Genomic DNA, 57671 nt, shown 5'->3' with positions numbered 1-57671 from the left:
GCAAAATGGCACGCGTGACGGGCGTATCCGCCGGGCCGATATTGGCATGCATAAAGGCATCGGGCAGGGTTCTGTCCAGGTAACGCCAGAAACGTTTTATTCGGCTATCGATTTCATCCTGTGTTAGAATTTTAACATATGGGTTGAGTATCTCATCGAGCTGACCCAGATAGACTGGCATCGATGTGACGGACGGAACATGGTGATAAAGGATAGTGAGCAGTGACAGGGCATCATCCAGATCTTTCGCCCCTTCCAGCTCCAGCCATTCTGAGCCGTTAGCCAGAAATTTAGCGTAGTCCGGCAGCACGTAGCGCGGTTTGTAAGGCGCATGACCTTCGAACATGTCGCAGATGTATCCCTCGTCCAGCGCGGCGCGGGCCGCCTCTGGCAGAGCGGGATAGAGCAGATTGTTCTCCGCTTCCAGCGCCAGAAAATGACGTTTTTGTTCCGGGGTTAACACCGGGCTGGTCACAATGTGCAGGCAACGTTGTTGCAGGGCGTCGGGCATGTTCAACTTCCTTGAGGGTTCTGCGGATGGTGAACGAATTGTAAGAAGCCAGCCTGCCGGGGCTTTTGATCCGACAGGGGGTATCGCTGTTTTTGTCGGCGGTTGACGCATGAAAGTTTGAAGAAGATCTCATTACAGTAATGCAAATTTGCACACAGTTTTCATTAACTGTGATGAATGTCGAAGTGTGGATGCGGGTGAATGTTAGAATACTCACAGACCCGCAAGGTAAAATTTATACGGCACTGCCGTTGGAGAATGTTATGACCGATTTAACTGCAAGCAGCCTGCGCGCGTTGAAACTGATGGACCTGACCACCCTGAATGATGACGACACCAATGAAAAAGTCATCGCCCTGTGCCATCAGGCAAAAACGCCAGTGGGTAATACCGCCGCCGTCTGTATCTACCCGCGTTTTATCCCGATTGCCCGCAAAACGCTGAAAGAACAGGGCACGCCGGACGTGCGCATTGCGACCGTGACTAACTTCCCGCACGGTAATGACGACATCGAGATCGCGCTGGCGGAAACCCGCGCGGCGATTGCGTACGGCGCAGACGAAGTTGACGTGGTATTCCCGTACCGCGCGCTGATCGCCGGCAACGAGCAGGTCGGTTTTGACCTGGTGAAAGCCTGTAAAGACGCATGTGCGGCGGCAAACGTGCTGCTTAAAGTGATCATCGAAACCGGCGAGCTGAAAGAAGAGGCGCTGATTCGTAAAGCGTCTGAAATCGCTATCAAAGCGGGCGCAGATTTCATTAAAACCTCTACCGGTAAAGTGCCGGTCAACGCGACTCCGGAAAGCGCGCGCATCATGATGGAAGTTATCCGTGATATGGGCGTGTCCAAAACCGTTGGCTTCAAACCGGCAGGCGGCGTGCGTACCGCAGAAGACGCGCAGCAGTTCCTGGCGATTGCCGACGAGCTGTTCGGCGCCGACTGGGCGGACTCCCGCCACTACCGCTTCGGCGCGTCCAGCCTGCTGGCCAGCCTGCTGAAAGCGCTGGGTCACGGTGACGGTAAGAGCGCAAGCAGCTACTAAGTTTGAATTGCCGGGTGGCCTACGCTAACCCGGCCTACAGGATCGTAGGGCGGGTCAACATACCCGCCGCCATTCACCCGATTCCGCATGGAGGTTACCGTGTTTCTCGCACAGGAAATTATTCGTAAAAAACGTGATGGTCATGCATTAAGCGACGAAGAGATCCGCTTCTTTATCAACGGCATTCGTGATAACACCATCTCTGAAGGGCAGATTGCGGCTCTGGCGATGACCATTTTCTTCCACGATATGTCGATGCCTGAGCGCGTGTCACTGACCATGGCGATGCGAGATTCAGGAACCGTTCTGGACTGGAAAAGCCTCAACCTCAACGGCCCGATTGTGGACAAACACTCCACCGGCGGCGTGGGCGACGTGACCTCCCTGATGCTTGGCCCGATGGTGGCAGCCTGCGGCGGTTACATCCCGATGATTTCCGGGCGCGGCCTGGGTCATACCGGCGGTACGCTCGACAAACTGGAAGCCATTCCGGGCTTCGATATCTTCCCGGATGACAACCGCTTCCGCGACATTATTAAAGACGTTGGCGTGGCGATTATCGGCCAGACCAGCTCTCTTGCGCCAGCAGACAAGCGTTTCTACGCGACGCGTGACATTACCGCGACCGTAGACTCCATCCCGCTGATCACCGCCTCTATCCTCGCCAAAAAGCTGGCGGAAGGGCTGGACGCGCTGGTGATGGATGTGAAAGTGGGCAGCGGCGCGTTTATGCCGACCTATGAACTCTCTGAGGCGCTGGCTGAAGCGATCGTTGGCGTTTCCAACGGCGCGGGCGTGCGCACCACCGCACTGCTGACGGACATGAACCAGGTGCTGGCGTCCAGCGCCGGTAACGCCGTTGAAGTCCGCGAGGCCGTGCAGTTCCTCACAGGCGAATACCGTAACCCGCGCCTGTTCGATGTCACCATGGCGCTGTGCGTTGAGATGTTAATCTCCGGCAAGCTGGCCAAAGACGACGCTGACGCGCGCGCGAAGCTTCAGGCTGTGCTGGACAACGGCAAAGCGGCGGAGATCTTTGGTCGGATGGTGGCGGCGCAGAAAGGCCCGACCGACTTCGTGGAAAACTACGCGAAATACCTGCCCACCGCGATGCTCAGCAAAGCGGTCTATGCGGACAGTGAAGGCTTTGTCTCGGCTATGGATACCCGCGCGCTCGGCATGGCGGTCGTGTCTATGGGCGGCGGTCGTCGTCAGGCATCGGACACCATTGATTACAGCGTCGGCTTTACCGATATGGCCCGTCTGGGCGACAGCGTTGACGGCCAACGTCCGCTGGCGGTGATCCACGCGAAAGACGAAGCCAGCTGGCAGGACGCGGCGAAAGCGGTGAAGGCGGCAATAACTCTTGACGATAAAGCACCGGAAACCACACCGACGGTCTATCGTCGTATCACTGAATAGCGGTATACTGATCTGATCGCATTTTTATGAAGCACTAAGTACGGAGAACAATTATGAAACGTGCATTTATTATGGTGCTGGACTCATTCGGCATCGGCGCAACCGAAGATGCAGAACGTTTTGGTGACGTGGGTTCCGATACCCTGGGTCACATCGCGGAAGCCTGTGCAAAAGGCGAAGCGGACAACGGTCGTAAAGGCCCTCTGAACCTGCCAAACCTGACCCGCCTCGGGCTGGTAAAAGCGCATGAAGGTTCTACCGGTAAAATCGCAGCCGGTATGGACGGAAACGCGGAAGTGGTGGGCGCCTACGCGTGGGCGCACGAGCTCTCTTCCGGTAAAGATACGCCGTCCGGTCACTGGGAAATCGCTGGCGTGCCGGTGCTGTTTGACTGGGGTTACTTCTCCGATCACGAGAACAGCTTCCCGCAGGAGCTGCTCGATAAGCTGGTGAAGCGCGCCAACCTGCCGGGCTACCTCGGCAACTGCCACTCTTCCGGTACCGTGATTCTGGATCAGCTCGGCGAAGAGCACATGAAAACCGGCAAACCGATTTTCTATACCTCTGCTGACTCTGTGTTCCAGATCGCCTGCCACGAAGAGACGTTTGGCCTGGATAAATTGTACGAGCTGTGCGAGATCGCCCGTGAAGAGCTGACCGAAGGCGGCTACAACATTGGCCGTGTTATCGCGCGTCCGTTTATCGGCGACAAAGCGGGTAACTTCCAGCGTACCGGCAACCGTCACGATCTGGCCGTGGAGCCACCGGCGCCGACCGTGCTGCAAAAACTCGTCGACGAGAAAGACGGCCAGGTCGTTTCCGTAGGTAAAATCGCGGACATCTACGCTAACTGCGGCATCACCAAAAAGGTCAAAGCGACCGGTCTGGATGCGCTGTTCGACGCCACCATCAAAGAGATGAAAGAAGCGGGCGACAAGACCATTGTCTTCACCAACTTCGTGGACTTCGACTCCTCCTGGGGTCACCGTCGCGACGTTGCCGGGTATGCTGCGGGTCTGGAGCTGTTTGACCGCCGTCTGCCAGAGCTGATGGAGCTGGTGGGGGAAGATGACATTCTGATCCTGACCGCTGACCATGGCTGTGACCCGACCTGGACCGGTACCGACCACACCCGTGAGCACATTCCGGTGCTGGTGTACGGCCCGAAAGTCAAACCGGGCTCGCTGGGTCATCGTGAAACCTTCGCGGACATCGGCCAGACGATTGCGAAATACTTTGGTACGTCTGACATGGAATATGGCAAGGCTATGTTCTAAACGGATTGGGTGAGGCCTGATGCCCTCACCCCGACCCTCTCCCTGTGGGAGAGGGAGAAGAGAATGTAGGCCGGGTAAGGCGCAGCCGCCACCCGGCAAAAACAACAATGTAAAAGGAACTGAAGATGGCAACTCCTCACATTAATGCAGAAATGGGTGATTTCGCTGACGTCGTATTGATGCCGGGCGACCCGCTGCGCGCGAAACACATTGCAGAAACCTTCCTGGAAGACGTGCGTGAAGTGAACAACGTGCGTGGCATGCTGGGCTTCACCGGTACCTATAAAGGCCGCAAAATCTCCGTGATGGGTCACGGCATGGGTATCCCATCCTGCTCCATCTACACCAAAGAGCTGATCACCGATTTCGGCGTGAAGAAAATCATCCGTGTCGGCTCCTGCGGCGCGGTGCGCATGGACGTTAAGCTGCGTGACGTGGTGATCGGCATGGGCGCGTGCACCGACTCTAAAGTCAACCGCATTCGCTTTAAAGATCATGACTTTGCGGCCATCGCTGACTTTGACATGGTGCGTAACGCGGTTGACGCAGCAAAAGCGCTGGGCGTTGACGCGCGCGTGGGCAACCTGTTCTCTGCCGATCTGTTCTACTCGCCAGAAGGCGACATGTTCGACGTGATGGAAAAATACGGCATTCTGGGCGTGGAAATGGAAGCGGCCGGTATCTACGGCGTGGCGGCTGAATTCGGTGCGAAAGCGCTGACCATCTGCACCGTGTCTGACCATATCCGTACTCACGAGCAGACCACCGCTGCCGAGCGTCAGACCACCTTCAACGACATGATTAAAATCGCGCTGGAATCCGTTCTGCTGGGCGATAAAGAGTAAGAGCTGTTGTGCCGGGTGGCGGCCTCGCCTGACCCGGCCTACGGTTTTGTAGGCCCGCTAAGCGCAGCGCCAGCGGGCTTTTTTACTAGCGCACGGCCTGAGCAATCCACGCCGATACATCCCGCAGCTCTTTTTCCTGCTCCGGAAAATCCCCAATCAATGCATCACACTCCTGCTGCAACATATCCGCCCGATACAGACAGCCCTGTAAACGTGCGGCCAGCGCCTCCAGCGGTGCAGGATTGAGACTATCCGTAAAGACCTGCGTGCGGGTAATATGGCCCTTCTCCACGTCAAAGTGCAGCTCAACGCCGCCCCATGTAAATCGCTCATCCAGCAGGTGTGAAAACGCCGGTGCCTGACCGAAGTTCCACTCCCAGCTGCTCTGGCGCGCAAAGGTTTCCGCGAAGTTGGGCAGGTCCGGTGTTTTGTCAGGGGAGATCACTTCAGCTTCTACCCGCTCACCGTAATGTTCGAAGAAGGCTTCACGGATCGCGTCGCAAATCTGCTCATGAGTAATCCCCGGCAGCAGATCCACCAGATTCGCCACGCGACCGCGCACGGAGGTAATGCCTTTCGCCTGGAGCTTTTTCTTGTCCGGGTTCAGATAGTTTGCCAGACGGCTCAGATCGGCATTCAGCAATAATGTGCCGTGGTGGAATCCGCGATCCATCGTTTCGCGGTAGGCTGAGCCTGACACTTTCCGGTCGCCTTCAGGTGTTTTCACTACCAGATCGTTACGACCCGAGGCTTCAGCCGTCACGCCGAGCGAATTGAGCGCGTTGAGCACAATGGAGGTCGAGATGGTTTTGTCGTATTCCGGCTTGCCCGCCATAAAGGTAAAGCAGGTGTTGCCGAGATCGTGGAACACCGCACCGCCGCCGCTGCTGCGGCGCGCCAGGCGGACGTTGTCCTCTTCCATACGGCGGGTGTTACACTCTTTCCACGGATTTTGCGCGCGGCCAATAACGACCGTATCAGCGTTGCGCCAGAGAAACAGGACGCGCTGGGTGGCGGGCATCTGGCGGAAGATGCACTCTTCCACCGCGAGATTAAACCAGGGATCGTAAGAGTCAGAGATAAGCAGGCGTAACGTCGACATGGCAGAGTTCCTTTTCCGAATCATCCGCCTACTTTATCACTATTCTTTCTTCTCGCTCTCTTCCTCTTCGGGAACTGACTTGCTGGCGGTTAACAGGAACGGCGACTGCTGCCAGCGGGTGCGCTTGCCTTGCAGCAGTGTGCGCGCCAGTACCACGCCAATCGCCAGCGAGAGCAGCAGCATCAGGCGCAAAATATTGGTGGTGTTATCCACCTGTTTGGCTTCGGTTGGCAGGGTGTGGGTGTCGAGTGTCAGACGTAAATAGCCGAGTGGGCCATTCTTGCCCTGAATGGGTTCAACGATTTGTTGATTGAAATAACCGCCAGCTTTTTTGCCGTCCAGCGCCAGCCTGTCGCGCACGTCGACATGCTCACCCGCGCGGGCAATCAGGTCGCCCTGTTCATCGTACACGCCCGCATCCAGAATGCGGCTGTTTTCCGTAAGCTGGCGCAATACCTGCGCTATCCGCTTGTCATCCGGCGTTTCGGTGCGCATAGACGGCGCAACGTTGAGCGTCACCTGGCGCGCCAGCGTACGGGCCAGTTCTTCAAACTGTGGGTTACGCTGTCGTTGGTGATTCTGGCTAAACCAGGATGCCCCCTGCATAAGCGCCACTAATAGTGCGAGACAGATCAGGACAATCACGGCGCGATGAAGCCGGAATTTCAGTTTTGCGCGAGCCATATTCCACCTGCTTAAAATTTACGGCTTAATGTTGCCAGAAGTGATGGTTACAGGGTAGCCTCATGCGTTATTTTCCCTCTGGAACCTTCCGGCGCGAACGAAATTACAGGAGCTTCAATGCCGAACATTACCTGGTGCGACCTGCCAACGGATGTCTCTTTATGGCCAGGATTGCCGCTCTCTTTAAGTGGCGATGAGGTGATGCCTCTCGATTACCACGCTGGCCGTAGCGGCTGGCTGCTGTACGGACGCGGCCTGGATAAGCAACGCCTCACCCAGTATCAAACTAAACTGGGCGCAGCGATGGTCATCGTTGCGGCCTGGTGCGTGGAAGATTATCAGGTTATTCGCCTGGCGGGTTCCCTGACGCAGCGCGCCACGCGTCTGGCGCACGACGCCGGGCTGGACGTAGCCCCGCTCGGCAAGATCCCGCATCTGAAAACGCCGGGCCTGCTGGTGATGGACATGGACTCTACCGCCATTCAGATCGAGTGTATTGACGAGATTGCTAAACTGGCGGGCAGCGGCGAGCTGGTGGCTGAAGTCACCGAGCGCGCGATGCGCGGCGAGCTGGATTTCACCGCCAGCCTGAGACAGCGCGTGGCGACCCTGAAGGGGGCCGATGCTAACATTTTGCGTCAGGTGCGCGATGAACTGCCCCTGATGCCAGGGCTGACGCAGCTGGTGCTCAAGCTGGAGACGCTCGGCTGGAAAGTGGCGATTGCCTCCGGTGGGTTCACCTTCTTTGCCGATTACCTGCGTGACAAGCTGCGTCTGACCACCGTGGTGGCAAACGAGCTGGAGATCATGGACGGCAAACTCACCGGACAAGTGATTGGCGACATCGTGGATGCGCAGTACAAAGCCAATACGCTGACGCGTCTGGCGGAGAAATACGCCATTCCGGTCGAACAGACCGTCGCCATCGGCGATGGCGCGAACGATCTGCCGATGATCAAAGTTGCCGGGCTGGGTATTGCCTACCACGCCAAGCCGAAAGTGAATGAAAAGACGGAAGTCACTATCCGTCATGCTGACCTGATGGGCGTGTTCTGCATTCTCTCCGGCAGCATTAATCAAAAATAGCGGCCTGCTTTTGTAGGCCGGGTAAGCGTCAGCGCTATCCGGCGCGCAGACCGCACAGAAATAACGAGGTAAACCGTGGCGAAAGCTCCAAAACGCGCATTTGTCTGTAATGAATGTGGTGCGGATTATCCGCGCTGGCAGGGGCAATGCAGCGCCTGTCATGCCTGGAACACCATCACCGAAGTGCGTGGTGTGGCGGCTTCGCCGAGCGTGGCCCGCAATGAACGGCTGAGCGGCTATGCGGGCAATGCAGGCGTGTCGAAGGTACAAAAACTTTCGGATATCAGCCTTGAGGCGCTGCCGCGCTTCTCAACCGGATTCAAAGAATTTGACCGCGTGCTCGGCGGTGGCGTAGTGCCGGGCAGCGCCATTCTGATCGGCGGTAACCCGGGCGCGGGTAAATCGACCCTGCTGCTGCAAACGCTCTGCAAGCTCGCCGAACAGATGAAAACCCTGTACGTCACGGGCGAAGAGTCACTCCAGCAGGTGGCGATGCGCGCGCACCGCCTCGGTCTGCCGACCGGCAATCTGAATATGCTCTCGGAAACCAGCATCGAGCAGATCTGCATGATCGCCGAAGAAGAGCAGCCGAAACTGATGGTGATCGACTCCATTCAGGTGATGCATATGGCGGACATTCAGTCGTCACCGGGGAGCGTGGCGCAGGTGCGTGAAACGGCTGCGTACTTAACGCGCTTTGCCAAAACGCGCGGCGTAGCGATAGTGATGGTGGGCCACGTCACCAAAGACGGCTCGCTGGCCGGCCCGAAAGTGCTTGAGCACTGTATCGACTGCTCGGTGATGCTCGACGGCGATGCGGATTCCCGTTTTCGTACCCTGCGCAGCCATAAAAACCGCTTCGGCGCGGTGAATGAACTGGGCGTGTTTGCCATGACCGAGCAGGGGCTGCGCGAAGTCAGCAACCCGTCGGCCATCTTCCTGAGCCGTGGCGACGAAATTACGTCCGGTAGTTCGGTGATGGTGCTGTGGGAGGGGACGCGTCCGCTGCTGGTTGAAATTCAGGCGCTGGTGGATCACTCGATGATGGGTAATCCGCGGCGCGTGGCGGTCGGTCTGGAACAGAACCGCCTGGCGATCCTGCTGGCGGTGTTGCACCGTCACGGTGGCCTGCAAATGGCGGATCAGGATGTGTTCGTCAACGTGGTTGGTGGGGTGAAGGTTACGGAAACCAGCGCGGATCTGGCGCTGTTGCTGGCGATGGTCTCCAGCCTGCGCGACAGACCGTTGCCGCAGGATCTGGTGGTATTTGGCGAAGTAGGGCTGGCGGGCGAAATTCGCCCGGTGCCGAGCGGTCAGGAGCGTATCTCCGAAGCGGCAAAACATGGCTTCCGCCGCGCGATTGTTCCGGCCGCCAACGTGCCGAAAAAAATCCCGGAAGGGATGCAGGTTTTTGGCGTTAAAAAACTCGCAGATGCGTTAAATGTCTTTGACGACTTATAATTACGTATTCGATTTTGCAGGAGGCACCGTAATTTATGTCATCATTTGACTACATCAAGACCGCTATCCGCCAGAAGGGCTGCACGTTACAGCAGGTAGCGGACGCCAGCGGCATGACCAAGGGCTACCTGAGCCAACTGCTGAACGCCAAAATCAAAAGCCCCAGCGCGCAGAAGCTGGAAGCGCTGCACCGTTTTCTGGGGCTTGAATTTCCGCGGATGCAAAAGAACATTGGCGTGGTGTTCGGTAAGTTCTACCCGCTGCATACCGGGCATATCTATCTGATCCAGCGCGCCTGTAGCCAGGTCGACGAGCTGCATATCATCATGGGTTATGATGAAACCCGCGATCGCCAGCTGTTTGAAGACAGCGCCATGTCGCAGCAGCCCACCGTGCCGGACCGCCTGCGCTGGCTGCTTCAGACCTTTAAGTATCAGAAAAATATTCGTATTCATGCCTTTAACGAAGAGGGCATGGAGCCGTACCCGCACGGTTGGGACGTGTGGAGCAACGGCATCAAAGCGTTTATGGAAGAGAAGGGCATTGCACCTAACTGGATCTACACCTCTGAAGAGTCCGACGCGCCGCAGTTCCGCGAGCATCTGGGCATCGAAACCGTGCTGATCGATCCTAAACGCACCTTTATGAACATCAGCGGGGCGCAGATCCGCGAGAACCCGTTCCGCTACTGGGACTACATTCCGACCGAGGTGAAGCCATTCTTCGTGCGTACGGTGGCGATCCTCGGCGGCGAGTCGAGCGGGAAATCGACGCTGGTGAATAAGCTGGCGAATATCTTCAATACCACCAGTGCGTGGGAGTATGGCCGCGATTACGTCTTCTCACACCTCGGTGGTGACGAGATGGCATTACAGTATTCCGACTACGATAAAATCGCGCTTGGTCATGCCCAGTACATTGATTTCGCGGTGAAATACGCCAATAAAGTCGCCTTTATTGATACCGATTTCGTCACCACGCAGGCGTTCTGCAAAAAGTACGAGGGGCGCGAGCACCCGTTTGTGCAGGCGCTGATTGACGAATACCGCTTTGATCTGGTTATCCTGCTGGAAAACAACACCCCATGGGTAGCCGACGGCATGCGCAGCCTGGGCAGCTCGGTGGACAGGCGTGAGTTCCAGACCATGCTGGTGGAGATGCTTAACGAGAACAACGTTGCGTTTGTGCATGTGGAAGAGTCGGATTACGACACCCGTTTCCTGCGCTGCGTCGAGCTGGTGAAAGAGATGATGGGTGAGCAGGGGTAAAAAACTTACCCCTCACCCTAACCCTCTCCCCAAAGGGGAGAGGGGATCGCACGGAGCTGTCTTTACCCTCTCCCCCGTGGGGAGAGGGCAGGGTGAGGGGGAACAAACCACTCAGAACTCAACCACCACTTTCCCACGCATATGCCCCTCCAGCACCATGCGGTGCGCTTCGGTAATGCTTTCCACGCTCAGCCCGTGCAGCGTTTCGCTGAGCGAGCTTTCCACCACGCCGTTATCCACCAGCTTCGCCACCTCATTTAAAATCTCGCCCTGGCGCGCCATATCCGCGGTCTGGTACATGCTGCGGGTATACATAAATTCCCAGTGCAGGGCGGCAGATTTGGACTTCAGCTTGTCCTGGTTTAGCGGATGCGCATTTTCAACGATGGAACAAATGTGTCCCTGAGGGGCAATCAGATCGCTGACCGCATCCCAGTGCCCGTCGGTGTCGTTGAGGATAAAAATGTAATCCACAAAGGTGAGCCCCTGTTTCGCCAGTTCACCCTTCAGGTCGCGGTAATCTACGACAACGTCAGCCCCGCGATCGCGACACCATCGGGCGGAATCTTCTCGTGAGGCGGTTGCGACGATCTTCACCTTGCTGTTGTGCTTCGCAAACGGGATCGCCAGCGATCCGACTCCACCCGCGCCGCCAATTATCAGCAGCGTTTTATCTGCGTCGGCATACTGAATCTTCAGCCGTTCAAACAGGCCTTCCCACGCGGTGAGCGCCGTCAGCGGCAGTGCTGCCGCAGAGGCCCAGCCAAGGTTTGCAGGCTTGTGCCCGACAATGCGCGCATCGATAAGCTGGTGCGTGGTATTGCTGCCCGGTCGGGTGATATCCCCCGCGTACCATACTTCGTCACCCGGTTTAAATCCGGTGACGCCAGCCCCGACGGCTTTGACGATCCCGCTGGCATCCCACCCGAGAATGCGCGGCTCCTTCAGCCCGCTTTTAGCAATGCCTGCATGTACCTTGGTGTCCACCGGGTTTACGGAGACGGCTTTCACCTCCACCAGCAGATCGTACTCGCCGGGCTGCGGCATCGGCGGGGTGATTTCAACGAAGGTGGAGGGATTTTCTGGGTTAACGGCAATGGCTTTAACAGACATGGTGTTCTCCTCAATGAATGCGTTGTGTTGAGGCTAGTCTATTAAGTGGTCAGCTGCATGATAAGATGGACAATCAAGAACTCAGCGTTCGTACAGGGTGAACAATCATGTTTAAACAGCTACAGGATATGGCGCTGTTTGCGCTGGTGGCTGAGATGGGCAGCTTTACTGCGGCGGCGCAGAAGGCGGAACTGCCGAAATCCAGCGTCAGCCAACGCATTAGCCAGCTGGAGCAGCAGGTGGGGATCCGCCTGCTTAACCGCACGACGCGCAGAATAAGCCTGACGTTTGCGGGCGAGCACTATCTGGTGCACTGCCGCGAGATGCTGGCGGCCAGCGAGCGCGCGGAGTATGCCATTCAGCGGCTGCGAGAAAACCCCAGCGGACGGCTGAGGATCACCTGTCCGGCAGGGATTGGCGCGACGCTGCTGGCGCATATGAATGCCGAGTTCCAGCTTCGCTACCCTGACGTGTCGCTGGATGTATCAATTTCAGACGATGTGGTGGATCTGGTCGAGTCGGGCTTTGACGTGGCGCTGCGCACCGGCAAACCGCAGGATTCTTCCCTGATTGGCCGCATGATTGGGCACTGTCCGCGCTACATGCTGGCCTCGCCCGACTACATGGCACGTCGGGCGCCGTTAATCCATCCCCGACAGCTGGTGGATCACCGCTGCATTACGCACCGGGCATGGTCGGAGTGGCTTCTGCGAAGCGAGAGTGAGGATTACCGCTACCTGCCAGATAACGCCCACATGACGGATAACCTGGTGTACGCCCGAGAATGCGCCATTGCCGGGGCGGGGATCACGCTGTTACCCGCATTCCTGCTGGAAGATAAAATCGAAAAGGGCGCGCTGGTAAAGGTGCTACCGGAGTGGCGCGTTGAGGGGAACGATCTCTGGCTGGCCTATCCGAGCCGTAAGCTCAATTCGCCTGCGCTGATGAGCTATATCGACTTTGCGATGCAGTTTGATGAGGTGAAGCGGTATTACGTGGGCAAATAAAAAAGCCGGGTGGCGGCTTCGCCTTACCCGGCCTACACACTGTGCGGCCTGATGCCCTCACCCAGGCCCTCTCCCACGCGGAGAGGGAACAAACATAAAAAACGGCAACCGAAGTTGCCGTTTTGCTTTTATTTCGCAATACGCTTGTACTTAATACGCTTCGGCTCCAGCGCGTCTGCGCCCAGCGTGCGTTTCTTGTACTCTTCGTATTCGGTGAAGTTACCTTCGAAGAACTCCACTTTACCTTCGTCCTGGTAGTCCAGAATGTGGGTTGCGATACGGTCAAGGAACCAGCGGTCGTGCGAGATAACCATGGCGCAGCCCGGGAATTCCAGCAGGGCGTTTTCCAGCGCGCGCAGGGTTTCGATGTCCAGGTCGTTGGTAGGTTCATCGAGCAGCAGAACGTTGCCGCCAACCTGAAGCAGCTTCGCCAGGTGCAGACGACCACGCTCACCGCCAGACAGCTCGCCCACGCGTTTGCCCTGGTCGGTGCCCTTGAAGTTAAAGCGGCCAACATAGGCGCGGCTTGGCATCTCGGTGTTGCCGATACGCATGATATCCAGACCGCCGGAGACTTCTTCCCACACGGTTTTGCTGTTGTCCATCGCGTCACGGAACTGGTCAACGGAGGCCAGCTTCACGGTCTCACCCAGGGTGATAGAGCCGCTGTCAGGCTGTTCCTGACCGGACATCATGCGGAACAGGGTGGATTTACCCGCGCCGTTCGGACCGATGATGCCGACGATAGCGCCTTTCGGTACGGAGAAGGTCAGATCGTCGATCAGCAGGCGGTCGCCGTACGACTTACGCAGGTTGGTCACTTCAACCACTTTATCCCCCAGACGTGCTCCAGGCGGGATAAACAGTTCGTTGGTTTCGTTACGCTTCTGGTATTCGGTGTTGTTCAGCTCTTCGAAGCGTGCCAGACGGGCTTTGCCCTTGGACTGACGGCCTTTCGCGCCCTGACGCACCCACTCCAGCTCTTTCTCAATAGATTTACGGCGCGCCGCTTCCTGAGACGCTTCCTGCGCCAGACGCTGATCTTTCTGCTCCAGCCAGGAAGAGTAGTTGCCTTCCCACGGAATGCCTTCGCCGCGGTCCAGCTCCAGGATCCAGCCCGCCACGTTGTCGAGGAAGTAGCGGTCGTGGGTAATTGCCACCACGGTGCCTTCGAAGTCGTGCAGGAAGCGTTCCAGCCACGCCACGGATTCCGCATCCAGGTGGTTGGTCGGTTCGTCGAGCAGCAGCATGTCTGGTTTTTCCAGCAGCAGGCGGCACAGCGCCACGCGGCGGCGTTCACCACCGGAGAGATTCGCGATTTTCGCATCCCAGTCCGGCAGACGCAGGGCATCTGCCGCGCGCTCCAGCTGCACGTTCAGGTTGTGACCGTCGTGCGCCTGGATAATCTCTTCAAATTTGCCTTGCTGAGCGGCCAGTTTGTCGAAGTCCGCATCCGGCTCGGCGTATTTGGCATACACTTCATCCAGACCTTTCAGGGCGTTAACCACTTCGGATACCGCTTCTTCAACGGATTCACGCACGGTGTGTTCCGGGTTCAGCTGAGGTTCCTGCGGCAGGTAGCCGATCTTGATGCCAGGCTGCGGACGGGCTTCACCTTCGATGTCTGTATCGATGCCGGCCATGATGCGCAGCAGGGTGGACTTACCGGCACCGTTGAGACCCAGAACACCGATTTTTGCGCCCGGGAAAAAGCTCAGCGAGATATTTTTAAGAATATGACGTTTCGGCGGGACAACTTTGCCGACACGATGCATGGTATAAACGAATTGAGCCACGTTGGACTTCGCCTCTTTTATCGTGATGAGAATGAATTTCAGCCTCGAAGTGTAGCCTTTTTCACGCCCTAATCCCAGCCAGGAACGTCGGGAGTGTTAAAACGCGCAAGAAAGGTAAAAAAGTGTCCATGACGTGGCGCGTTGTGGGATGCCTGGTTAGCATAAGTTGAGGTAACTTTAACGTGGCAAGACGCTGCAACTGACGAAAAACAATGAGGAAGAGCTTGTGGAAAAAGCCAAACGGGTGGTCTGGCGTCTGCTGGCTGCCAGCGTATGCGTAATGGCGGTAAGCCAGGCGGTGCATGCCGATTCACTGGATGAACAACGTAACCGCTATGCCCAGATTAAGCAGGCATGGGACAACAAGCAGATGGATACCGTGCAGGCGCTGATGCCGACGCTGAAGGATTATCCGCTGTATCCGTATCTGGAGTATCGTCAGATCACTGATGATCTCATGAATCAACCGACCGTCACCGTAAATAACTTCATTCAGGCGAACCCGACACTGCCGCCTGCGCGTACCCTGAAGTCCCGGTTTGTGAACGAGCTGGCCCGTCGCGAAGACTGGCGCGGCCTGCTGGCTTTCAGCCCGGATAAGCCGGGCGCGACGGAAGCGCAGTGTAATTACTATTATGCGAAATGGGCGACCGGTCAGCAGGAGGAAGCCTGGACCGGCGCGAAAGAGCTGTGGTTGACGGGCAAAAGCCAGCCAAACGCCTGTGACCCGCTGTTCAGCGCCTGGCGCGCCTCGGGCAAGCAGGATCCGCTCTCTTACCTGGAACGTATTCGCCTGGCGATGAAGGCCGGAAACACCCGGCTGGTTACCGTGCTGGCGGGCCAGATGCCCGCGGATTATCAGACCATTGCCTCTGCCGTTATCAGTCTGGCAAACGATCCCAATACCGTGCTGACGTTTGCGCGTACCACCGGCGCGACCGATTTTACCCGCCAGATGGCGGCGGTGGCCTTTGCCAGCGTGGCGCGTGAGGATGTGGAAAACGCCCGGCTGATGATCCCGCAGCTGGTGCAGGCCCAGCAGCTTAATGACGATCAAACCCAGGAACTGCGCGATATTGTGGCATGGCGACTGATGGGAACAGATGTCACCGACGAACAGGCGCGCTGGCGTGACGACGCGGTAATGCGTTCAAACTCTGTCTCGCTGGTGGAGCGTCGCGTGCGCATGGCGCTGGGAACGGGCGATCGTCGTGGCCTCAATACCTGGCTGGCGCGCCTGCCGATGGATGCTAAAGAGAAAGATGAATGGCGTTACTGGCAGGCGGACCTGCTGCTGGAGCGTGGTCGTGAAGACGAAGCCAAAGCGATCCTCCACTCCCTGATGCAGCAGCGCGGCTTCTACCCGATGGCGGCGGCGCAGCGTCTGGGCGAGGAGTACACACTGAAGATCGACAAAGCGCCAGCCAACGCGAACCCGGCGCTGACGCAGGGTCCGGAAATGGCGCGCGTGCGCGAGCTGATGTACTGGAATCTGGATAATACCGCGCGCAGCGAATGGGCCAACCTGGTCACCAGCCGTACCACCGACGAGAAGGCGCAGCTTGCCCGCTATGCGTTTGATAATCGCTGGTGGGATCTGAGCGTGCAGGCGACGATCGCCGGCAAGCTGTGGGATCATCTCGAAGAGCGTTTCCCGCTGGCTTATAAGGATCTGTTCGATCGCTACACCAGCGGCAAAGATATTCCGCAAAGCTACGCGATGGCCATTGCCCGTCAGGAAAGCGCCTGGAACCCGAAAGTGCGTTCGCCGGTGGGGGCCAGCGGCCTGATGCAAATTATGCCGGGCACCGCGACGCACACGGTGAAGATGTTTAATATCCCAGGCTACAGCAGCCCGTCCCAGCTGCTGGATCCTGAGACCAACATCAACATCGGTACCAGCTACTTGCAGTACGTCTATCAGCAGTTCGGTAATAACCGCATCTTCGCGTCAGCGGCGTACAACGCCGGGCCAGGCCGCGTGCGGACATGGCTTGGTAACAGCGCAGGGCGACTCGACGCCGTGGCGTTCGTCGAGAGCATTCCGTTCTCGGAAACGCGCGGATATGTGAAGAACGTGCTGGCGTATGACGCCTACTATCGGCACTTCATGGGGGAGAAAGATGCCCTGATGAGCGATGCCGAGTGGCAGAGACGTTACTGATCGGCGCGGGTTGTGTTATGCTGTACTCGCTAATGAGTACAAGAGGCAGCATAACATGACCCAGCATTCCCCGTATTCCTCGGCCATGGCCGAACAGCGTCATCAGGAGTGGCTTCGTTTTGTGGAGTTGCTCCGCCAGTCTTACGACAAAGATCTGCATTTACCCTTGCTACAGCTGATGCTGACGCCAGACGAGCGTGAAGCGCTGGGTACACGGGTACGCATTATTGAGGAACTGCTGCGTGGCGAAATGAGCCAGCGTGAACTGAAAAACGAGCTGGGCGCGGGCATCGCGACGATTACCCGGGGTTCAAACAGCCTGAAGTCGGCGCCGGTTGAACTGCGTCAGTGGCTGGAAGCGGTATTGCTTAAAAACGCCGGATGACGGCTTCGCCTAATCCGGCCTACAAACTTAACGATAAATCGCGTTATGGAACGGACTTAACGCCAGAATAACGGCCTGGTGGTAAACGCTCGAACGGGTGAGCTTGCCCGCGGTAAAGACGCCAATCGCCCCCTCTTTACGACCAATCTCATCAATGCCGGTGTAGTGCGACATTACCGGCCCCAGCGCCTCACCCGCGCGGACTTTCTCCAGTATGACCTCCGGCAGCGGCAGCGTGGCTGAACGCGCTTCGCCGCGCTGCTCGCGGCTTTCGATGACAACCCAGCTGAAGGTCGCCCCTTCGTCGATACCTGCTTCAATCGCGACCCAGAAGTCAGCATCTGGCGCGGCGGCTTTTGCATTCGCCACGCGATTTCGTGCGCCAGCGCGTGTTTCCTCGCTGCCAAACGGCTGTTCCGGCACACCGCTCTCGACGCCGACGGCGTCAATATGGCAGGATCCTTCGCCGAAGATCTCTTCAAATGCCCTTAGAATTGCCTGAATTTTGGCAGGATTGGTGGTAGCAGAGACAACATGGTGCATAATTAAGCTCGATTTAAAAAATTCATCGCAGTATAACGGAAAAAAAGCATGTTACAGGTATACCTTGTTCGCCACGGTGAAACGCAGTGGAACGCCGAGCGACGTATTCAAGGCCAGTCAGACAGTCCTCTCACCGACAAAGGTGTGCAGCAAGCGTGGCAGGTGGCGGAACGCGCCAGAACGCTGGGTATCACTCACGTCATCTCCAGTGATTTAGGCCGCACGCAGCAGACGGCACGCATCATCGCCGATGCCTGTGGCTGCGACGTGACCCTTGAACCGCGCCTGCGCGAGCTGGATATGGGCGTGCTGGAAAAACGCCCTATCGATACGCTGACGGAAACCGAAGAAGGCTGGCGTCGCACGCTGGTGAACGGCACTGAAGATGGTCGCATCCCTGAGGGGGAATCCATGCAGGAGCTGAGCGTGCGCATGCATGCCGCGCTGGCCGAGTGCCTGAAACTCCCGGCAGGTAGCCGACCGCTGCTGGTGAGCCACGGTATCGCGCTGGGTTGCCTGGTGAGTACCATTCTGGGGCTGCCGGCTTACGCCGAGCGCCGTTTGCGTCTGCGCAACTGTTCCATTTCCCGTATCGACTATCAGGAAAGTGCCTGGCTGGCATCGGGGTGGGTGATTGAGATGGCAGGGGACATTTCGCATCTTGATGCCCCTGCACTGGATGAGTTGCAGCGTTAACGACGTACCGGAATCAGGAATTCCATACGCAGATTGATAGGGCCTTCTTCCGGTTTTGCATCTTGCGCCGGATAGTAGCGCTCAATGTCCTGACCTTTACGGCGATTCAGATTCAGCATCGGCATGCAGGTCCCGTAAACGGTCAGGATGAACTCCTGAACGCCCGTTCCTAACCCTTCGTATGAGAACATCACATACTCGCCGCCTTCCAGCACGACAGGCTTCGAGCCATGAATGTAACCGTTCGCCATGTCAGGCGTCAGCGCCGTGGTATAGAACACTTCCTGCTCGTCATCTTTTTCCTGGCTTGGATACGTTTCGTTCAGGCCATACAGAATCGGCGGGATCGCCGGAGCGTGGCTTAAAAATTCGCGCCAGAACTGAACGCGCATCTGATGGCGGAACTCGGAGATCTGCTCCAGGGAACAGGAGTAGCTCTGCGTGGTGCCGACCAGGTGCGTTTCCGGCAAGGTGATGATTTCATATTTTGGCATCGCAAACTCGCCCAGACGCAGCGGCGGACGCATACCAAAGGAGCTCCAGTCCGGCGAGCGGCGATAAAGCGCTGGCGTTAACGAGAACTGTTTTTTAAAGGCGCGAGTGAAGGTTTGCTGTGAATCGAAGCGATATTGCAGGGCAATATCCAGGATTGGTCGCGCGGTCAGGCGCAACGCGACAGCAGACTTTGATAAACGACGTGCGCGAATATAGGCACCGATAGCATGACCGGTGACATCCTTGAACATCCTTTGCAGATGCCACTTGGAATAGCCTGCTTTTGCCGCCACATTATCCAGTGACAAAGGCTGGTCGAGATGACCTTCCAGCCAGGTGAGCAGGTCGCGAATAATTCCAGCCTGATCCATATACTATCCTCATCCTTAAAACTGCCGCAGGTGCCTGTTTACAGGTTAGCGGATAATAGCATTTTTTGACGTTTTAGCATTCAGTGTTTTTTTTGCGCATAAATGCTTTTTGTGGTGATTTAAGTGCGGATATATTCTAATCCTGTGATCTTGCTACATTTTTATCTAACCTGTTGAATAATCGCTCAGCGTAATTTTTATGAATGGTAACAATATGAAATACAAGGTTTTAGCCTTTGCAGCACTGGCGCTGATGGCAGGGCGCGTGGCACAGGCGGAGCAAATTGGCTCCGTGGACACCGTGTTTAAAATGTTTGGGCCGGACCACAAAATTGTGGTGGAGGCCTTTGACGATCCGGACGTTAAAAACGTCACCTGCTATGTCAGCCGGGCGAAGACCGGCGGGATTAAAGGCGGCCTGGGGCTGGCTGAAGACACGTCTGACGCGGCCATCTCCTGCCAGCAGGTTGGTCCGGTGGAATTGAGTGACAAAATTAAAAACGGCAAAGCGCAGGGCGACGTTGTATTCCAGAAACGGACCTCGCTGGTGTTCAAAAAGCTACAGGTGGTCCGTTTTTATGACGCGAAGCGCAACACACTGGCTTATCTGGCTTATTCCGACAAAGTCGTGGAAGGCTCACCGAAAAACGCGATTAGCGCGGTGCCGATTATGCCGTGGCATTGATAAAAAAAACGGCGCAAAAGCGCCGTTTTTTACTGCGTGACGGGAGGATTACTCCTGGAGGTCACCGCAGAAACGATAGCCTTCACCATGGATCGTGGCGATGATTTCCGGCGTATCAGGCGTAGATTCGAAATGTTTACGAATACGACGGATGGTTACGTCAACGGTACGATCGTGTGGCTTCAACTCACGACCGGTCATTTTCTTCAGCAGTTCTGCACGGGACTGGATCTTGCCCGGGTTTTCGCAGAAGTGCAGCATCGCGCGGAATTCACTGCGCGGCAGTTTGTACTGCTCACCGTTCGGGCTAATCAGCGAACGGCTATTGATATCAAGTTCCCAGCCGTTGAATTTGTAGCTATCGACGCTACGACGCTCTTCACTGACCGTACCCAGATTCATGGTGCGGGACAGCAGGTTGCGTGCACGAATGGTTAACTCGCGAGGGTTGAACGGCTTGGTGATGTAGTCATCCGCGCCGATTTCCAGACCAAGAATTTTATCAACCTCGTTGTCACGGCCTGTCAGGAACATCAACGCGACGTTCGCCTGTTCACGCAGTTCGCGCGCCAGAAGAAGCCCGTTTTTGCCCGGCAGATTGATATCCATAATCACCAGGTTGATATCATTTTCAGAAAGGATCTGATGCATCTCTGCGCCATCGGTCGCTTCAAAGACATCGTAGCCTTCTGCTTCGAAAATGCTCTTTAACGTGTTGCGTGTTACCAACTCGTCTTCAACGATAAGAATGTGCGGGGTCTGCATGTTTGCTACCTAAATTGCCAACTAAATCGAAACAGGAAGTACAAAAGTCCCTGACCTGCCTGATGCATGTCGCAAATTAACATGATCGGCTTAACGTGACTAAAGTACGTAATTGCGTTCTTGATGCACTTTCCATCAACGTCAACAACATCATTAGCTTGGTCGTGGGTACTTTCCCTTTGGACCCGACAGTGTCAAAAACGGCTGTCATCCTAACCATTTTAACAGCAACATAACAGGCTAAGTGACACCGGACACCCAATAAAACTACGCTTCGTTGACATATATCAAGTTCAATTGTAGCACGTTAACAGTTTGATGAAATCATCGTAGCTGAATGCTAGCCTTTGTCACAATTTTTCAATAAACCAACTAGTTGCGGACATTGATTGATAAACGGTACGAATCCAATCGGAAAAGAGTATTCATAAGGTCATTATCATTACAAAACATAAGGATAATGGACTTCTGTTAACATTCTAACTGATTGTTCAGCCACAAAATAGTTTAGCTTTTTTTAATTGTTATGAAACGCTATTTCGGTGATTTGTGTTGCAAAATTGTAAATTCGTGCTGCGTAATATGTTGAAGTGAATCACATTTTTACCTGCTAACTGATTAAAAAGAGAGCATAAATGCATCTGTCGATTGTGCTGGTGGCACCAGCAAGAGCTGAAAATATTGGCGCTGCGGCGCGTGCCATGAAGACCATGGGTTTTACCGATTTGCGTATCGTAGACAGCGCGGCGCATCTGGAGCCTGCTGCGCGATGGGTGGCGCACGGTTCGGGTGATATTCTCGATAATATAACCACTTACGCTACGCTCGCTGAGGCGCTGCACGATATTTCGTTTACCGTCGCGACGACCGCGCGCAGCCGGGCGAAGTTTCATTATTACGCCACGCCTGCTGAACTGGTGCCACTACTGGAAGAAAAAAGCCAGTGGCTGGAGAAAGCCGCGCTGGTGTTTGGGCGAGAAGATTCCGGGCTAACTAACGAAGAACTGGAACTGGCTGACGTCCTGACGGGCGCGCCGATGGTGGCGGATTATCCGTCACTCAATCTGGGGCAGGCGGTGATGGTGTACTGCTATCAATTAGCATCCTTAATACAAATTTCTCAGCCGCCAGCGTCAGTAACGGATGAAAACCAGCTGGCGGCGCTGCGTATTCGTGCAGATAAGCTTCTCGAGCAACTGGGCGTCGCTGACGATCAAAAAATGGTGGACTGGTTACAGCAGCGCCTGGGGCGTCTTGAACAGCGCGACACGGCAATGCTGCACCGATTGCTTCATGATATTGAAAAAAAATTAGCCGAGTAAAATAGTGTCATAGGTTTTTATTATGGCCGATCCTGCTGATGTCTGGGGTTGCATCTGGGGTATTCCGATGAAAATAAATCTGCACGCAGCGGGACGTGAGAATGTCCCGAATTGTGATCAAATTAAAAATTCATTGACTTAAGGTGTCCGATCCTTTAACCCTAAAAGAATAGAGCACAGACAGATAATAATGACAGAGTACACAACATCCATGAAACGCATCAGCATCACCACCATTACTACAACCATCATCATTACCACAGGTAACGATGCGGGCTGACGCGTACAGGAAAAACAGAAAAAAGCCCGCACCTGAACAGTGCGGGCTTTTTTTTCGGCTAAAGGAAATGAGGTAGAACCATGCGAGTGTTGAAGTTCGGCGGTACATCAGTGGCAAATGCAGAGCGTTTTCTGCGTGTTGCCGATATCCTGGAAAGTAACGCCAGGCAGGGGCAGGTTGCTACCGTGCTCTCTGCCCCGGCAAAAATCACGAACCACCTGGTGGCGATGATTGAAAAAACCATCGGTGGCCAGGATGCACTTCCGAACATCAGCGACGCCGAGCGTATCTTCGCTGAACTGCTTCAGGGGCTGGCAGACGCCCAGCCTGGCTTCCCGCTGGCGCAGCTGAAAACCACCGTTGAACTCGAATTTGCCCAGATTAAACATGTCCTTCACGGTATCAGCCTGCTGGGTCAATGCCCGGACAGCATCAACGCGGCGCTAATTTGCCGGGGTGAAAAACTCTCTATCGCCATCATGGCGGGCGTGCTGGAAGCGCGCGGTCACCACGTGACGGTCATCGATCCGGTTGAAAAACTGCTGGCTGTGGGACACTACCTTGAATCCACCGTCGACATTGCCGAGTCGACACGCCGCATTGCGGCGAGCAAAATCCCGTCTGACCACATGATCCTGATGGCAGGCTTCACCGCCGGTAACGAGAAGGGCGAACTGGTGGTGCTGGGGCGTAACGGCTCTGACTACTCCGCTGCCGTGCTGGCGGCCTGTTTACGTGCAGACTGTTGTGAGATCTGGACTGACGTTGATGGTGTATATACCTGCGACCCGCGCCAGGTGCCGGACGCCAGGCTGTTGAAGTCGATGTCGTACCAGGAAGCGATGGAGCTTTCCTACTTCGGCGCCAAAGTGCTTCACCCACGTACCATCTCCCCGATTGCCCAGTTCCAGATCCCTTGCCTGATTAAAAATACCGGTAATCCGCAGGCGCCGGGTACGCTGATTGGCGCCAGCGCTGATGAAGATGACCTGCCGGTAAAAGGCATTTCGAACCTTAATAACATGGCGATGTTCAGCGTCTCTGGCCCGGGTATGAAAGGTATGGTTGGCATGGCGGCACGCGTGTTTGCGGCCATGTCCCGTAATGGGATCTCCGTGGTGCTGATCACGCAGTCTTCTTCCGAATACAGCATCAGCTTCTGCGTCCCGCAGGGCGATTGCCTGCGCGCCCGTCGCGCGCTGGAAGAAGAGTTCTACCTGGAGCTGAAAGAAGAGCTGCTGGAGCCGCTCTCTATTCAGGAGCGTCTGGCCGTGATCTCCGTGGTAGGCGACGGCATGCGCACCCTGCGCGGAATCTCCGCCAAATTCTTTGCCGCCCTGGCGCGGGCCAATATCAATATCGTGGCGATTGCCCAGGGCTCATCAGAGCGTTCAATTTCCGTTGTCGTGGATAACGATGACGCCACTACCGGCGTGCGCGTGGTGCATCAGATGCTGTTCAACACCGACCAGGTGATTGAGCTGTTCCTGGTGGGCGTCGGCGGCGTCGGCGGCGCGCTGCTGGAGCAGGTAAAGCGCCAGCAGGAGTGGCTTAAGAAGAAACATATCGATTTGCGCGTCTGCGGAATTGCGAACTCGAAAGCGTTGCTGACTAACGTCCACGGTCTGAACCTGGAAAACTGGCAGGCGGAACTGGAAGAGGCGAAAGAGCCGTTCAACCTGGGTCGTCTGATCCGTCTGGTGAAAGAGTATCACCTGCTTAACCCGGTGATCGTCGACTGTACCTCCAGCCAGGCTGTGGCCGATCAGTACGCGGATTTCCTGCGCGAAGGTTTCCATGTGGTGACGCCGAACAAAAAGGCCAACACCTCGTCGATGGATTACTATCACCAGCTGCGTCTGGCGGCGAGCAAGTCGCGCCGCAAGTTTCTGTATGACACCAACGTGGGCGCAGGCCTGCCGGTCATCGAGAACCTGCAAAACCTGCTGAACGCGGGCGACGAACTACAGCGTTTCTCCGGCATCCTCTCCGGCTCCCTGTCGTTTATCTTCGGCAAGCTGGACGAAGGGATGAGCCTGTCGGAAGCCACCCGCGCCGCGCGCGAGCTGGGCTACACCGAGCCGGATCCGCGCGACGACCTCTCCGGTATGGATGTGGCGCGTAAGCTGCTGATCCTGGTGCGCGAAACCGGCCGCGAGCTGGAGCTTTCGGATATCGTGATTGAGCCGGTGCTGCCAGCAGAATTTGATGACAGCGGCGACGTCAGCGCTTTTATGGCCAGGTTGCCGCAGCTTGACGACGCCTTTGCCGCCCGCGTTGCGAAAGCCCGTGATGAAGGTAAGGTATTGCGCTATGTTGGCAATATTGAAGAAGACGGCGTCTGCCGCGTGAAGATTGCCGAAGTGGATGGCAACGATCCGCTGTACAAGGTGAAAAACGGCGAGAACGCCCTGGCGTTCTACAGCCATTATTATCAGCCACTGCCGCTGGTACTTCGCGGCTATGGCGCAGGGAATGATGTGACGGCGGCGGGCGTGTTTGCCGATCTGCTGCGTACCCTGTCATGGAAGTTAGGAGTTTAAGATGGTTAAAGTATATGCCCCGGCTTCCAGCGCCAATATGAGCGTCGGATTTGACGTGCTGGGCGCGGCGGTTACGCCGGTGGATGGTTCGCTGCTGGGCGATACGGTAACGGTTGAGGCGGCAGAGCGCTTCAGCCTGAATAACGTCGGCCGTTTTGCCAGCAAGCTGCCGCCTGAACCGCGTGAGAATATCGTTTATCAGTGCTGGGAACGCTTCTGTCAGGAGATCGGTAAAAACGTGCCGGTCGCCATGACGCTGGAAAAGAGCATGCCGATTGGTTCGGGACTCGGCTCCAGCGCCTGCTCGGTGGTCGCCGCGCTGGTGGCGATGAATGAGCACTGCGGCAAGCCGCTGAACAACAGCCGCCTGCTGGCGCTGATGGGCGAGCTGGAAGGGCGCATCTCCGGCAGCATTCATTATGATAACGTGGCGCCGTGCTTCCTTGGCGGCATGCAGCTGATGATTGAAGAAAATGGCATCATCAGCCAGCAGGTGCCAGGGTTTGATGAGTGGCTGTGGGTGCTGGCCTATCCGGGCATTAAGGTTTCTACCGCCGAAGCGCGTGCGATCCTGCCGGCGCAGTATCGTCGTCAGGACTGTATCGCCCACGGGCGTCATCTGGCGGGCTTTATTCATGCCTGCTACACCCGACAGCCGCAGCTGGCGGCGAAACTGATGAAAGACGTTATTGCCGAGCCGTATCGCACGAAGCTGCTGCCGGGCTTTAACGAAGCGCGACAGGCATCCATGGATATCGGCGCACAGGCGTGCGGCATCTCCGGCTCCGGCCCAACGCTGTTCGCCTTATGCGACAAGCCAGACACCGCGCAGCGCGTGGCGGACTGGCTCTCTAAACACTACCTGCAAAATCAGGAAGGCTTTGTTCATATTTGCCGTCTGGACACGGCTGGCGCACGAGTACTGGGATAACGAATGAAACTCTACAACCTTAAAGATCATAACGAGCAGGTCAGCTTTGCGCAGGCGGTAACGCAGGGTTTGGGCAAAAATCAGGGGCTGTTCTTCCCCCACGACCTGCCGGAATTTCAACTGACTGAAATCGATGAACTGCTTAAGCAGGACTTTGTCACCCGCAGCACCAAAATTCTGTCTGCGTTTATTGGCGACGAAATCCCGCAGGAGCTGCTCGAAGAGCGCGTGCGCGCGGCGTTTGCTTTCCCGGCCCCGGTGAAGCAGGTGGAGCCTGACGTTGGCTGTCTGGAGCTGTTCCACGGCCCGACGCTGGCGTTTAAAGATTTCGGCGGTCGCTTCATGGCGCAGATGCTGACCCACATCAGCGGCGACAAACCGGTGACCATCCTGACCGCGACCTCAGGTGATACCGGTGCGGCGGTGGCTCATGCGTTCTACGGCCTGAAAAACGTCCGCGTGGTGATCCTCTATCCGAAAGGCAAAATCAGCCCGCTTCAGGAAAAACTGTTCTGCACTCTTGGGGGCAACATTGAAACCGTGGCGATCGACGGCGATTTCGATGCCTGTCAGGCGCTGGTGAAGCAGGCCTTTGATGACGAAGAGCTGAAGGCGGCGCTGGGGCTGAACTCTGCCAACTCCATCAACATCAGCCGTCTGCTGGCGCAGATCTGCTACTACTTCGAAGCGGTGGCCCAGCTGCCGCAGGACGCGCGCAATCAGCTGGTAGTTTCCGTGCCAAGCGGGAACTTCGGCGATCTGACGGCGGGCCTGCTGGCGAAATCACTCGGCCTGCCGGTGAAGCGCTTTATCGCCGCTACCAACGCCAACGACACCGTGCCGCGTTTCCTGAAGGACGGAAAATGGGCGCCGAACGCGACGCAGGCCACGCTCTCCAATGCGATGGATGTGTCACAGCCTAACAACTGGCCGCGTGTGGAAGAGCTGTTCCGCCGTAAGGTCTGGCGTCTGGGCGACCTGGGCTACGCAGCGGTGACGGACGAAACCACGAAAGCCATCATGCGCGAGCTGAAAGCGGTGGGCTATACCTCTGAGCCGCACGCGGCGATTGCCTATCGTGCCTTGCGCGATCAGCTTCAACCGGGTGAGTATGGCCTGTTCCTCGGTACCGCCCATCCGGCCAAGTTCAAAGAGAGCGTGGAAGCGATCCTGGGTGAAACGCTGCCGCTGCCAAAAGAGCTGGCCGAGCGCGCCGACCTGCCGTTGCTGTCCCATGAGCTGCCCGCAGACTTTGCCGCACTGCGTAAGCTGATGATGACCCGAGCGTGAGTTTATTGCCCGGTGGCGGCTACGCCTTACCGGGCCTGGAACATTTCAGAAAGTAGGCCGGGTAAGGCGAAGCCGCCACCCGGCTTTTTTATGGAGAAAATAAGGAGAAAAACAGCAGGAAAAAAGCAGAAATTCCCAATAAATGCGGTCACTTAGGGTTTAGGATTGCAGAGAATAACATCCACCGTTCCCATCACGTACTCTCCTTACATCGGCCCACGTTGGGCAAGAAGAATAAGGAGTCACCTATGTCTACACTGAAACCTGCGCTTATCGCGCTTTCACTGATGCTGGTCGCTCCCATGGCGGTGCAGGCAGCTGAGATCACCCTCGTCCCTGCGGTAAAACTGCAAATTGGCGATCGGGATAATAACGGACACTACTGGGATGGCGGCCGCTGGCGCGACCATGACTGGTGGAAAGCGCACTATGACTGGCGCGATAACCACTGGCGTCCGCACGATGAACATCGCGATCGTCACGATCATCACCGTCATGACGATCATCGCCCGGGGCCGGACCGGAAGCACCATTAACACAAACCCCGCCAGCTGGCGGGGTTGTCTTTTATTGCTCGTGACGCTTAAACACCAGCTCGTTTTTTCCTGACGATGCCTCGTCGAAGAAATACCCTTCACTGTTAAAGCCAGTGAGCTGCTCTGGCTTCGTCAGGCGGTTTTGAATGATGAAACGGCTCATCAGACCGCGCGCTTTTTTGGCGTAGAAGCTGATCACTTTAAATTTGCCGTTTTTCTCGTCGAGGAACACCGGCTTGATAATGTTCGCATCCAGCTTTTTCGGCTTCACCGATTTGAAGTACTCATCGGAGGCCAGGTTGATCACCACGTTGTCCCCCTGGGCTTGCAGCGCCGCGTTAAGCTTATCGGTAATGACATCGCCCCAGAACTGGTACAAATCTTTGCCTTTGGCATTTTCCAGGCGGATACCCATCTCCAGACGATATGGCTGCATCAGATCCAGCGGGCGCAGCACCCCGTACAGGCCGGATAACATGCGCAGATGCTGCTGGGCAAAATCGAAATCGGCTTCGCTAAACGTTTCTGCTTGCAGGCCAGTGTAGACGTCACCTTTGAAGGCCAACAGCGCCTGGCGGGCGTTAGCGGGCGTGAAGTCAGGCTGCCACTCATGAAAACGGGTGGCGTTCAGGTCGGCGAGTTTATCACTGATGCTCATCAGCGAAGCGATTTGCGGAGCCGAAAGCTTACGCGCCTCGTGGATCAGCTGTTGCGAGTAGTCCAGCAATTCCGGCTGGGTATAACGCTCAGTGGCGAGCGGGCTCTGGTAGTCGAGCGTTTTGGCAGGTGAAATCAGAATCAGCATATCCAGTCCTTGCAGGAAATTTAGAGCGACTTTAACAAAAAATCGCCCTGAATTGATCGATAGCTGTTATTGCCGCGGCAAATCATCCCAAGTGCCAGGAGCAATTTGTGATTCGATTTCGGGATAGCGTGAGGCGTCAAAGACGGGCTGTACGCCGAGCTTGCGCTGACGCAGATAATCGCGCGCGATCAGCGCCACAACCGGTGAAAGAAGCAAAATTGCCGTCAAATTGGTGATGGCCATCAGCGCCATAATGACATCCGCCAGTTGCCAGATCATCGGCATGCTGAGCAGGCAACCGACAAATACCATCGCCAGCACACCCGCGCGAAGGATGTTGCGGGCCAGACGCGAGTCAACTTTCAGGAAAATAAGGTTGTTCTCGGCATAGATATAGTTAACCACAATAGAACTGAAGGCAAAAAGCCCCACGACAAGGGCGACAAGGCCTGCGCCCCAACCGCCGACGAGGGAGACCAGCGCCTGTTGTACCCAATTAATGCCTGCCGTACTGCCGGATGGATGTTCAACGGCGCCGGACAGCAACATTATCATCGCACTGGCGGAGCAGATAACAATGGTGTCTGTGAAGACGCCAATCATCTGTACAATGCCCTGCGCGGCGGGATGCGGGGGCCAGGATGCGGCCGCTGCGGCGGCATTCGGCGTGGAGCCCATTCCCGCTTCGTTGGAGAACATGCCTCGCTGAAAACCCGCAGTGAGCGCCTGGCTAAGGGTGTAACCCAGCGCGCCGGAAGCCGCTTCGCGCCAGCCGAACGCGCTTTGGAAAATGGTGACGATGACGTTCGGCACCTCGTCGATATGTATCGCGCATACCATCAGGCTGGTTGACACCCACAGCAGCGCCATCAGCGGAACCAGCCACTGCATCAGGCGGGCAACCCCTCTCAGTCCGGTCACAATGGTCAGCAGGGTGAGAAGGGCAAGCGCGCTGCCCGTCAGCCACTCCGGACAATTGAAGGCAAAGCGCAGCGCGTGGGCGACGGAATTAGCCTGAACGGTATTGAAAATAAGACCATAGGCCATCAGTAAAAAGATTGAGAACAGGACGCCCATCCAGCGCATTCCCAGTCCGCGAGCCATATACCAGGCGGGGCCGCCGCGAAATTGACCGTTGCCGTCTTTTTCTTTGTAGAGCTGCGCAAGCGAGCATTCAGCAAAGGAGGTGGCCATACCGATAATCGCCGTCACCCACATCCAGAATACCGCGCCCGGACCGCCCGCGCCGATTGCCAGCGCGACACCGGCCAGGTTACCGCTGCCGACGCGCGCGGCCAGGCTGGTACAGAGCGCCTGAAATGAGGTCAGGCCGCCCGGCTGTGGTGTGACGCTGTTTTTCAGACTTCTGCCAAATTTGCGAATATAGCGAAACTGAATCAGTCCGCTGCGCCACGTAAACCAGATACCTGCTCCTGAAAGCAGGTATATCATGATTGAACCCCAGAGAACTTCGTTAATAAAGAAAAAGAAATCAGGCACTAACGTCCCTCTTGTTGATGCCAACGTGAATATGTAAGCGCTACCACTGATTGTGCATGCTGTTACTTAGCAGCCTGTTAATATTCTGAGTTTATCATACTCTGCCTAAGCGCACTGTCTGCGGTTGCGCTGCCTCTCACTCGTGTTATCATCAGGGCAGACCGGTTACATCCCCCTAACAAGTAAACCTGTCATTTTTCCGCTGCTGGCAGGCTGTCGGTAGTGTGAATTATCCAGGGAACGTTAAAAGAGAAACACTATCATGACGGATAAATTGACCTCCCTTCGTCAGTTCACCACTGTCGTCGCTGACACCGGAGATATTGCGGCAATGAAGCTGTACCAGCCGCAGGATGCTACAACCAACCCTTCTCTGATCCTTAACGCCGCGCAGATCCCTGAGTATCGCAAACTGATCGACGAGGCGGTGACCTGGGCAAAAGCACAGAGCAATGACCGCGCGCAGCAGGTTGTGGATGCGACTGACAAACTGGCAGTAAACATCGGTCTGGAAATCCTGAAGCTCGTTCCTGGCCGTATCTCTACTGAAGTTGATGCTCGCCTGTCCTACGACACCGAAGCGTCTATTGCCAAAGCAAAACGCCTGATCAAACTGTACAACGATGCGGGCATCAGCAACGACCGTATCCTGATCAAACTGGCCTCTACCTGGCAGGGCATTCGCGCCGCTGAACAGCTGGAAAAAGAAGGGATCAACTGTAACCTGACTCTGCTGTTCTCCTTCGCACAGGCGCGTGCATGTGCCGAAGCTGGCGTATACCTGATTTCTCCGTTTGTGGGCCGTATTCTGGACTGGTACAAAGCCAACACCGACAAGAAAGAGTATGCGGCGTCTGAAGATCCAGGCGTGATTTCCGTGACGGAAATCTATGAATACTACAAACAGCACGGCTATGAGACCGTTGTTATGGGCGCAAGCTTCCGTAACGTCGGTGAAATCATTGAGCTGGCTGGCTGTGACCGCCTGACCATCGCCCCTGCGCTGCTTAAAGAGCTGGCAGAAAGCGAAGGTGCTATCGAGCGTAAACTGTCCTACACCGGCGAAGTGAAAGCGCGCCCAGAGCGCATCACCGAGTCCGAGTTCCTGTGGCAGCACAACCAGGATCCAATGGCCGTAGATAAACTGGCGGACGGTATCCGTAAGTTTGCTATCGACCAGGAAAAACTGGAAAAAATGATCGGCGACCTGCTGTAATCATTCTGCGTGACCGGGTTCCCGGTCACGCCTCTTTCCCCCGCCTCTGTCTGAATTTTCTCTCTGCGTGTATCATTCCCTTTAATCAGTACTTTTTGAATGGAATGGATATGACTACCTTACGCATCGGCTTAGTGTCGATTTCTGACCGCGCCTCCAGCGGTGTTTATCAGGATAAAGGCATCCCTGCTCTGGAAGCGTGGCTGGGCAGCGCGCTCACTACCCCGTTTGAGATCCAGACTCGCCTGATCCCGGACGAGCAGCCGATCATCGAGCAGACCCTGTGTGAGCTGGTGGATGAGATGAGCTGCCACCTTGTGCTGACGACGGGCGGAACCGGCCCCGCGCGCCGCGATGTAACGCCGGACGCGACGCTGGCTATCGCCGATCGTGAAATGCCGGGCTTCGGTGAACAGATGCGCCAGATCAGTCTACACTTTGTCCCGACGGCCATTCTTTCCCGTCAGGTCGGGGTGATCCGCAAACAGGCGCTGATCCTGAACCTGCCGGGGCAGCCGAAGTCGATAAAAGAAACGCTGGAAGGAGTAAAATCCGAAGACGGGAGCGTTATCGTCCACGGTATCTTTGCAAGTGTACCGTATTGTATACAACTGCTTGACGGTCCGTACGTGGAAACTGACGGCAACGTGGTAGCAGCATTTCGCCCTAAAAGCGCTCGCCGCGAAACAATCTCCTGAAAATGCTTTAAATGTGACATTAGCGCCAGCCGCAGTAGCGTGTAAATGGATTTACGATATAGTAATTTTTTCTTTACGATTGCTGTAAAAAATAATCCACAACACATGCACAATGGTTCGCTATGTCACATAACACCCGACCTCTGAATCGACAGGACTACAAAACCCTCACGCTCGCTGCTCTGGGCGGCGCGCTGGAGTTTTACGACTTCATCATCTTTGTCTTCTTCGCCGCCGTCGTGGGGGCGCTGTTTTTCCCGGCGGATATTCCTGAATGGCTGCGTCAGGTGCAAACCTTCGGCATTTTCGCTGCCGGGTATCTGGCGCGTCCGCTGGGCGGCATTGTTATGGCGCACTTTGGCGATCTGGTTGGGCGCAAGAAGATGTTTACCCTCAGCATCCTGCTGATGGCCGTGCCGACGCTGGCGATTGGCCTTTTGCCTACCTATGAGTCGATGGGCATTATCGCCCCGTTATTGCTGCTGCTGATGCGTATTCTCCAGGGCGCGGCCATCGGCGGGGAAGTGCCGGGCGCGTGGGTGTTTGTCGCTGAGCACGTCCCGGTGCGCCGCATCGGCATTGCGTGCGGAACGCTGACCGCAGGACTGACGATTGGGATCCTGCTTGGCTCCGTGGTTGCAACCATCATCAATACCAGCATGACGCAACAGGCCGTTCACGACTGGGGCTGGCGTATCCCGTTCCTGCTGGGCGGGGCGTTTGGGCTAGTGGCAATGTACCTGCGACGCTGGTTGCAGGAGACGCCAGTATTTCTGGAAATGCAGCAGCGGAAGGCGCTGGCGCAAGAATTGCCGGTAAAAACCGTAGTAGTGCGGCATAAAAAAGCGGTAGTCGTGTCGATGCTTCTGACCTGGCTGCTGTCTGCGGGTATCGTGGTGGTCATTTTGATGTCGCCGGTCTGGCTGCAAAAACAGTACGGTTTTGCGCCTGCTGTGACGTTACAGGCGAACAGTATCGCGACAATTATGCTCTGCTTTGGCTGTCTGGCCGCGGGACTGGCGGCGGATCGTTTCGGTGCCAGCGTGACCTTTATTGTCGGCAGCCTGCTGCTGGCCGCGTCGAGCTGGGCATTCTACCATCTTGCGGGCAGCCATCCTGAACAGTTGTTCCTGCTGTACGGCATCGTCGGGCTGTGCGTGGGCGTCGTTGGCGCCGTACCGTACGTAATGGTCCGCGCCTTCCCGCCGGAGGTACGCTTCACCGGCATCTCATTCTCTTATAACGTCTCGTATGCCATTTTCGGTGGGCTGACCCCGATTGTGGTCACGGTGTTGATGGGGCTGTCACCCCTTGCACCTGCATGGTACGTGCTGGCGTTATCGCTGATGGGGCTGGTATTGGGGATGTGGCTTCGCCAGTCAGAGGGATGTCGTGCCCGCGACGCGGGCACGACAGAGGGATCAGTTTTTTTCACCAATCGGTAATACGGTGCGGCCGAACTGCTCATTCAGCACTTCACCCATTGCCAGGTAGATAGCGCTTGCGCCGCACACCAGACCGACCCAGCCGGCAACGTGAACGATGCCTTCGTTATCCGCCAGGTGACCCGCGGCAAGCAGAGCGAACAGCACGGTCAGGCTCAGGAAGACGAATTGCAGCGCGCGGTTCGCCTTCAGGGTGCCGAAGAACATGAACAGGGTGAACACGCCCCACAGTCCCAGGTACACGCCCAGGAAATGGGCGTTTGAAGCATCTGCCAGGCCCATTTTAGGCATCAGCAGAATGGCGACCAGCGTCAGCCAGAACGAACCGTAAGAGGTAAAGGCGGTTAAGCCGAAGGTATTGCCTTTCTTATATTCCAGCAGGCCCGCGAAAATTTGCGCGATACCGCCGTAAAAAATGCCCATCGCCAGGATTACGCCGTCCATCGGGAACATCCCGATGTTGTGCAGGTTCAGCAGAATGGTGGTCATGCCAAAACCCATCAGGCCCAGCGGAGCCGGATTAGCCAACTTAGTGTTGCCCATAAGTCCTCAAAAAAATCATCATTAATATGGTGAAATGGTTAAACCCGCGCCAGTTCTCCCTGACGGGGCGCGGCATCATAATGGGCGGCATCGGCGCCGTCTATGATCTCATCGGGGTGAAATTAAAAAATTTTTTATCCTTCCCCCTTGATGGATGCCGTTGTGACCCCATCTTGTAAGCAACCGCAGTGTGTGGACCTGAAAAAATCAAATCTGGGCAGTTGAAAAAGCACGTTCTGCCCTTATTACAGGTACACAACCACATGTTGACTGAATTTTTAGTGGAGACGTTTAGATGGGTAAAATTATTGGTATCGACCTGGGTACTACCAACTCTTGTGTAGCGATTATGGATGGCACTACTGCACGTGTGCTGGAGAACGCCGAGGGCGATCGCACCACGCCTTCTATCATTGCTTATACCCAGGATGGTGAAACTCTGGTTGGTCAGCCGGCTAAACGTCAGGCAGTGACAAACCCGCAAAACACCCTGTTTGCGATCAAACGCCTGATTGGCCGCCGCTTCCAGGACGAAGAAGTTCAGCGTGACGTTTCCATCATGCCTTACAAAATCATCGCAGCCGATAACGGCGATGCATGGCTTGATGTGAAAGGCACCAAAACTGCACCTCCGCAGATCTCTGCTGAAGTGCTGAAGAAAATGAAGAAAACCGCAGAAGATTACCTGGGTGAACCGGTAACTGAAGCTGTTATCACCGTACCTGCTTACTTCAACGATGCTCAGCGTCAGGCAACCAAAGATGCTGGCCGTATCGCAGGTCTGGAAGTAAAACGTATCATCAACGAACCAACCGCAGCTGCGCTGGCTTACGGTCTGGATAAAGAAGTTGGCAACCGTACTATCGCGGTTTACGACCTGGGTGGTGGTACCTTCGATATCTCTATTATCGAAATCGACGACGTTGACGGCGAAAAAACCTTCGAAGTTCTGGCAACCAATGGTGATACCCACCTGGGTGGTGAAGACTTCGATACCCGTCTGATCAACTACCTCGTTGACGAGTTTAAGAAAGATCAGGGCATTGACCTGCGTAACGACCCGCTGGCCATGCAGCGCCTGAAAGAAGCCGCTGAGAAAGCGAAGATCGAACTGTCTTCCGCTCAGCAGACCGACGTGAACCTGCCGTACATCACCGCAGACGCGACCGGTCCAAAACACATGAACATCAAAGTGACCCGTGCGAAACTGGAAAGCCTGGTAGAAGACCTGGTGAACCGTTCTATCGAGCCACTGAAAGTTGCATTGCAGGACGCTGGCCTGTCCGTGTCTGATATTCAGGACGTTATCCTGGTAGGTGGTCAGACTCGTATGCCAATGGTTCAGAAGAAAGTGGCTGAATTCTTTGGTAAAGAGCCACGTAAAGACGTGAACCCGGACGAAGCGGTTGCTATCGGTGCTGCGGTTCAGGGTGGTGTTCTGACGGGTGAAGTGAAAGACGTACTGCTACTGGACGTTACTCCGCTGTCACTGGGTATCGAAACCATGGGTGGCGTGATGACTCCGCTCATCAACAAAAACACTACTATCCCGACGAAACACAGCCAGGTGTTCTCCACCGCTGAAGACAACCAGTCTGCGGTAACCATCCATGTGATTCAGGGTGAGCGTAAGCGTGCGGCGGATAACAAATCTCTGGGTCAGTTCAACCTGGACGGTATTAACCCGGCACCACGCGGCATGCCACAGATCGAAGTCACCTTCGACATCGATGCTGACGGTATCCTGCACGTGTCTGCGAAAGACAAAAACAGCGGTAAAGAGCAGAAGATCACCATCAAGGCATCTTCTGGCCTGAACGAAGCGGAAATCGAAAAAATGGTTCGTGATGCCGAAGCTAACGCGGAATCCGACCGTAAGTTCGAAGAGCTGGTTCAGACCCGTAACCAGGGTGACCATCTGCTGCACAGCACCCGTAAGCAGGTTGAAGAAGCGGGCGATAAACTGCCAGCGGAAGACAAAACTGCGATCGAAACTGCACTGAGCGCGCTGGAAACGTCTCTGAAAGGCGAAGACAAAGCGGACATTGAAGCGAAGATGCAGGAGCTGGCACAGGTTTCTCAGAAGCTGATGGAAATCGCTCAGCAGCAGCACGCACAGCAGCAGGCGGGCGCTGATGCTTCCCAGAACAACGCGAAAGACGACGATGTTGTCGACGCTGAGTTCGAAGAAGTGAAAGATAAAAAATAATCGCCCTGATGCAGGGTAATTAATCGGCACGGGCGTAGGAGTATTCTCCACGCCCGTGCTCGCATGTTAAGGGGCTTAAAAAAACCAATGGCAAAGCAAGACTATTACGAGATTTTAGGCGTTCCGAAAACTGCGGAAGAGCGTGAAATCAAAAAGGCATATAAGCGCCTGGCCATGAAATTCCACCCTGACCGTAACCAGGGTGACAAAGAGGCTGAAGCCAAATTTAAAGAGATTAAAGAAGCCTACGAAGTCCTGACCGATGCACAAAAACGTGCGGCTTATGACCAGTATGGTCACGCGGCCTTTGAACAGGGCGGCATGGGCGGCGGTGGATTTGGTGGCGGCGGCTTCGGCGGCGGCGCTGATTTCAGCGACATCTTTGGCGATGTATTTGGCGATATCTTCGGCGGCGGTCGTGGTCGTCAGCGCGCGGCGCGCGGCGCAGATCTGCGCTATAACATGGACCTGACGCTGGAAGAAGCGGTTCGTGGCGTAACCAAAGAGATCCGTATCCCGACGCTGGAAGAGTGTGACGTTTGCCACGGCAGCGGCGCGAAAGCGGGGACTCAGCCACAGACCTGTCCAACCTGTCACGGTTCCGGTCAGGTGCAGATGCGCCAGGGCTTCTTCGCGGTGCAGCAGGCCTGTCCGCATTGTCATGGTCGCGGTACGCTGATTAAAGATCCGTGCACCAAATGCCACGGTCACGGTCGCGTGGAGAAAACCAAAACGCTGTCCGTTAAGATCCCGGCAGGCGTGGATACGGGCGACCGCATCCGTCTGGCAGGTGAGGGGGAAGCGGGCGAGCACGGCGCACCGGCAGGGGATCTGTACGTTCAGGTTCAGGTTAAACAGCACGCCATCTTCGAGCGTGAAGGTAACAACCTGTATTGTGAAGTGCCAATCAACTTTGCGATGGCGGCGCTGGGCGGCGAAATCGAAGTGCCGACGCTGGACGGTCGCGTTAACCTGAAAATCCCTGGCGAAACCCAGACCGGGAAGCTGTTCCGCATGCGCGGCAAAGGCGTTAAATCCGTTCGCGGTGGCGCGCAGGGTGACCTGTTATGCCGCGTGGTCGTTGAAACGCCGGTCGGCCTGAACGACAAGCAGAAACAGCTGCTGAAAGAGCTTCAGGAGAGTTTTGGTGGCCCGACGGGTGAGAAAAATAGCCCGCGCTCCAAAAGCTTCTTCGATGGCGTCAAAAAATTCTTCGACGATTTAACCCGCTAACCTGCCAGCTGGTTACTATCCTTTAAAGCCCGGAAGCGATTCCGGGCTTTTTGCTTTATAGCGTTATTCCTCGGTTAAACTGAATCTATAACCAATATTAATCTGTTTTTACCGATCTGTTTGCGCTGATATTATGGTTTTACCGAGGTATTGTTGTAAAAGAGAGTTTAAACGTGAAATTACTACACCGTTTCTTTAGCAGTGAGGCATCCGGCGGCGTCATCCTGATTATTGCTGCTGCAGCCGCCATGCTGCTCGCCAATATGGGCATGACGCGCGATCTCTATCACGCATTTCTGGAAACCCCCGTCGAGCTGAAGGTCGGGGCGCTGGAAATTAACAAGAACATGCTGCTGTGGATCAACGATGCGCTGATGGCGGTGTTCTTCCTGCTGGTAGGCCTGGAGGTCAAACGTGAGCTGGTGATCGGTTCTCTTGCCAGCCGTCAGCGCGCGGCGTTTCCGGTGATCGCGGCGATTGGCGGGATGATCGTTCCCGCTTTGCTCTTTCTCGCGTTTGCGTGGCAGGATCCGGTTGCGCGTGACGGCTGGGCGATCCCGGCCGCAACGGATATCGCGTTTGCGCTCGGGGTCTTAGCCTTGCTCGGTAGCCGCGTCCCGGTAGCACTGAAAATTTTCCTGATGGCGCTGGCGATTATCGATGACCTGGGCGCTATCGTGATTATCGCGCTGTTCTACACCAGCGATCTGTCGGTTCTGTCGCTGAGCGTGGCGGCCGTGGCTATTGCGGTGCTGGCGTTGCTGAACGTCTTCAACGTCCGACGCACGGGTATTTATATTCTGGTGGGGATGGTGCTGTGGACGGCGGTGCTGAAGTCTGGCGTGCATGCCACGCTGGCGGGCGTCATCGTTGGCTTCTTTATTCCGCTGAAGGAGCAGGACGGCAAATCGCCTGCCAGACAGCTGGAGCATGTGCTTCATCCGTGGGTGGGCTTTATGATCCTGCCGCTGTTTGCATTTGCCAACGCGGGTGTTTCCCTGGCCGGTGTTACCCTGGACGGACTCACCTCTGTGCTGCCGCTGGGTATCATCGCTGGTTTGTTTATCGGTAAGCCGCTGGGTATCAGCCTGTTCTGCTGGCTGGCGCTGAAGCTGAAGCTGGCGTCATTGCCAAACGGAACCACCTTTAGTCAGATTATGGCCATCGGCGTGCTGTGCGGTATTGGATTCACCATGTCGATCTTTATCTCGACGCTGGCGTTTGGTGCCAGCGCGCCTGAGCTTATCGTCTGGGCGAAACTCGGCATTCTTATCGGGTCGTTACTGGCCGCGGTTATTGGTTATACCTTGTTGAAGGTGAAGTTGTCCGGACAGGCTGTCCAGGCATAACAGGAAACCGGGAGAAGGGAAGCCTTCTCCCGATAAACTATCAGGGAGTGAAAACGTGATGTCTCATTTGAACTATAACCATCTCTATTACTTCTGGCATGTCTACAAGCAGGGCTCGGTCGTGGGAGCGGCAGAGGCGCTCTACCTGACACCACAAACTATTACCGGGCAAATCAAAGCCCTGGAAGAGCGCTTACAGGGCAAGCTTTTTAAGCGGAAAGGACGTGGCATTGAGCCGAGCGAGCTGGGCGAACTGGTGTTCCGCTATGCGGACAAGATGTTCACCCTGAGCCAGGAGATGCTGGATATCGTTAACTATCGCAAAGAGTCGAACCTGCTCTTTGACGTGGGCGTGGCGGATGCGTTGTCCAAACGGCTGGTAAGCGGTGTGCTGGATGCGGCGGTGGTGGAAGATGAACAGATTCATTTACGCTGCTTTGAGTCCACTCACGAGATGCTGCTGGAACAGCTGAGCCAGCATAAGCTGGATATGATTATCTCGGACTGCCCAATCGACTCCACGCAGCAGGAAGGCTTGTTCTCGGTGAAAATTGGCGAATGCGGCGTCAGTTTCTGGTGCATTAATCCGCCGCCGGAAAAACCGTTTCCTGCTTGCCTGGAAGAGCGCCGCCTGCTGGTGCCGGGTAGGCGGTCTATGCTCGGACGTAAGCTGCTGAACTGGTTTAACTCGCAGGGGCTGAACGTGGAGATCCTCGGTGAGTTCGACGATGCGGCTTTGATGAAGGCTTTTGGCGAGGCGCACAACGCTATCTTCGTTGCCCCGACGCTGTACGCGCACGATCTCTATTCAGACGACAAGATTACCGAGATTGGCAGGGTGGATAACGTGATGGAAGAGTATCACGCCATATTCGCCGAAAGGATGATTCAGCACCCGGCGGTGCAGCGAATCTGCAACCGCGACTACTCGGCGCTGTTTACGCCGCCGGCAATCTGAAGACATAAAAAAACCCGCGTTAAGCGGGTTCTTTCAAACAAGCAACAACAAGTAGCGATTAAGCCAGTTTGTTGATCTGCGCGGTCAGGTTTGCTTTATGACGCGCTGCTTTGTTTTTGTGGATCAGACCTTTAGCAGCCTGACGATCCACGATTGGTTGCATTTCGTTAAATGCGTTCTGCGCTGCAGCTTTGTCGCCTGCTTCGATTGCTGCGTATACTTTCTTGATGAAAGTACGCATCATAGAGCGACGGCTTGCGTTGTGCTTACGAGCCTTTTCAGACTGAACGGCACGTTTCTTAGCTGATTTGATATTAGCCAAGTCCAACTCCCAAATATGTTCTATGTGGACAATTCAAAGGCCGAGGAATATGCCCTCTTTGCCTTCTTTTGTCAATGGATTTGTGCAAATAAGCGCCGTTAATGAGCGACGCTACGTTACGTAGTGATGGCGCAGGATTCTACCAGCTTGTCTTTCGTGAATACAGCCTTTCGGCATAAAAATCGCAGTTCTCGGGCAGATTTTTTTGCTGTGAAAGGTCAGCCTGATGAAATCATACGGCTTTCTGTTTCGCGTGAACAATCGCCGGTTAACCTTAACCGCCGTACAAGGTATACTTTGGCGATTTTCACTGTTTTGAGCCAGTCATGAAGCTGATACGCGGCATACATAATCTCAGTCAAGCCCCGCACGGGTGCGTGCTGACCATTGGTAATTTTGACGGCGTGCATCGTGGGCATCAGGCGCTGTTGCAGGGATTGCGTAAAGAAGGGGAGGCGCGTGGCCTGCCCGTTGTGGTGATGATTTTCGAACCGCAGCCGCTGGAGCTGTTTGCCGGCGAGAAATCCCCCGCGCGGCTGACGCGTCTGCGTGAGAAGTTACGCTACCTGGCGGAGTCCGGCGTGGACTACGTCCTGTGCGTACGCTTCGACCGTCGGTTTGCCGCGCTGACCGCACAAAACTTTGTCAGCGATCTGTTGGTCAGGCAGCTTGGCGTGCAGTTTCTCGCCGTGGGCGATGATTTCCGCTTTGGCGCTGGTCGTCAGGGCGATTTCTTGTTATTACAGAAGGCTGGCCTGGAGTACGGGTTTGACGTCACCAGTACGATGACCTTCTGTGAGGGCGGGGTGCGCGTCAGCAGCACGGCGGTACGTCAGGCGCTGGCGAACGATGAACTGGACACGGCAGAAACGCTGCTGGGTCATCCGTTCACAATTTCAGGTCGTGTGGTCCATGGCGATGCGCTGGGCCGCACGATAGGTTTTCCGACGGCGAATATACCGCTGCGTCGTCAGGTCTCCCCGGTTAAAGGGGTCTATGCGGTGGAAGTGGCAGGACTGGGTGAGAAGCCTTTTTACGGTGTTGCCAACATCGGTACACGTCCAACGGTTTCCGGTGTGCGTCAACAGTTAGAAGTACACCTGCTGGACGTTGTAATGGACCTCTACGGTCGCCATATAGATGTGATACTGCGTAAAAAAATACGCAATGAACAGCGATTCGCTTCGCTGGATGAACTTAAGGCGCAAATCGCGCGAGATGAATTAACGGCCCGCGAGTTTTTTGGGCTTTAGAACCGGCTTAACTGCCTACGTGATAAATACGGAACCGAGAATCTGATGAGTGACTATAAATCAACCCTGAATTTGCCGGAAACAGGGTTCCCGATGCGCGGCGATCTCGCCAAGCGCGAACCGGGAATGCTGGCGCGTTGGACTGATGATGACCTGTACGGCATCATTCGTGCAGCCAAAAAAGGCAAAAAAACCTTCATTCTGCATGATGGCCCTCCCTATGCGAATGGCAGCATTCATATTGGTCACTCTGTAAACAAGATTCTGAAAGACATTATCGTGAAGTCCAAAGGACTCGCGGGATATGACTCGCCTTATGTTCCGGGCTGGGACTGCCATGGTCTGCCAATCGAGCTGAAAGTGGAGCAAGAGTACGGTAAGCCGGGTGAGAAGTTCACCGCCGCAGAGTTCCGCGCGAAATGCCGCGAATACGCTGCCACCCAGGTAGACGGTCAGCGCGCTGACTTCATCCGTCTGGGCGTGCTAGGCGACTGGTCGCACCCGTACCTGACCATGGACTTCAAAACCGAAGCCAACATTATCCGTGCGCTGGGTAAAATCATCGGCAACGGTCACCTGCATAAAGGCGCTAAGCCGGTGCACTGGTGCGTGGACTGCCGTTCTGCGCTGGCAGAAGCGGAAGTAGAGTATTATGACAAAACCTCGCCTTCTATCGACGTGGCGTTCGAAGCGGTCGATCAGGATGCGATCAAAGCTAAATTTGGCCTGCCAGGCGTAAGCGGTCCAGTCTCGCTGGTTATCTGGACCACCACCCCGTGGACGTTACCAGCCAACCGTGCCATTTCCCTGTCCGGTGAGTTTGAGTACGCGCTGGTACAAATTGATGGTCGCGCGGTTATCCTGGCAAAAGATCTGGTTGAAAGCGTGCTTAAACGCGCGAACATCACCGATTACAGCGTGCTGGGCACCGTAAAAGGCGACGCGCTGGAGCTAATGCGCTTCAAACACCCGTTCCTGGACTTCGACGTTCCGGCGATCCTGGGCGACCACGTCACGCTGGACGCCGGTACCGGTGCGGTGCATACCGCCGGCGGCCACGGTCCTGACGACTACAACATCAGCCTGAAATACGGTCTGGAAATCGCCAACCCGGTCGGTCCGGATGGCTCTTACCTGCCTGGCACCTACCCGGCGCTGGACGGTATCAACGTCTTTAAAGCCAACGACATCATCGTTGACATGCTTCGCACCAGCGGCGCGCTGCTGCACGTTGAGAAAATGCAGCACAGCTACCCGTGCTGCTGGCGCCATAAGACCCCGATTATCTTCCGTGCGACCTCGCAGTGGTTCGTCAGCATGGACCAGAAAGGCCTGCGCGAGCAGTCTCTGAAAGAGATCAAAGGCGTGCAGTGGATCCCGGACTGGGGCCAGGCGCGTATCGAATCCATGGTGGCTAACCGTCCTGACTGGTGTATCTCCCGTCAGCGCACCTGGGGCGTGCCGATGTCGCTGTTCGTGCATAAAGAGACGCAGGAACTGCACCCGAACACCCTGGAACTGATGGAAGAGGTGGCGAAGCGCGTTGAAGTTGACGGCATTCAGGCGTGGTGGGATCTCGATTCACGTGACATCCTGGGCGCTGACGCGGACAACTACGAGAAAGTGCCGGATACCCTGGACGTGTGGTTCGACTCCGGGTCTACCCACTCCTCCGTGGTTGACGTGCGCCCTGAGTTCGCCGGTCACGCTGCCGACATGTATCTGGAAGGCTCCGACCAACACCGCGGCTGGTTCATGTCATCCCTGATGATCTCCACCGCCATGAAGGGCAAAGCACCTTACCGCCAGGTACTGACCCACGGCTTCACCGTGGATGGTCAGGGCCGTAAGATGTCCAAATCCATCGGTAACACCGTTTCTCCGCAGGACGTGATGAACAAGCTGGGCGCGGATATTCTGCGTCTGTGGGTGGCATCCACCGACTACACGGGCGAAATGGCGGTGTCTGACGAGATCCTGAAACGTGCTGCTGACAGCTATCGTCGTATCCGTAACACCGCGCGCTTCCTGCTGGCGAACCTGAACGGGTTTGATCCGGTAAAAGACATGGTGAAGCCGGAAGAGATGGTGGTGCTCGATCGCTGGGCGGTAGGCTGCGCGAAAGCGGCACAGGAAGATATTCTGAAAGCCTATGAGTCTTACGACTTCCACGAAGTGGTGCAGCGCCTGATGCGCTTCTGCTCCATTGAGATGGGGTCGTTTTATCTCGACATCATCAAAGACCGCCAGTATACCGCGAAAGCGGACAGCGTGGCGCGTCGTAGCTGCCAGACCGCGCTGTTCCACATCGCAGAGGCGCTGGTACGCTGGATGGCGCCGATCATGTCCTTCACCGCAGATGAAATCTGGGGTTACCTGCCGGGCGACCGTGAGAAGTATGTCTTCACCGGCGAGTGGTACGAAGGTCTGTTCGACCTCTCCAGCACTGAAGCAATGAACGACGCCTACTGGGACGAGCTGCTGAAAGTGCGTGGCGAAGTGAACAAGGTAATCGAGCAGGCGCGCGCTGACAAGAAAGTCGGTGGCTCTCTGGAAGCGACGGTGACCCTGTACGCAGAGCCTGAGCTGGCCGCGAAGCTGACCGCGCTGGGCGATGAATTACGATTTGTCCTGTTGACCTCCGGTGCGAAAGTTGCGGATTATGCCGAGGCATCTGCTGATGCTCAGCAGAGCGAACTGCTCAAAGGACTGAAGGTCGCACTGAGCAAAGCCGATGGTGAAAAATGCCCGCGTTGCTGGCATTACACTACCGATGTCGGCCAGGTGGCGGAACACGCAGACATCTGCGGACGCTGTGTAAGCAACGTCGCCGGCGACGGCGAAAAACGTAAGTTTGCCTGATGAGTAAAACTCTCTGTTCAACAGGACTGCGCTGGCTGTGGCTGGTGGTAGTGGTGCTGATTATTGATTTGGGCAGCAAGTTCCTGATCCTCCAGAATTTCGCTCTGGGGGATACGGTCCCGCTGTTCCCGTCGCTTAACCTGCACTACGCCCGCAACTACGGCGCGGCGTTTAGTTTCCTTGCCGACAGCGGTGGCTGGCAGCGTTGGTTCTTCGCAGGTATCGCAATGGGTATCTGCGTCGTGCTCGCGGTGCTGATGTACCGCTCGAAGGCCACGCAAAAGCTGAATAACATCGCCTACGCGCTGATCATTGGTGGCGCACTGGGTAACCTGTTTGACCGCCTGTGGCACGGCTTTGTAGTCGATATGATCGACTTCTACGTCGGCGACTGGCACTTTGCGACCTTTAACCTCGCCGATAGCGCAATATGCGTTGGTGCAGCGTTAATCGTGCTGGAAGGCTTCTTGCCTAAACCGGCCGCGAAAGAGCAGGTGTAACAAAACCAGCCGGGTGACGCGTAGCGATCCCGGCCTACAGAATTTGTGGCCCCCGTAGGCCCGGTAAGCGTAGCGCCACCGGGCAACAGGTGACCCAAAACAAGCGAGCAATTTGCATGTCTAAATCCGTACAGAGCAACAGCGCGGTTCTCGTTCATTTCACGCTGAAGCTGGATGACGGCTCCACGGCCGAGTCCACCCGCAACAATGGCAAACCGGCGCTGTTTCGTCTGGGCGACACCTCCCTGTCTGAAGGCCTCGAACAACAGCTTCTCGGGCTGAAAGAGGGTGAGAAAAAAGCGTTCTCACTGGAGCCGGATGCGGCATTCGGTGTGCCAAGCCCGGATCTGATTCAGTACTTCTCGCGCCGTGAGTTTATGGATGCGGGTGAACCGGAGATCGGGGCGATTATGCTCTTTACCGCTATGGACGGCAGCGAAATGCCTGGCGTGATCCGCGAAATCAACGGGGATTCCATCACCGTTGACTTCAACCATCCGCTTGCCGGGCGTACCGTTCATTTTGATGTAGAAGTGCTGGAGATCGATCCGGCGCTGGAGGACTGAGATGCAGATCCTGTTGGCTAACCCGCGCGGTTTTTGCGCCGGTGTAGACCGCGCTATCAGCATTGTTGAAAATGCGCTGGAGATTTACGGCGCGCCGATTTACGTGCGTCACGAAGTGGTGCACAACCGCTACGTGGTCGACAGCCTGCGCGAGCGCGGTGCGATTTTTATTGAGCAGATCAGCGAAGTGCCGGACGGCGCAATCCTCATCTTCTCCGCGCACGGCGTCTCTCAGGCGGTACGCAACGAGGCGAAAAGCCGCGATCTGACCGTATTCGATGCCACCTGTCCGTTAGTGACAAAAGTGCATATGGAAGTGGCGCGCGCCAGCCGTCGTGGTGAAGAGTCAATTCTGATTGGTCACGCCGGCCACCCGGAAGTGGAAGGCACCATGGGGCAGTACAGCAACCCGGAAGGGGGCATGTATCTGGTGGAGTCACCGGAAGACGTCTTTACGCTGAACGTGAAAAACGAAGCGCGTCTGTCGTTTATGACCCAGACGACGCTTTCCGTGGACGACACCTCAGACGTGATTGACGCCCTGCGCCAGCGCTTCCCAAAAATCGTCGGGCCGCGCAAAGATGATATCTGCTACGCAACCACCAACCGTCAGGAAGCCGTGCGCGCGTTGGCTGAACAGGCGGACGTGGTGCTGGTGGTCGGTTCAAAAAACTCCTCTAACTCTAACCGTCTGGCCGAACTGGCGCAGCGTATGGGGAAAGCGGCGTTTCTGATCGACGACGCAACGGACATTCAGGAAGCGTGGGTGAAAAACGCGGCCTGCGTCGGTGTTACCGCAGGTGCTTCAGCGCCGGATATTCTGGTGCAAAACGTCATTGCCCGCCTGCAAGAGCTGGGTGGTGGCGAAGCGGTGCCGCTGGAAGGCCGTGAAGAGAACATTGTCTTTGAAGTGCCGAAAGAGCTGCGAATCGACGCCCGCGAAGTGGAATAATTTCTTTTCTGATGAAAGGCCAGCACCTTCTGTGCTGGCCTTTTTTTTGCTTCGTATCTTATCGTGACGACAAAATCATGTCTTTTACTGATATCTGAGTCGGTTTCACGTTAAATTCTAATTATTGGTGTTTTCAGTTGGCAGCCTTAGCGAAGGCTGGTTAATCTGAAAACGGTTTACATCATTTTAACGTAAGAGAATAACTATGCATGATGCACAGATCCGTGTCGCCATTGCGGGCGCGGGTGGACGTATGGGTCGCCAGCTGATTCAGGCGGCACTACAGATGGATGGCGTGGCACTTGGCGCGGCGCTGGAGCGTGAAGGTTCATCCCTGCTGGGCTCCGATGCGGGCGAGCTGGCAGGCGCGGGCAAGACAGGCGTTACCGTGCAGAGCAACCTGGAGGCGGTGAAAGAAGACTTTGACGTGTTCATCGACTTTACCCGTCCGGAAGGCACTTTGACTCACCTGGCGTTTTGCCGCCAGCACGGTAAAGGGATGGTGATTGGCACCACCGGTTTCGATGATGCCGGTAAACAGGCCATTCAGGAAGCAGCCGCCGACATTGCAATTGTCTTCGCCGCGAACTTTAGCGTAGGCGTTAACGTTATGCTGAAACTGCTGGAAAAGGCAGCGAAGGTGATGGGCGACTATACCGACATTGAGATTATTGAAGCGCACCACCGCCATAAAGTCGATGCCCCATCTGGCACGGCGCTGGCGATGGGCGAAGCGATTGCTTATGCAATGGATAAAGATTTGAAAGACATCGCGGTCTATTCTCGCGAAGGTCACACTGGCGAGCGCGTGCCTGGCACCATTGGTTTTGCCACCGTTCGCGCGGGTGATATCGTCGGCGAACATACCGCTATGTTCGCCGATATTGGTGAAAGGGTCGAAATCACACATAAAGCATCCAGCCGCATGACGTTTGCAAACGGGGCGGTACGTTCCGCACTGTGGCTAAAAGGTAAGCCAAATGGTCTTTTTGATATGCGAGATGTGCTCGAACTCAACAATTTGTAAGTGTTATTACCCATCGTGATGTGGTTATTGCAGTCGTAACTGTTTGATTGCATAGGGCAATATTTTATTGCCCTTTTATTTTGTCTATTTCAAAGGATTATTGCATTTAACTCATTTAAAGTAAGTGTTTTCATGCTATTTTATGTTGCTGTACTGTAAATTTTGACCATCTGGTCCACTTTTTATTCCCGCAAGACGATTGTTTCTTTTAAACTGCCTGCGCAAGCGGTTTCCACAGTGATTTAGTTGATCTTTTTGCCGCTTAATTTGAAATCAAGCCATCAGGCCTGCAAAAGAATAAACAAAATCCCCGTTTTAAGTTGACTTTTACATGGCAAATCCCCAGAATGCCGCCGTTTGCCAAAAATCCGCTGGCAACACATTTGCATTGATCCATGACATGGTTATGAATTAATATGCAAATAAAGTGAGTGAATATTCTCTGGAGGGTGTTTTGATTAAGTCAGCGCTATTGGTTCTGGAAGACGGAACCCAGTTTATCGGTCGGGCCATAGGGGCAACGGGTTCGGCGGTTGGGGAAGTCGTTTTCAATACTTCAATGACCGGTTATCAAGAAATCCTCACTGATCCTTCCTATTCTCGCCAAATCGTTACTCTTACTTATCCTCATATCGGCAATGTCGGCACCAATGCGGCTGACGAAGAATCCTCTCAGGTACATGCACAAGGCCTGGTCATTCGCGACCTGCCGCTGATTGCCAGCAACTTCCGCAACACCGAAGACCTCTCTTCTTACCTGAAGCGCCATAACATTGTGGCGATTGCCGATATCGATACCCGTAAGCTGACGCGTCTGCTGCGCGAGAAGGGTGCACAAAATGGCTGCATCATCGCAGGGGACAACCTCGATGCGGCGCTGGCGCTGGAAAAAGCGAAAGCCTTCCCGGGCCTGAACGGGATGGACCTGGCGAAAGAAGTGACTACCACAGAAGCCTACAGCTGGACGCAGGGAAGCTGGACGCTGGAAGGCGACCTGCCGGAAGCGAAACCGGAAAGCGAGCTGCCGTTCCACGTGGTGGCCTACGATTTTGGTGCCAAGCGCAACATCCTGCGTATGCTGGTTGACCGTGGCTGCCGCCTGACGGTCGTCCCGGCACAAACGTCTGCGGAAGATGTTCTGAAGATGAACCCGGACGGCATCTTCCTCTCTAACGGTCCTGGCGACCCGGCGCCGTGCGACTACGCTATCGACGCCATTAAGTCCTTCCTTGAAACCGATATCCCGGTATTCGGCATCTGTCTCGGCCATCAGCTGCTGGCGCTGGCGAGCGGAGCGAACACCGTCAAGATGAAGTTTGGCCACCATGGTGGTAACCACCCGGTGAAAGATATCGACAACAACACGGTAATGATCACCGCGCAGAACCACGGCTTCGCTGTGGATGAAGCGACGATGCCAGCTAACCTGCGCGTGACGCATAAGTCACTGTTCGATGGTACCTTGCAGGGTATCCATCGCACCGATAAGCCTGCGTTCAGCTTCCAGGGCCACCCTGAAGCCAGCCCGGGCCCACACGATGCCGCGCCGCTGTTCGATCACTTCATCGAACTTATCGAGCAATACCGTAAGACTGCTAAATAATCAGGAGCTGAGAAGACCATGCCAAAACGTACAGACATAAAAAGCATCCTGATCCTTGGCGCTGGCCCGATCGTGATCGGCCAGGCCTGCGAATTTGACTACTCCGGTGCGCAGGCGTGTAAAGCCCTGCGTGAAGAGGGTTACCGCGTCATCCTGGTAAACTCAAACCCGGCCACTATCATGACCGATCCGGAAATGGCAGATGCGACCTACATTGAGCCGATTCACTGGGAAGTGGTACGCAAAATTATCGAGAAAGAGCGTCCGGATGCGGTGCTGCCGACCATGGGTGGCCAGACGGCGCTGAACTGTGCACTGGAGCTGGAGCGTCAGGGTGTGCTGGAAGAGTTCGGCGTGACCATGATTGGTGCAACCGCCGACGCGATTGATAAAGCAGAAGACCGTCGTCGCTTCGACGTGGCAATGAAAAAAATTGGCCTCGACACCGCGCGTTCCGGTATCGCACACAACATGGAAGAAGCGCTGGCCGTCGCGGCTGACGTGGGCTATCCGTGCATCATCCGTCCATCATTCACCATGGGCGGCACCGGCGGCGGTATCGCCTACAACCGCGAAGAGTTCGAAGAGATTTGCGAACGCGGTCTGGATCTCTCCCCAACCAAAGAGCTGCTGATTGATGAATCGCTGATTGGCTGGAAAGAGTACGAGATGGAAGTGGTGCGTGATAAAAACGACAACTGCATCATCGTTTGCTCCATCGAAAACTTCGACGCGATGGGGATCCACACCGGCGACTCCATCACCGTTGCGCCAGCTCAGACGCTGACCGACAAAGAGTACCAAATCATGCGTAACGCCTCGATGGCGGTACTGCGTGAAATCGGCGTGGAAACCGGCGGCTCGAACGTGCAGTTCTCGGTGAACCCGAAAACCGGCCGTCTGATTGTTATCGAAATGAACCCGCGCGTGTCCCGTTCCTCCGCGCTGGCCTCCAAAGCCACCGGCTTCCCGATTGCGAAAGTGGCGGCGAAACTGGCGGTGGGTTACACCCTTGACGAGCTGATGAACGACATCACCGGTGGCCGCACGCCAGCGTCCTTCGAACCGTCCATCGACTACGTTGTGACCAAAATTCCTCGCTTTAACTTCGAGAAATTCGCCGGCGCGAACGACCGTCTGACTACCCAGATGAAATCCGTTGGTGAAGTCATGGCGATTGGCCGCACGCAGCAGGAATCCCTGCAAAAAGCGCTGCGTGGCCTGGAAGTGGGCGCGACCGGCTTTGACCCGAAAGTCAGCCTGGACGACCCGGAAGCACTGACCAAAATCCGCCGCGAGCTGAAAGACGCGGGTGCAGAGCGTATCTGGTACATCGCCGATGCCTTCCGCGCGGGCCTGTCCGTTGACGGCGTATTTAACCTGACCAACATCGACCGCTGGTTCCTGGTGCAGATTGAAGAGCTGGTGCGTCTGGAAGAGAAAGTGGCGGAGCTGGGCATCAACGGCCTGGACGCAGACTTCCTGCGCATGCTGAAGCGTAAAGGCTTCGCCGATGCGCGTCTGGCTAAACTGGCGGGCGTACGTGAAGCGGAGATCCGCAAGCTGCGCGACCAGTATGACCTGCACCCGGTTTACAAGCGCGTGGATACCTGTGCGGCAGAGTTCTCGACCGATACCGCGTACATGTACTCCACCTATGAAGATGAGTGCGAGGCGAACCCGTCCGTCGACCGCGACAAGATTATGGTGCTGGGCGGCGGTCCAAACCGTATCGGCCAGGGCATTGAGTTCGACTACTGCTGCGTGCATGCCTCGCTGGCGCTTCGCGAAGACGGTTACGAGACCATCATGGTCAACTGTAACCCGGAAACCGTCTCGACCGACTACGACACTTCCGACCGCCTCTACTTCGAGCCGGTTACGCTGGAAGACGTGCTGGAAATCGTGCGCATCGAGAAGCCGAAAGGCGTGATCGTGCAGTATGGCGGCCAGACTCCGCTGAAGCTGGCGCGTGCGCTGGAAGCAGCAGGTGTGCCGGTCATTGGCACCAGCCCGGACGCGATTGACCGTGCGGAAGACCGCGAGCGTTTCCAGCAGGCAGTTGATCGTCTCAAGCTGAAACAGCCGGCGAACGCCACCGTGACCGCGATTGAAATGGCCGTTGAGAAAGCGAAAGAGATTGGTTACCCGCTGGTGGTGCGTCCATCCTACGTACTGGGCGGCCGTGCGATGGAAATCGTCTATGACGAAGCCGACCTGCGTCGCTACTTCCAGACGGCGGTGAGCGTTTCCAACGATGCGCCAGTGCTGCTCGACCGCTTCCTCGACGACGCGGTTGAAGTCGACGTTGACGCTATCTGCGACGGCGAAATGGTGCTGATTGGCGGCATCATGGAGCACATCGAGCAGGCTGGCGTGCACTCCGGTGACTCCGCATGTTCTCTTCCTGCGTACACCCTGAGCCAGGAGATTCAGGATGTGATGCGTCAGCAGGTGCAGAAGCTGGCCTTCGAGCTACAGGTTCGCGGCCTGATGAACGTCCAGTTCGCAGTGAAAGACAACGAAGTTTATCTGATTGAAGTCAACCCGCGTGCGGCACGTACCGTACCGTTCGTCTCTAAAGCGACCGGTATTCCGCTGGCGAAAGTGGCGGCGCGCGTGATGGCTGGCCAGACGCTGACTCAGCAGGGCGTCACGAAAGAAATCATCCCGCCGTACTACTCGGTGAAAGAGGTGGTGCTGCCGTTCAACAAATTCCCGGGCGTTGACCCACTGTTAGGGCCAGAGATGCGCTCTACCGGGGAAGTGATGGGCGTGGGCCGCACCTTCGCAGAAGCGTTTGCCAAGGCACAGCTGGGCAGCAGCTCCACCATGAGAAAATCGGGCCGTGCGCTGCTCTCCGTTCGCGAAGGCGATAAAGAGCGCGTGGTTGACCTGGCCGCCAAGCTGCTTAAACAGGGCTTCGAGCTGGATGCAACCCACGGCACGGCAATTGTGCTGGGTGAAGCTGGGATCAACCCGCGTCTGGTGAACAAGGTGCATGAAGGTCGTCCGCACATTCAGGACCGTATCAAGAATGGTGAGTACACCTACATCATCAACACCACCGCAGGTCGCCAGGCGATTGAAGACTCCAAGCTGATTCGCCGCAGCGCGCTCCAGTATAAAGTGCATTACGACACCACCCTGAACGGCGGTTTCGCGACGGCCATGGCGCTGAATGCGGATGCCACCGAGAAGGTGATTTCGGTGCAGGAAATGCACGCTCAGATTAGCAAGTAATCTGCGTAGGCCCGGCAAGCGTTAGCGCCGCCGGGCAAGTGGCGGGTGGCGCTTCGCTTACCCGCCCTACGGTTTTCTTTACCCATCTTAAGAACCTTCTGGTTTTTCATCCGCTTTCAGTCAGTTAGCCTAAAATGGTTAGGTCGATAACGAAAATTCAACTGAGAGCAGGGGAAAACACCATGCAAAATAAACTACTGATCGCTTCCGTTCTGGCTGCCACTGCAATGTTCACCGTGGCGGGCTGTTCGTCAAATCAGGCCGTAAAAACCACCGATGGTAAAACTATCGTTACTGACGGGAAACCGCAGGTGGATGACGATACCGGTCTGGTATCGTACAAAAACGCCGAAACCGGTCAAACTGAACAGATTAACCGTGACCAGGTTAAATCAATGGGTGAGCTGGATAACTAAAAAAAAGCAGTGGCACATGCCACTGCTTTTTTTGCGTCAGAATGATCGATTACCAGCGATGGTTTAACAAAATATGACCGCCGTAAGCGGCATAGCTGTTTTCACCCCACTCACCGCTGGCACGCAGGGAGATCGTTGTGGTTTCGTTCAGGTTGCCGGTTACGCCCAGCTCTAACTGACCACGATCTTCTGGCGTATCGTTGCTGACGGTTTCGTCATTGAATGCCAGATCGTTTTGACCAGCACCTTTCAACCAGTTAACTGCGACGTATGGCTGCCAGGCCTTGACGTCCTTCTGCTGGAAGTAGCTTGCTTTAACGCCAAGACGACCAAAGACGCTGTCATTGTCCAGCGTGGTTACGCGTACGCCGTCGCGATCGGTGTGATTTTCCTGATCGAGATAGCTGTAGATCACCTGCGCCTGTGGCTCGATCTTCCATGTACGTTCATTTTCAGACTGGATAACCCACGCGTGGCCGACTTCAACAGACGCGGCGAAACCTTCGCTATCGTAATCTTCATCGTTACGATTGCTGGTGACTTTGTTGTTGTACCAGCTATAAGCGGCCCAGGTATCAACGTAGCTGCCCAGACGTAATTTCTGATCTTCCTGCCAGGTGGCGTACAGCCCAACATTGAAGCCATCAACTTTACCCTGTGCGTCACGCACGTTGTGCTTCGCATCAGAGTGGGTCTTCGCCTGGCCTGCACCGAACATACCACCGGCACGCAGGATGCCGTTATCCATTGGCTTGCTCATGAAATCGCTGCCGACTTGCAGAACGGTGGTGGTGGTGTCGTAGCTGACTTTATCGCCACCCGCATCGTTCTCATGATAGCGACCCTTAACGTACATCCAGGTGTTCAGATCGTCTTCATTGCGGAAAGTGAGCTGGTCGCGATCGTCGCGCTTATGCAGGAACATGCTCTGCGCGGCAAGGTAGTTACCTAAGTAAGCACCCACTTCAGGTGCCATAACTTCCGGGGCACTGTTACCGCCGTTATCGGTGTTGCCGCCGTTATCGGTGTTGCCGCCGTTGTCAGTGTTGCCGCCGTTATCGGTGTTGCCACCGTTATCGGTGTTGCCGCCGTTATCGGTGTTGCCGCCGTTGTCGGTGTTACCACCGTTATCGGTGTTGCCGCCGTTGTCAGTGTTGCCGCCGTCATCGGTGTCGTCGGAAGGATCATCAGAAGGCGTCGCCTTTGATTCCAGATACCAGTTTCCGTCACTGTGCTGGTAGAGGTTATATTCCCAGGCGCCTGCGACGACCGGTTTTGCCAGCGTCAGCTGGGCTTCGGAACTGCCGCCAATGCTGACAATTTCCATACCGTTAATGGTTTGCGCGCCTGCGCCGCCAATGTTGGTAATGCTGACGCCGGACTGACCGAAGCTGCTGCCCGTAATGGTGAGGTGGTCAGTTGGTGAGTTATCTTCACCCAGAGTGCTGTTCATCACAATCTGGCTACCGTCAGAGCCGGTGTAGTCGCCATTAATCGTAAAATTATTGCCAACGCTATTATCAGCCGCACTCAGCAACAGCGTGCCGCCATTAGCCACGTTGCCGTTGATGGTATCAACACCGGAAGCGCTGAGCGTGGAGTTACCCTGGACTGCATTCCATGCCGCCAGCGTACCGCCGCTAAGAATCGCGATGTTGTTGTTCACTTCGCCTGCGGTGGCAAAGGTCGCGCCGTTTTCAACGGTAACGGTGGCGTTACTGCCCTTGACGCCGAGCGTTGCTCCGGTGGAGACCAGCGTGGTGCCACCGTGCAGAACCGTATTCCCTGTATAGCTATTTTTGCCTGTCAGGGTCAGCGTGTTGGAATCAACTTTTTCGACGTTACCGCTACCGGTCATGTCGGTGGCGAAAGTGAAATCGCTACCCTGATTAAAAATGACGGTACCATTGTTGGTGAGCCCACCGCTGAGCGTCGCAGTTTTTTCGCCATCGCCCAGTTGCAGCGAGGCGTCTTTGGCCACCCGCGTATTACCGGTATTCGATACCGCACCCGACAGGGTTAACGCGCCAGTCTCTATCAGCAAGGAGTCGCCAGAGCCAATAATGTCGAGATCGCCCGACAGTGCCCAGCTTTCACCCTCCATTTTTACGCTGGCGAAACCGTCGCCTTCATTCAGACCCACGAAGTTACTGTCTTCCGTACCGGTGCCGATCAACGTCAGGGTATTTCCTCTGGAATTTGTGGATATTACGTCACCGATGAGGTTGGAGCCAGTGTCGAGCAGTAGCGTGTTATTTTTATCGCTGGCAAACATAATAGCGTTTGTTTCACCACTAATCGTTCCGCTATTTTTGATATCTAATTTTGCTGTATCTTTTACATTGATTCCGTACTGGGTTCCCTGCACAGTGGCACTGTTAAAAATCTTAGTGTTGCCATCATTTGCCGTAATAGCATCACCGTTTGTACCGATAATTTCGCCACTGTTATTAATGCCAATGCCAACCTGAGTACTAAGACCTGTTTTTCCTTTTATCGTTCCGGTGCTGGTATTGGTAATATTTAATGCGGAGGAGTTTTCACTGACAAAAATGCCATTTTCCGAGCCAGTAATGTTTCCACTGTTATTAAAATCACCGAGTAGTGACTGAATATTCACCGCATTCGCGGTGGTGGAGGAAATGGTTGCGCCGATGTCGTTATTAATTACAATGCGCTGTACACCAGTATTTATATTCAGGCCATTTCCCGTGCCAGAAATATTCCCTTCGTTAGTGACATTGGTGAGAGTAAACCCAGAGACCGATACCGCCGCTTCACTACCAGCGGAGGAGATCGTCACGTTTTTATTAATAATATATTCAGCATCGGCTGAGAAATCTTGAGGAACAGAAGTTGATTGGTCAATCGTTGCAGAAAATGCAACCGCAGGGGTGCATATCAACAAGGCAGGAAATATCTTTCCAAGAGTTTTGGTTGTATGATTTAATCTAAAGAAATTGTTGCTCATGTACACATCCATTTGAGTGAGAAGGAACATTAGATAACGTGCGTAAAACGTATTTAGTCCGTCTTAAAGCGTGAGCTTAAAACAAAAAAGCATAAAATTATTATTTTTTCAATAGGTTATGTACAGGTTGATTTATTAAATAATGACTTAAGTTTCGCTAAAAATATCTGTTGATAATATGAATGGCCATAACTATTTTGTAGGATGAATTTGTCTCGCGTATCGCTCTTCGTGTTTAGCGCCATTGTCGCTGGTAAGGTGGGATGGGTTGCCAATACTTGCGTTTTACTTTTAACCGTTAGATAGCCCCTTTAAGTCGGGGTGGTAACTGTCTACACTCAATGCTACAAGAAAAGTAAAAGACAGGCATATTCATGGTTCTGATAATTTATGCGCATCCCTATCCGCAACATTCGCATGCGAATAAACGGATGCTTGAGCAGGCAAGGACGCTCGAAAACGTTGAGATACGTTCCCTCTATCAACTCTATCCTGATTTCAGTATCGATGTCGCCGCCGAACAGGAGGCGCTCTCTCGTGCCGATCTGATCGTCTGGCAGCATCCGATGCAGTGGTACAGCACACCTCCGCTGCTGAAATTGTGGATCGACAAAGTCTTGTCGCACGGTTGGGCATACGGACATAACGGCAAAGCGCTTCAGGGAAAAAGCCTGATGTGGGCTGTAACCACCGGTGGGGGTGAAAGCCACTTTGAGATTGGCGCTTTCCCCGGATTTGACGTGCTGGCGCAGCCGCTCCAGGCTACCGCCCTTTACTGTGGCCTGAACTGGCTTCCGCCTTTTGCAATGCACTGTACCTTTGTCTGCGACGATGAAACCTTGCAGGCGCAGGCTCGTCACTACAAACAACGCTTACTCGAGTGGCAGGAGGGGCACAATGGATAGCCATACGATGATACAGGCGCTGATTTACCTCGGCGCGGCGGCATTAATTGTGCCCGTGGCGGTCCGTCTGGGGCTGGGCTCGGTGCTCGGCTATCTGATTGCCGGGTGTGTGATTGGCCCCTGGGGCTTTCGGCTGGTGACGGATGCCGAGTCAATCCTGCATTTTGCGGAAATCGGCGTGGTGCTGATGCTGTTTGTGATTGGCCTGGAATTGGATCCGCAGCGGCTGTGGAAACTGCGCGCCTCGGTGTTTGGCGGTGGCGCTTTGCAAATGCTGGCCTGCGGTCTGCTGTTGGGCGGGTTCTGCATTTTGCTGGGGATGGAGTGGAAAGTCGCAGAGCTGATTGGCATGACGCTGGCGCTCTCCTCGACGGCGATTGCCATGCAGGCAATGAACGAACGTAACCTGACGGTCTCGCAAATGGGGCGCAGCACCTTCTCCGTACTGCTGTTCCAGGATATTGCCGCCATCCCGCTGGTAGCGATGATCCCGCTGCTGGCAACCAGCGGCGCATCAACGACGCTGGGGGCATTTGCCTTATCTGCGCTGAAGGTTGTCGGTGCGCTGGCGCTGGTAATTCTTTTGGGGCGCTACGTAACGCGTCCGTTGCTGCGCTTTGTGGCTCGCTCTGGCCTGCGCGAAGTATTCAGCGCCGTTGCGTTATTCCTGGTGTTTGGTTTTGGATTGCTGCTTGAAGAGGCTGGGCTGTCGATGGCGATGGGCGCTTTCCTCGCAGGGGTCTTACTGGCAAGCTCCGAATATCGTCACGCGCTGGAAAGCGATATCGAGCCGTTTAAAGGATTGCTGCTTGGGCTGTTTTTCATCGGCGTCGGGATGTCTATCGACTTCGGAACGCTGGTAACCCACCCGCTGCGCATCATCATTCTGCTGGTGGGTTTCCTGGTCATTAAAATGGCGATGCTGTGGCTGATTGCCCGACCGTTAAACGTGCCAAAACCGCAACGCCGCTGGTTTGCCGTGCTGTTGGGGCAGGGGAGTGAGTTTGCTTTCGTGGTCTTTGGCGCAGCGCAGATGGCAGATGTACTCGATCCGGAATGGGCAAAAGCGCTGACGCTGGCGGTCGCGCTGTCGATGGCCGCAACGCCAATTCTGCTGGTGCTGCTGACGCGTCTGGAAAAAACGGGAAGCGAACAGGAGCGAGAAGCCGATGAGATCGACGAGGAGCAGCCTCGCGTGATCATCGCCGGATTTGGCCGCTTCGGGCAGATCGCAGGCCGTTTACTGCTCTCCAGCGGTGTGAAAATGGTTATCCTCGATCACGATCCTGACCATGTTGATACGCTGCGTAAATTCGATATGAAAGTGTTTTACGGTGATGCGACCCGGGCGGACCTGCTGGAATCCGCCGGGGCGGCGAAAGCCGAGGTGCTGATTAACGCCATCGACGATCCTGAGACCAGCATGCAGATGGTTGAGCTGGTTAAAGAGCATTTTCCGCATCTGACCATTATC

The 57671-nt window shown here is 55.5% G+C and carries 50 protein-coding genes, 1 pseudogene and 1 other annotated feature (2 of these 52 running past the window's edge); of the genes and pseudogenes, 38 read left to right on the top strand and 13 right to left on the bottom strand.

The window, feature by feature from the left end:
* Nucleotides 1-511: the start of a YjjI family glycine radical enzyme gene (locus ACOTZP_RS05885; protein ID WP_045309049.1), read on the bottom strand. The gene continues 1025 nt to the left of window position 1, outside the view; the window shows 511 of its 1536 coding nt (coding positions 1-511); its start codon is at nt 509-511; the stop codon falls past the left edge of the window.
* Between the two features lie 263 nt (nt 512-774).
* On the opposite strand from ACOTZP_RS05885, the gene deoC reads away from it, so the two are divergent.
* The 4 genes from deoC (at nt 775) to deoD (ending at nt 5098) form a co-directional block, all read left to right on the top strand.
* Complete coding sequence (gene deoC, locus ACOTZP_RS05880; protein ID WP_022646987.1) at nt 775-1554, top strand: deoxyribose-phosphate aldolase; 780 nt, start codon at nt 775-777, stop codon at nt 1552-1554.
* 99 nt (nt 1555-1653) lie between these two features.
* On the top strand, nt 1654-2976 hold the full coding sequence (deoA, locus tag ACOTZP_RS05875) for a thymidine phosphorylase (protein ID WP_023299277.1): 1323 nt from the start codon (nt 1654-1656) through the stop codon (nt 2974-2976).
* A 53-nt stretch (nt 2977-3029) separates the two neighbouring features.
* Nucleotides 3030-4253, top strand: coding sequence for a phosphopentomutase (gene deoB / locus ACOTZP_RS05870; RefSeq protein WP_022646989.1), 1224 nt, complete (start codon nt 3030-3032; stop codon nt 4251-4253).
* A 125-nt stretch (nt 4254-4378) separates the two neighbouring features.
* Nucleotides 4379-5098, top strand: coding sequence for a purine-nucleoside phosphorylase (gene deoD / locus ACOTZP_RS05865; protein ID WP_003856538.1), 720 nt, complete (start codon nt 4379-4381; stop codon nt 5096-5098).
* Between the two features lie 85 nt (nt 5099-5183).
* Here deoD and lplA read toward each other — a convergent pair whose 3' ends face one another.
* The gene (gene lplA / locus ACOTZP_RS05860; RefSeq protein ID WP_023305408.1) at nt 5184-6200 is read right to left on the bottom strand and encodes a lipoate--protein ligase LplA; all 1017 of its coding nucleotides are present in this window, start codon (nt 6198-6200) and stop codon (nt 5184-5186) included.
* A gap of 39 nt (nt 6201-6239) precedes the next feature.
* On the bottom strand, nt 6240-6884 hold the full coding sequence (locus tag ACOTZP_RS05855) for a YtjB family periplasmic protein (protein WP_015572615.1): 645 nt from the start codon (nt 6882-6884) through the stop codon (nt 6240-6242).
* Between the two features lie 117 nt (nt 6885-7001).
* Here ACOTZP_RS05855 and serB point away from each other — a divergent pair, with 117 nt between their 5' ends.
* The 3 genes from serB (at nt 7002) to nadR (ending at nt 10699) form a co-directional block, all read left to right on the top strand.
* A complete protein-coding gene (gene serB, locus ACOTZP_RS05850; protein ID WP_003856524.1) occupies nt 7002-7970 on the top strand; it encodes a phosphoserine phosphatase in 969 nt (322 codons plus the stop codon).
* 75 nt (nt 7971-8045) lie between these two features.
* Nucleotides 8046-9431, top strand: coding sequence for a DNA repair protein RadA (gene radA, locus ACOTZP_RS05845; RefSeq protein WP_003856523.1), 1386 nt, complete (start codon nt 8046-8048; stop codon nt 9429-9431).
* A gap of 35 nt (nt 9432-9466) precedes the next feature.
* Nucleotides 9467-10699, top strand: a complete 1233-nt coding sequence (gene nadR / locus ACOTZP_RS05840) for a multifunctional transcriptional regulator/nicotinamide-nucleotide adenylyltransferase/ribosylnicotinamide kinase NadR (protein ID WP_193129934.1) — start codon at nt 9467-9469, stop codon at nt 10697-10699.
* A 111-nt stretch (nt 10700-10810) separates the two neighbouring features.
* On the opposite strand, the gene ACOTZP_RS05835 is transcribed toward nadR, so the two are convergent.
* Nucleotides 10811-11812, bottom strand: a complete 1002-nt coding sequence (locus ACOTZP_RS05835) for a zinc-binding alcohol dehydrogenase family protein (RefSeq protein WP_271075386.1) — start codon at nt 11810-11812, stop codon at nt 10811-10813.
* 107 nt (nt 11813-11919) lie between these two features.
* Here ACOTZP_RS05835 and ACOTZP_RS05830 point away from each other — a divergent pair, with 107 nt between their 5' ends.
* The gene (locus ACOTZP_RS05830; RefSeq protein WP_271075385.1) at nt 11920-12819 is read left to right on the top strand and encodes a LysR family transcriptional regulator; all 900 of its coding nucleotides are present in this window, start codon (nt 11920-11922) and stop codon (nt 12817-12819) included.
* 128 nt (nt 12820-12947) lie between these two features.
* Here ACOTZP_RS05830 and ettA read toward each other — a convergent pair whose 3' ends face one another.
* Nucleotides 12948-14615, bottom strand: coding sequence for an energy-dependent translational throttle protein EttA (gene ettA / locus ACOTZP_RS05825; protein WP_014882470.1), 1668 nt, complete (start codon nt 14613-14615; stop codon nt 12948-12950).
* Between the two features lie 226 nt (nt 14616-14841).
* On the opposite strand from ettA, the gene sltY reads away from it, so the two are divergent.
* Together sltY and trpR are read left to right on the top strand one after the other, a co-directional pair.
* Entirely contained in the window at nt 14842-16779 is a 1938-nt protein-coding gene (sltY, locus tag ACOTZP_RS05820; protein ID WP_022646993.1) for a murein transglycosylase, read from the top strand.
* 55 nt (nt 16780-16834) lie between these two features.
* Entirely contained in the window at nt 16835-17164 is a 330-nt protein-coding gene (gene trpR / locus ACOTZP_RS05815) for a trp operon repressor (RefSeq protein ID WP_003856511.1), read from the top strand.
* A 27-nt stretch (nt 17165-17191) separates the two neighbouring features.
* Here the strand turns inward: trpR and yjjX are convergent, their stop codons facing one another.
* Nucleotides 17192-17707: an inosine/xanthosine triphosphatase gene (gene yjjX, locus ACOTZP_RS05810; protein WP_022646994.1), complete on the bottom strand. Its 516-nt coding sequence runs from the start codon at nt 17705-17707 to the stop codon at nt 17192-17194.
* A 48-nt stretch (nt 17708-17755) separates the two neighbouring features.
* Here yjjX and gpmB point away from each other — a divergent pair, with 48 nt between their 5' ends.
* Nucleotides 17756-18403 (top strand): 2,3-diphosphoglycerate-dependent phosphoglycerate mutase GpmB, encoded by a 648-nt coding sequence (gene gpmB / locus ACOTZP_RS05805; RefSeq protein WP_271075383.1) that lies wholly within the window; start codon nt 17756-17758, stop codon nt 18401-18403.
* On the opposite strand, the gene robA is transcribed toward gpmB, so the two are convergent.
* Nucleotides 18400-19269, bottom strand: coding sequence for an MDR efflux pump AcrAB transcriptional activator RobA (gene robA, locus ACOTZP_RS05800; protein WP_022646995.1), 870 nt, complete (start codon nt 19267-19269; stop codon nt 18400-18402). The genes gpmB and robA overlap by 4 nt on opposite strands.
* Nucleotides 19270-19483: 214 nt before the next feature.
* Between robA and creA the strand changes: the two genes are divergently transcribed.
* Nucleotides 19484-19954, top strand: a complete 471-nt coding sequence (gene creA, locus ACOTZP_RS05795) for a protein CreA (RefSeq protein ID WP_271075382.1) — start codon at nt 19484-19486, stop codon at nt 19952-19954.
* A gap of 48 nt (nt 19955-20002) precedes the next feature.
* On the opposite strand, the gene arcA is transcribed toward creA, so the two are convergent.
* Complete coding sequence (gene arcA / locus ACOTZP_RS05790) at nt 20003-20719, bottom strand: two-component system response regulator ArcA (RefSeq protein WP_003856501.1); 717 nt, start codon at nt 20717-20719, stop codon at nt 20003-20005.
* A 95-nt stretch (nt 20720-20814) separates the two neighbouring features.
* Here arcA and yjjY point away from each other — a divergent pair, with 95 nt between their 5' ends.
* The 7 genes from yjjY (at nt 20815) to ACOTZP_RS05755 (ending at nt 27621) form a co-directional block, all read left to right on the top strand.
* Nucleotides 20815-20955: a protein YjjY gene (yjjY, locus tag ACOTZP_RS05785; protein WP_001541509.1), complete on the top strand. Its 141-nt coding sequence runs from the start codon at nt 20815-20817 to the stop codon at nt 20953-20955.
* Nucleotides 20956-21354: 399 nt separating this feature from the next.
* Complete coding sequence (locus tag ACOTZP_RS05780) at nt 21355-22041, top strand: tRNA/rRNA methyltransferase (protein ID WP_038415292.1); 687 nt, start codon at nt 21355-21357, stop codon at nt 22039-22041.
* A gap of 211 nt (nt 22042-22252) precedes the next feature.
* Nucleotides 22253-22321, top strand: a complete 69-nt coding sequence (thrL, locus tag ACOTZP_RS05775) for a thr operon leader peptide (protein WP_015572623.1) — start codon at nt 22253-22255, stop codon at nt 22319-22321.
* Nucleotides 22260-22377 (top strand) — a sequence feature (Thr leader region). (Overlaps the previous gene by 62 nt.)
* Before the next feature lie 24 nt (nt 22378-22401).
* A complete protein-coding gene (gene thrA / locus ACOTZP_RS05770; RefSeq protein ID WP_022646997.1) occupies nt 22402-24864 on the top strand; it encodes a bifunctional aspartate kinase/homoserine dehydrogenase I in 2463 nt (820 codons plus the stop codon).
* A gap of 1 nt (nt 24865) precedes the next feature.
* Nucleotides 24866-25795 (top strand): homoserine kinase, encoded by a 930-nt coding sequence (gene thrB / locus ACOTZP_RS05765; protein WP_023299286.1) that lies wholly within the window; start codon nt 24866-24868, stop codon nt 25793-25795.
* Nucleotides 25796-25798: 3 nt separating this feature from the next.
* Nucleotides 25799-27085 (top strand): threonine synthase, encoded by a 1287-nt coding sequence (thrC, locus tag ACOTZP_RS05760; RefSeq protein WP_421633673.1) that lies wholly within the window; start codon nt 25799-25801, stop codon nt 27083-27085.
* 248 nt (nt 27086-27333) lie between these two features.
* Entirely contained in the window at nt 27334-27621 is a 288-nt protein-coding gene (locus ACOTZP_RS05755) for a DUF2502 domain-containing protein (protein ID WP_022646999.1), read from the top strand.
* A gap of 31 nt (nt 27622-27652) precedes the next feature.
* Here ACOTZP_RS05755 and yaaA read toward each other — a convergent pair whose 3' ends face one another.
* Nucleotides 27653-28426 carry a peroxide stress protein YaaA gene (yaaA, locus tag ACOTZP_RS05750; RefSeq protein WP_199159475.1) on the bottom strand — a complete coding sequence of 258 codons (774 nt, stop codon included), beginning with the start codon at nt 28424-28426 and terminating at the stop codon, nt 27653-27655.
* Between the two features lie 66 nt (nt 28427-28492).
* Complete coding sequence (locus ACOTZP_RS05745) at nt 28493-29926, bottom strand: alanine/glycine:cation symporter family protein (RefSeq protein WP_271075381.1); 1434 nt, start codon at nt 29924-29926, stop codon at nt 28493-28495.
* Nucleotides 29927-30188: 262 nt separating this feature from the next.
* On the opposite strand from ACOTZP_RS05745, the gene tal reads away from it, so the two are divergent.
* The 3 genes from tal (at nt 30189) to ACOTZP_RS05730 (ending at nt 33285) form a co-directional block, all read left to right on the top strand.
* Entirely contained in the window at nt 30189-31142 is a 954-nt protein-coding gene (gene tal / locus ACOTZP_RS05740) for a transaldolase (protein ID WP_003856481.1), read from the top strand.
* A gap of 110 nt (nt 31143-31252) precedes the next feature.
* Nucleotides 31253-31840, top strand: coding sequence for a molybdopterin adenylyltransferase (gene mog / locus ACOTZP_RS05735; RefSeq protein ID WP_271075380.1), 588 nt, complete (start codon nt 31253-31255; stop codon nt 31838-31840).
* A gap of 122 nt (nt 31841-31962) precedes the next feature.
* Entirely contained in the window at nt 31963-33285 is a 1323-nt protein-coding gene (locus ACOTZP_RS05730) for an MFS transporter (protein WP_023305417.1), read from the top strand.
* Here the strand turns inward: ACOTZP_RS05730 and satP are convergent.
* On the bottom strand, nt 33262-33828 hold the full coding sequence (satP, locus tag ACOTZP_RS05725) for an acetate uptake transporter (RefSeq protein WP_271075379.1): 567 nt from the start codon (nt 33826-33828) through the stop codon (nt 33262-33264). The two genes, ACOTZP_RS05730 and satP, sit on opposite strands and share 24 nt — an antisense overlap.
* Before the next feature lie 295 nt (nt 33829-34123).
* On the opposite strand from satP, the gene dnaK reads away from it, so the two are divergent.
* The 4 genes from dnaK to nhaR all read left to right on the top strand — a co-directional run bounded on the left by dnaK (nt 34124) and on the right by nhaR (nt 39577).
* On the top strand, nt 34124-36037 hold the full coding sequence (dnaK, locus tag ACOTZP_RS05720; RefSeq protein ID WP_006810169.1) for a molecular chaperone DnaK: 1914 nt from the start codon (nt 34124-34126) through the stop codon (nt 36035-36037).
* An 87-nt stretch (nt 36038-36124) separates the two neighbouring features.
* A complete protein-coding gene (gene dnaJ, locus ACOTZP_RS05715) occupies nt 36125-37270 on the top strand; it encodes a molecular chaperone DnaJ (RefSeq protein WP_008502040.1) in 1146 nt (381 codons plus the stop codon).
* Nucleotides 37271-37443: 173 nt separating this feature from the next.
* On the top strand, nt 37444-38619 hold the full coding sequence (gene nhaA / locus ACOTZP_RS05710) for a Na+/H+ antiporter NhaA (RefSeq protein WP_038415304.1): 1176 nt from the start codon (nt 37444-37446) through the stop codon (nt 38617-38619).
* Between the two features lie 58 nt (nt 38620-38677).
* Nucleotides 38678-39577, top strand: coding sequence for a transcriptional activator NhaR (gene nhaR, locus ACOTZP_RS05705; RefSeq protein WP_003856462.1), 900 nt, complete (start codon nt 38678-38680; stop codon nt 39575-39577).
* A 58-nt stretch (nt 39578-39635) separates the two neighbouring features.
* Here the strand turns inward: nhaR and rpsT are convergent, their stop codons facing one another.
* Complete coding sequence (gene rpsT, locus ACOTZP_RS05700; RefSeq protein ID WP_003856458.1) at nt 39636-39899, bottom strand: 30S ribosomal protein S20; 264 nt, start codon at nt 39897-39899, stop codon at nt 39636-39638.
* 101 nt (nt 39900-40000) lie between these two features.
* Between rpsT and ACOTZP_RS05695 the strand changes: the two are divergent.
* The 10 genes and pseudogenes from ACOTZP_RS05695 to ACOTZP_RS05650 all read left to right on the top strand — a co-directional run bounded on the left by ACOTZP_RS05695 (nt 40001) and on the right by ACOTZP_RS05650 (nt 52321).
* Nucleotides 40001-40218 (top strand): annotated as a pseudogene (locus ACOTZP_RS05695) (DUF2575 domain-containing protein).
* 7 nt (nt 40219-40225) lie between these two features.
* Entirely contained in the window at nt 40226-41152 is a 927-nt protein-coding gene (ribF, locus tag ACOTZP_RS05690; RefSeq protein ID WP_023299293.1) for a bifunctional riboflavin kinase/FAD synthetase, read from the top strand.
* A gap of 45 nt (nt 41153-41197) precedes the next feature.
* Nucleotides 41198-44014, top strand: a complete 2817-nt coding sequence (gene ileS, locus ACOTZP_RS05685; protein ID WP_271075378.1) for an isoleucine--tRNA ligase — start codon at nt 41198-41200, stop codon at nt 44012-44014.
* Nucleotides 44014-44514 (top strand): signal peptidase II, encoded by a 501-nt coding sequence (lspA, locus tag ACOTZP_RS05680; protein WP_023299295.1) that lies wholly within the window; start codon nt 44014-44016, stop codon nt 44512-44514. The genes ileS and lspA overlap by 1 nt, the downstream gene beginning before the upstream one ends.
* 116 nt (nt 44515-44630) lie before the next feature.
* Nucleotides 44631-45080: an FKBP-type peptidyl-prolyl cis-trans isomerase gene (gene fkpB, locus ACOTZP_RS05675; protein WP_022647009.1), complete on the top strand. Its 450-nt coding sequence runs from the start codon at nt 44631-44633 to the stop codon at nt 45078-45080.
* Between the two features lies 1 nt (nt 45081).
* Nucleotides 45082-46032, top strand: a complete 951-nt coding sequence (ispH, locus tag ACOTZP_RS05670) for a 4-hydroxy-3-methylbut-2-enyl diphosphate reductase (protein WP_022647010.1) — start codon at nt 45082-45084, stop codon at nt 46030-46032.
* A 205-nt stretch (nt 46033-46237) separates the two neighbouring features.
* A complete protein-coding gene (dapB, locus tag ACOTZP_RS05665) occupies nt 46238-47059 on the top strand; it encodes a 4-hydroxy-tetrahydrodipicolinate reductase (protein WP_022647011.1) in 822 nt (273 codons plus the stop codon).
* A 454-nt stretch (nt 47060-47513) separates the two neighbouring features.
* On the top strand, nt 47514-48662 hold the full coding sequence (gene carA / locus ACOTZP_RS05660) for a glutamine-hydrolyzing carbamoyl-phosphate synthase small subunit (protein WP_023299297.1): 1149 nt from the start codon (nt 47514-47516) through the stop codon (nt 48660-48662).
* A gap of 18 nt (nt 48663-48680) precedes the next feature.
* Nucleotides 48681-51905, top strand: a complete 3225-nt coding sequence (carB, locus tag ACOTZP_RS05655) for a carbamoyl-phosphate synthase large subunit (RefSeq protein WP_022647013.1) — start codon at nt 48681-48683, stop codon at nt 51903-51905.
* 182 nt (nt 51906-52087) lie between these two features.
* Complete coding sequence (locus ACOTZP_RS05650; protein WP_003856439.1) at nt 52088-52321, top strand: YgdI/YgdR family lipoprotein; 234 nt, start codon at nt 52088-52090, stop codon at nt 52319-52321.
* Nucleotides 52322-52370: 49 nt separating this feature from the next.
* On the opposite strand, the gene ACOTZP_RS05645 is transcribed toward ACOTZP_RS05650, so the two are convergent.
* Complete coding sequence (locus ACOTZP_RS05645; RefSeq protein WP_421633672.1) at nt 52371-55292, bottom strand: autotransporter outer membrane beta-barrel domain-containing protein; 2922 nt, start codon at nt 55290-55292, stop codon at nt 52371-52373.
* Nucleotides 55293-55666: 374 nt separating this feature from the next.
* Here ACOTZP_RS05645 and kefF point away from each other — a divergent pair, with 374 nt between their 5' ends.
* Complete coding sequence (kefF, locus tag ACOTZP_RS05640) at nt 55667-56197, top strand: glutathione-regulated potassium-efflux system oxidoreductase KefF (protein WP_023305423.1); 531 nt, start codon at nt 55667-55669, stop codon at nt 56195-56197.
* Nucleotides 56190-57671 carry the 5' portion of a glutathione-regulated potassium-efflux system protein KefC gene (kefC, locus tag ACOTZP_RS05635; RefSeq protein ID WP_063137944.1) on the top strand. 384 nt of this gene lie beyond the right edge of the window, so the window shows 1482 of its 1866 coding nt (coding positions 1-1482); it begins with the start codon at nt 56190-56192; the stop codon falls past the right edge of the window. Before kefF ends, kefC begins: the two co-directional genes overlap by 8 nt.

This window comes from Enterobacter cloacae complex sp. SYL001 (assembly GCF_049237025.1).
Classification (GTDB): domain Bacteria; phylum Pseudomonadota; class Gammaproteobacteria; order Enterobacterales; family Enterobacteriaceae; genus Enterobacter; species Enterobacter intestinihominis.
Note: the sequence above shows the minus strand (reverse complement) of the source record. Positions and strands in the feature narration are given on the sequence as shown.

Excerpts from the sequence above, each read along its gene's own strand:
- deoC (WP_022646987.1), top strand. The coding sequence starts at position 775 with ATGACCGATTTAACTGCAAGCAGCCTGCGCGCGTTGAAACTGATGGAC.
- deoB (WP_022646989.1), top strand. The coding sequence starts at position 3,030 with ATGAAACGTGCATTTATTATGGTGCTGGACTCATTCGGCATCGGCGCA.
- deoD (WP_003856538.1), top strand. The coding sequence starts at position 4,379 with ATGGCAACTCCTCACATTAATGCAGAAATGGGTGATTTCGCTGACGTC.
- lplA (WP_023305408.1), bottom strand. The coding sequence starts at position 6,200 with ATGTCGACGTTACGCCTGCTTATCTCTGACTCTTACGATCCCTGGTTT.
- ACOTZP_RS05855 (WP_015572615.1), bottom strand. The coding sequence starts at position 6,884 with ATGGCTCGCGCAAAACTGAAATTCCGGCTTCATCGCGCCGTGATTGTC.
- serB (WP_003856524.1), top strand. The coding sequence starts at position 7,002 with ATGCCGAACATTACCTGGTGCGACCTGCCAACGGATGTCTCTTTATGG.
- nadR (WP_193129934.1), top strand. The coding sequence starts at position 9,467 with ATGTCATCATTTGACTACATCAAGACCGCTATCCGCCAGAAGGGCTGC.
- ACOTZP_RS05835 (WP_271075386.1), bottom strand. The coding sequence starts at position 11,812 with ATGTCTGTTAAAGCCATTGCCGTTAACCCAGAAAATCCCTCCACCTTC.
- ACOTZP_RS05830 (WP_271075385.1), top strand. The coding sequence starts at position 11,920 with ATGTTTAAACAGCTACAGGATATGGCGCTGTTTGCGCTGGTGGCTGAG.
- trpR (WP_003856511.1), top strand. The coding sequence starts at position 16,835 with ATGACCCAGCATTCCCCGTATTCCTCGGCCATGGCCGAACAGCGTCAT.
- yjjX (WP_022646994.1), bottom strand. The coding sequence starts at position 17,707 with ATGCACCATGTTGTCTCTGCTACCACCAATCCTGCCAAAATTCAGGCA.
- gpmB (WP_271075383.1), top strand. The coding sequence starts at position 17,756 with ATGTTACAGGTATACCTTGTTCGCCACGGTGAAACGCAGTGGAACGCC.
- robA (WP_022646995.1), bottom strand. The coding sequence starts at position 19,269 with ATGGATCAGGCTGGAATTATTCGCGACCTGCTCACCTGGCTGGAAGGT.
- creA (WP_271075382.1), top strand. The coding sequence starts at position 19,484 with ATGAAATACAAGGTTTTAGCCTTTGCAGCACTGGCGCTGATGGCAGGG.
- arcA (WP_003856501.1), bottom strand. The coding sequence starts at position 20,719 with ATGCAGACCCCGCACATTCTTATCGTTGAAGACGAGTTGGTAACACGC.
- ACOTZP_RS05780 (WP_038415292.1), top strand. The coding sequence starts at position 21,355 with ATGCATCTGTCGATTGTGCTGGTGGCACCAGCAAGAGCTGAAAATATT.
- thrA (WP_022646997.1), top strand. The coding sequence starts at position 22,402 with ATGCGAGTGTTGAAGTTCGGCGGTACATCAGTGGCAAATGCAGAGCGT.
- thrB (WP_023299286.1), top strand. The coding sequence starts at position 24,866 with ATGGTTAAAGTATATGCCCCGGCTTCCAGCGCCAATATGAGCGTCGGA.
- thrC (WP_421633673.1), top strand. The coding sequence starts at position 25,799 with ATGAAACTCTACAACCTTAAAGATCATAACGAGCAGGTCAGCTTTGCG.
- ACOTZP_RS05755 (WP_022646999.1), top strand. The coding sequence starts at position 27,334 with ATGTCTACACTGAAACCTGCGCTTATCGCGCTTTCACTGATGCTGGTC.
- yaaA (WP_199159475.1), bottom strand. The coding sequence starts at position 28,426 with ATGCTGATTCTGATTTCACCTGCCAAAACGCTCGACTACCAGAGCCCG.
- tal (WP_003856481.1), top strand. The coding sequence starts at position 30,189 with ATGACGGATAAATTGACCTCCCTTCGTCAGTTCACCACTGTCGTCGCT.
- mog (WP_271075380.1), top strand. The coding sequence starts at position 31,253 with ATGACTACCTTACGCATCGGCTTAGTGTCGATTTCTGACCGCGCCTCC.
- ACOTZP_RS05730 (WP_023305417.1), top strand. The coding sequence starts at position 31,963 with ATGTCACATAACACCCGACCTCTGAATCGACAGGACTACAAAACCCTC.
- satP (WP_271075379.1), bottom strand. The coding sequence starts at position 33,828 with ATGGGCAACACTAAGTTGGCTAATCCGGCTCCGCTGGGCCTGATGGGT.
- dnaK (WP_006810169.1), top strand. The coding sequence starts at position 34,124 with ATGGGTAAAATTATTGGTATCGACCTGGGTACTACCAACTCTTGTGTA.
- dnaJ (WP_008502040.1), top strand. The coding sequence starts at position 36,125 with ATGGCAAAGCAAGACTATTACGAGATTTTAGGCGTTCCGAAAACTGCG.
- nhaR (WP_003856462.1), top strand. The coding sequence starts at position 38,678 with ATGTCTCATTTGAACTATAACCATCTCTATTACTTCTGGCATGTCTAC.
- ribF (WP_023299293.1), top strand. The coding sequence starts at position 40,226 with ATGAAGCTGATACGCGGCATACATAATCTCAGTCAAGCCCCGCACGGG.
- ileS (WP_271075378.1), top strand. The coding sequence starts at position 41,198 with ATGAGTGACTATAAATCAACCCTGAATTTGCCGGAAACAGGGTTCCCG.
- lspA (WP_023299295.1), top strand. The coding sequence starts at position 44,014 with ATGAGTAAAACTCTCTGTTCAACAGGACTGCGCTGGCTGTGGCTGGTG.
- fkpB (WP_022647009.1), top strand. The coding sequence starts at position 44,631 with ATGTCTAAATCCGTACAGAGCAACAGCGCGGTTCTCGTTCATTTCACG.
- ispH (WP_022647010.1), top strand. The coding sequence starts at position 45,082 with ATGCAGATCCTGTTGGCTAACCCGCGCGGTTTTTGCGCCGGTGTAGAC.
- dapB (WP_022647011.1), top strand. The coding sequence starts at position 46,238 with ATGCATGATGCACAGATCCGTGTCGCCATTGCGGGCGCGGGTGGACGT.
- carB (WP_022647013.1), top strand. The coding sequence starts at position 48,681 with ATGCCAAAACGTACAGACATAAAAAGCATCCTGATCCTTGGCGCTGGC.
- ACOTZP_RS05650 (WP_003856439.1), top strand. The coding sequence starts at position 52,088 with ATGCAAAATAAACTACTGATCGCTTCCGTTCTGGCTGCCACTGCAATG.
- ACOTZP_RS05645 (WP_421633672.1), bottom strand. The coding sequence starts at position 55,292 with ATGAGCAACAATTTCTTTAGATTAAATCATACAACCAAAACTCTTGGA.
- kefF (WP_023305423.1), top strand. The coding sequence starts at position 55,667 with ATGGTTCTGATAATTTATGCGCATCCCTATCCGCAACATTCGCATGCG.